At 54.1% G+C, this 57,671-nt stretch carries 47 protein-coding genes (2 of these 47 cut by a window edge); 31 read left to right on the plus strand and 16 right to left on the minus strand.

Going from position 1 to position 57,671, the window contains the following annotated elements; genetic code table 11:
- The 5 genes from DF283_RS05840 to DF283_RS05860 form a co-directional block, all read left to right on the plus strand.
- Positions 1–947, plus strand: partial view of a glycosyltransferase family 4 protein gene (locus tag DF283_RS05840; RefSeq protein ID WP_303673791.1) — the 3' portion only. It extends 244 nt beyond the left edge of the window; only the last 947 of its 1,191 coding nucleotides appear in the window; the start codon falls outside the window, past its left edge; its stop codon occupies positions 945–947.
- Positions 948–1,062: 115 nt separating this feature from the next.
- Positions 1,063–2,247 carry a phenylacetate--CoA ligase family protein gene (locus DF283_RS05845; RefSeq protein ID WP_303673792.1) on the plus strand — a complete coding sequence of 395 codons (1,185 nt, stop codon included), beginning with the start codon at positions 1,063–1,065 and terminating at the stop codon, positions 2,245–2,247.
- Positions 2,248–3,585 carry a phenylacetate--CoA ligase family protein gene (locus DF283_RS05850; RefSeq protein ID WP_303673793.1) on the plus strand — a complete coding sequence of 446 codons (1,338 nt, stop codon included), beginning with the start codon at positions 2,248–2,250 and terminating at the stop codon, positions 3,583–3,585. It begins immediately after the preceding gene.
- A gap of 102 nt (positions 3,586–3,687) precedes the next feature.
- Positions 3,688–4,686 carry a glycosyltransferase family 4 protein gene (locus DF283_RS05855; protein WP_443082990.1) on the plus strand — a complete coding sequence of 333 codons (999 nt, stop codon included), beginning with the start codon at positions 3,688–3,690 and terminating at the stop codon, positions 4,684–4,686.
- Positions 4,664–5,932, plus strand: a complete 1,269-nt coding sequence (locus tag DF283_RS05860) for a hypothetical protein (protein WP_303673794.1) — start codon at positions 4,664–4,666, stop codon at positions 5,930–5,932. The genes DF283_RS05855 and DF283_RS05860 overlap by 23 nt, the downstream gene beginning before the upstream one ends.
- 3 nt (positions 5,933–5,935) lie before the next feature.
- Here DF283_RS05860 and DF283_RS05865 read toward each other — a convergent pair whose 3' ends face one another.
- Positions 5,936–6,676 (minus strand): sugar transferase, encoded by a 741-nt coding sequence (locus DF283_RS05865; protein ID WP_303673795.1) that lies wholly within the window; start codon positions 6,674–6,676, stop codon positions 5,936–5,938.
- Between the two features lie 800 nt (positions 6,677–7,476).
- Here DF283_RS05865 and DF283_RS05870 point away from each other — a divergent pair.
- Together DF283_RS05870 and DF283_RS05875 are read left to right on the plus strand one after the other, a co-directional pair.
- A complete protein-coding gene (locus DF283_RS05870) occupies positions 7,477–7,707 on the plus strand; it encodes a hypothetical protein (RefSeq protein ID WP_303673796.1) in 231 nt (76 codons plus the stop codon).
- A gap of 471 nt (positions 7,708–8,178) precedes the next feature.
- Positions 8,179–8,358, plus strand: a complete 180-nt coding sequence (locus DF283_RS05875) for a hypothetical protein (RefSeq protein ID WP_303673797.1) — start codon at positions 8,179–8,181, stop codon at positions 8,356–8,358.
- A gap of 541 nt (positions 8,359–8,899) precedes the next feature.
- Here DF283_RS05875 and DF283_RS05880 read toward each other — a convergent pair.
- A complete protein-coding gene (locus DF283_RS05880) occupies positions 8,900–11,776 on the minus strand; it encodes a beta strand repeat-containing protein (protein WP_303673798.1) in 2,877 nt (958 codons plus the stop codon).
- A 694-nt stretch (positions 11,777–12,470) separates the two neighbouring features.
- Between DF283_RS05880 and DF283_RS05885 the strand changes: the two genes are divergently transcribed.
- The 4 genes from DF283_RS05885 (at position 12,471) to DF283_RS05900 (ending at position 18,840) form a co-directional block, all read left to right on the plus strand.
- Positions 12,471–14,066 carry a ShlB/FhaC/HecB family hemolysin secretion/activation protein gene (locus DF283_RS05885; protein ID WP_303673799.1) on the plus strand — a complete coding sequence of 532 codons (1,596 nt, stop codon included), beginning with the start codon at positions 12,471–12,473 and terminating at the stop codon, positions 14,064–14,066.
- A gap of 33 nt (positions 14,067–14,099) precedes the next feature.
- On the plus strand, positions 14,100–16,820 hold the full coding sequence (ppdK, locus tag DF283_RS05890; RefSeq protein ID WP_303673800.1) for a pyruvate, phosphate dikinase: 2,721 nt from the start codon (positions 14,100–14,102) through the stop codon (positions 16,818–16,820).
- Positions 16,821–17,288: 468 nt separating this feature from the next.
- The gene (locus DF283_RS05895) at positions 17,289–17,696 is read left to right on the plus strand and encodes a PaaI family thioesterase (RefSeq protein ID WP_303673801.1); all 408 of its coding nucleotides are present in this window, start codon (positions 17,289–17,291) and stop codon (positions 17,694–17,696) included.
- Between the two features lie 304 nt (positions 17,697–18,000).
- A complete protein-coding gene (locus DF283_RS05900; protein WP_303673802.1) occupies positions 18,001–18,840 on the plus strand; it encodes a hypothetical protein in 840 nt (279 codons plus the stop codon).
- Between the two features lie 6 nt (positions 18,841–18,846).
- On the opposite strand, the gene DF283_RS05905 is transcribed toward DF283_RS05900, so the two are convergent.
- Entirely contained in the window at positions 18,847–19,182 is a 336-nt protein-coding gene (locus tag DF283_RS05905; RefSeq protein ID WP_303673803.1) for a hypothetical protein, read from the minus strand.
- 271 nt (positions 19,183–19,453) lie between these two features.
- Here DF283_RS05905 and DF283_RS05910 point away from each other — a divergent pair, with 271 nt between their 5' ends.
- Positions 19,454–20,317 carry a DUF2145 domain-containing protein gene (locus DF283_RS05910; protein ID WP_303673804.1) on the plus strand — a complete coding sequence of 288 codons (864 nt, stop codon included), beginning with the start codon at positions 19,454–19,456 and terminating at the stop codon, positions 20,315–20,317.
- A gap of 95 nt (positions 20,318–20,412) precedes the next feature.
- Here the strand turns inward: DF283_RS05910 and DF283_RS05915 are convergent, their stop codons facing one another.
- The 3 genes from DF283_RS05915 to DF283_RS05925 form a co-directional block, all read right to left on the minus strand.
- The gene (locus tag DF283_RS05915) at positions 20,413–20,700 is read right to left on the minus strand and encodes a hypothetical protein (protein WP_303673805.1); all 288 of its coding nucleotides are present in this window, start codon (positions 20,698–20,700) and stop codon (positions 20,413–20,415) included.
- 151 nt (positions 20,701–20,851) lie between these two features.
- A complete protein-coding gene (locus tag DF283_RS05920; protein WP_303673806.1) occupies positions 20,852–21,016 on the minus strand; it encodes a hypothetical protein in 165 nt (54 codons plus the stop codon).
- Between the two features lie 33 nt (positions 21,017–21,049).
- The gene (locus tag DF283_RS05925) at positions 21,050–21,898 is read right to left on the minus strand and encodes a hypothetical protein (RefSeq protein WP_303673807.1); all 849 of its coding nucleotides are present in this window, start codon (positions 21,896–21,898) and stop codon (positions 21,050–21,052) included.
- A gap of 259 nt (positions 21,899–22,157) precedes the next feature.
- On the opposite strand from DF283_RS05925, the gene DF283_RS05930 reads away from it, so the two are divergent.
- The 4 genes from DF283_RS05930 to DF283_RS05945 all read left to right on the plus strand — a co-directional run bounded on the left by DF283_RS05930 (position 22,158) and on the right by DF283_RS05945 (position 29,391).
- A complete protein-coding gene (locus DF283_RS05930) occupies positions 22,158–22,772 on the plus strand; it encodes a TetR/AcrR family transcriptional regulator (RefSeq protein WP_303673808.1) in 615 nt (204 codons plus the stop codon).
- Entirely contained in the window at positions 22,769–24,127 is a 1,359-nt protein-coding gene (locus DF283_RS05935; RefSeq protein WP_303673809.1) for an efflux RND transporter periplasmic adaptor subunit, read from the plus strand. The genes DF283_RS05930 and DF283_RS05935 overlap by 4 nt, the downstream gene beginning before the upstream one ends.
- Positions 24,128–24,154: 27 nt before the next feature.
- A complete protein-coding gene (locus tag DF283_RS05940) occupies positions 24,155–27,226 on the plus strand; it encodes an efflux RND transporter permease subunit (protein WP_303673810.1) in 3,072 nt (1,023 codons plus the stop codon).
- A gap of 1,991 nt (positions 27,227–29,217) precedes the next feature.
- A complete protein-coding gene (locus DF283_RS05945) occupies positions 29,218–29,391 on the plus strand; it encodes a hypothetical protein (protein ID WP_303673811.1) in 174 nt (57 codons plus the stop codon).
- A 348-nt stretch (positions 29,392–29,739) separates the two neighbouring features.
- On the opposite strand, the gene DF283_RS05950 is transcribed toward DF283_RS05945, so the two are convergent.
- The 4 genes from DF283_RS05950 to DF283_RS05965 all read right to left on the minus strand — a co-directional run bounded on the left by DF283_RS05950 (position 29,740) and on the right by DF283_RS05965 (position 34,348).
- Complete coding sequence (locus DF283_RS05950; protein ID WP_303673812.1) at positions 29,740–30,360, minus strand: hypothetical protein; 621 nt, start codon at positions 30,358–30,360, stop codon at positions 29,740–29,742.
- Positions 30,361–30,752: 392 nt separating this feature from the next.
- Positions 30,753–31,373, minus strand: a complete 621-nt coding sequence (locus tag DF283_RS05955; RefSeq protein ID WP_303673813.1) for a hypothetical protein — start codon at positions 31,371–31,373, stop codon at positions 30,753–30,755.
- Between the two features lie 400 nt (positions 31,374–31,773).
- Complete coding sequence (locus tag DF283_RS05960; RefSeq protein WP_303673814.1) at positions 31,774–33,183, minus strand: adenylate/guanylate cyclase domain-containing protein; 1,410 nt, start codon at positions 33,181–33,183, stop codon at positions 31,774–31,776.
- A 259-nt stretch (positions 33,184–33,442) separates the two neighbouring features.
- Positions 33,443–34,348, minus strand: a complete 906-nt coding sequence (locus DF283_RS05965) for a 4Fe-4S binding protein (RefSeq protein ID WP_303673815.1) — start codon at positions 34,346–34,348, stop codon at positions 33,443–33,445.
- A 228-nt stretch (positions 34,349–34,576) separates the two neighbouring features.
- On the opposite strand from DF283_RS05965, the gene DF283_RS05970 reads away from it, so the two are divergent.
- From DF283_RS05970 to DF283_RS05980, 3 genes are all read left to right on the plus strand, one after another.
- Positions 34,577–35,758, plus strand: a complete 1,182-nt coding sequence (locus tag DF283_RS05970; RefSeq protein WP_303673816.1) for a glycosyltransferase family 4 protein — start codon at positions 34,577–34,579, stop codon at positions 35,756–35,758.
- Between the two features lie 80 nt (positions 35,759–35,838).
- On the plus strand, positions 35,839–38,031 hold the full coding sequence (locus tag DF283_RS05975; RefSeq protein WP_303673817.1) for an amylo-alpha-1,6-glucosidase: 2,193 nt from the start codon (positions 35,839–35,841) through the stop codon (positions 38,029–38,031).
- 513 nt (positions 38,032–38,544) lie between these two features.
- On the plus strand, positions 38,545–38,751 hold the full coding sequence (locus DF283_RS05980) for a CsbD family protein (RefSeq protein WP_303673818.1): 207 nt from the start codon (positions 38,545–38,547) through the stop codon (positions 38,749–38,751).
- A 135-nt stretch (positions 38,752–38,886) separates the two neighbouring features.
- Here DF283_RS05980 and DF283_RS05985 read toward each other — a convergent pair whose 3' ends face one another.
- Complete coding sequence (locus tag DF283_RS05985) at positions 38,887–39,801, minus strand: cation diffusion facilitator family transporter (RefSeq protein WP_303673819.1); 915 nt, start codon at positions 39,799–39,801, stop codon at positions 38,887–38,889.
- 316 nt (positions 39,802–40,117) lie between these two features.
- Between DF283_RS05985 and mgtE the strand changes: the two genes are divergently transcribed.
- From mgtE to DF283_RS06005, 4 genes are all read left to right on the plus strand, one after another.
- Positions 40,118–41,497, plus strand: a complete 1,380-nt coding sequence (gene mgtE / locus DF283_RS05990) for a magnesium transporter (RefSeq protein WP_303673820.1) — start codon at positions 40,118–40,120, stop codon at positions 41,495–41,497.
- 63 nt (positions 41,498–41,560) lie between these two features.
- Positions 41,561–41,902: a rhodanese-like domain-containing protein gene (locus DF283_RS05995; protein ID WP_303673821.1), complete on the plus strand. Its 342-nt coding sequence runs from the start codon at positions 41,561–41,563 to the stop codon at positions 41,900–41,902.
- Positions 41,903–41,958: 56 nt separating this feature from the next.
- The gene (locus DF283_RS06000; protein ID WP_303673822.1) at positions 41,959–43,071 is read left to right on the plus strand and encodes an Mrp/NBP35 family ATP-binding protein; all 1,113 of its coding nucleotides are present in this window, start codon (positions 41,959–41,961) and stop codon (positions 43,069–43,071) included.
- Between the two features lie 57 nt (positions 43,072–43,128).
- Complete coding sequence (locus DF283_RS06005; RefSeq protein WP_303673823.1) at positions 43,129–43,308, plus strand: ferredoxin; 180 nt, start codon at positions 43,129–43,131, stop codon at positions 43,306–43,308.
- A 16-nt stretch (positions 43,309–43,324) separates the two neighbouring features.
- Here the strand turns inward: DF283_RS06005 and DF283_RS06010 are convergent, their stop codons facing one another.
- Positions 43,325–45,004, minus strand: coding sequence for a hybrid sensor histidine kinase/response regulator (locus DF283_RS06010; RefSeq protein WP_303673824.1), 1,680 nt, complete (start codon positions 45,002–45,004; stop codon positions 43,325–43,327).
- 92 nt (positions 45,005–45,096) lie between these two features.
- On the opposite strand from DF283_RS06010, the gene gmk reads away from it, so the two are divergent.
- Together gmk and DF283_RS06020 are read left to right on the plus strand one after the other, a co-directional pair.
- Positions 45,097–45,708 (plus strand): guanylate kinase, encoded by a 612-nt coding sequence (gene gmk / locus DF283_RS06015; RefSeq protein WP_303673825.1) that lies wholly within the window; start codon positions 45,097–45,099, stop codon positions 45,706–45,708.
- 338 nt (positions 45,709–46,046) lie between these two features.
- A complete protein-coding gene (locus tag DF283_RS06020; protein ID WP_303673826.1) occupies positions 46,047–47,387 on the plus strand; it encodes a radical SAM protein in 1,341 nt (446 codons plus the stop codon).
- Positions 47,388–47,491: 104 nt separating this feature from the next.
- On the opposite strand, the gene DF283_RS06025 is transcribed toward DF283_RS06020, so the two are convergent.
- Both DF283_RS06025 and smpB read right to left on the minus strand, forming a co-directional pair.
- Complete coding sequence (locus DF283_RS06025; RefSeq protein WP_303673827.1) at positions 47,492–48,607, minus strand: hypothetical protein; 1,116 nt, start codon at positions 48,605–48,607, stop codon at positions 47,492–47,494.
- Positions 48,608–48,832: 225 nt separating this feature from the next.
- Positions 48,833–49,315: an SsrA-binding protein SmpB gene (gene smpB / locus DF283_RS06030; protein WP_303673828.1), complete on the minus strand. Its 483-nt coding sequence runs from the start codon at positions 49,313–49,315 to the stop codon at positions 48,833–48,835.
- A gap of 89 nt (positions 49,316–49,404) precedes the next feature.
- Here smpB and DF283_RS06035 point away from each other — a divergent pair, with 89 nt between their 5' ends.
- The 6 genes from DF283_RS06035 to bioF all read left to right on the plus strand — a co-directional run bounded on the left by DF283_RS06035 (position 49,405) and on the right by bioF (position 54,969).
- Positions 49,405–50,481, plus strand: a complete 1,077-nt coding sequence (locus tag DF283_RS06035; protein ID WP_303673829.1) for a GNAT family N-acetyltransferase — start codon at positions 49,405–49,407, stop codon at positions 50,479–50,481.
- Between the two features lie 369 nt (positions 50,482–50,850).
- Complete coding sequence (locus tag DF283_RS06040; protein ID WP_303673830.1) at positions 50,851–52,035, plus strand: MGDG synthase family glycosyltransferase; 1,185 nt, start codon at positions 50,851–50,853, stop codon at positions 52,033–52,035.
- An 84-nt stretch (positions 52,036–52,119) separates the two neighbouring features.
- Positions 52,120–52,869 carry an SDR family NAD(P)-dependent oxidoreductase gene (locus DF283_RS06045; protein WP_303673831.1) on the plus strand — a complete coding sequence of 250 codons (750 nt, stop codon included), beginning with the start codon at positions 52,120–52,122 and terminating at the stop codon, positions 52,867–52,869.
- Positions 52,870–52,949: 80 nt separating this feature from the next.
- Positions 52,950–53,312, plus strand: coding sequence for a HesB/IscA family protein (locus tag DF283_RS06050; RefSeq protein WP_303673832.1), 363 nt, complete (start codon positions 52,950–52,952; stop codon positions 53,310–53,312).
- Positions 53,313–53,382: 70 nt separating this feature from the next.
- Positions 53,383–53,649 (plus strand): NifU family protein, encoded by a 267-nt coding sequence (locus DF283_RS06055; RefSeq protein ID WP_303673833.1) that lies wholly within the window; start codon positions 53,383–53,385, stop codon positions 53,647–53,649.
- Between the two features lie 120 nt (positions 53,650–53,769).
- Positions 53,770–54,969 carry an 8-amino-7-oxononanoate synthase gene (gene bioF / locus DF283_RS06060; protein ID WP_303673834.1) on the plus strand — a complete coding sequence of 400 codons (1,200 nt, stop codon included), beginning with the start codon at positions 53,770–53,772 and terminating at the stop codon, positions 54,967–54,969.
- A 289-nt stretch (positions 54,970–55,258) separates the two neighbouring features.
- Here the strand turns inward: bioF and DF283_RS06065 are convergent, their stop codons facing one another.
- Together DF283_RS06065 and DF283_RS06070 are read right to left on the minus strand one after the other, a co-directional pair.
- Positions 55,259–56,938, minus strand: a complete 1,680-nt coding sequence (locus DF283_RS06065) for a hypothetical protein (RefSeq protein ID WP_303673835.1) — start codon at positions 56,936–56,938, stop codon at positions 55,259–55,261.
- A gap of 309 nt (positions 56,939–57,247) precedes the next feature.
- Positions 57,248–57,671 carry the 3' portion of a hypothetical protein gene (locus DF283_RS06070; RefSeq protein ID WP_303673836.1) on the minus strand. The gene runs 686 nt beyond the window's last position, so 424 of the gene's 1,110 nt are visible here — the last part of the coding sequence; its start codon lies off the right edge, out of view; its stop codon occupies positions 57,248–57,250.

The raw sequence follows: 57,671 nt of genomic DNA on the forward strand, positions 1-57,671 counted from the left end.
TGAGAATTGTTTTCGAGCAGGATGTCGATATCATTCACAGCCATAATTCAGGGAGCAAATGGTGGGCGATTCTGTGTAAGTTCTGCAAGCCTTCACTCAAGCTGATTTTTACGGTGCATGACACCGCGCCCATTCGACAGAATGTGTTCCTGACCTTTTTGCAGCGTCTTTTTGTGGATCGGCATATCGCCATTTCCAGGTCGGTTGAACGTCTGTGCCGGGCAGAAGGTTTTGTTCCTGTAAGCCAGATTTACAATGGGATTGACGTATCAAGGTACCGGAATGCACGGCGAAATTCACTGCGGGAGCGGGTAAAGGCAACGCCTTTTCACAGCGTACCTCTGCGGATTGTACAGATTGGTCGTTTGTACTATCCCAAGAAGGGGCAGGATATTTTGATTCAGGCTATTGCGCAGTGCAAACAACAGGGTATGTCTGTTCAGGCCACATTGATGGGTGGGGTTTATTCCTACAGTGAGAATTCGTATCAAGCGCTAAAAAAAATGGTGGCGGACTTCCACCTGCAGGATGAGATTGATTTTGTGGTGAATCAAACTCATGTCAGTTCAGTCCTGAACGAGGCTGATTTGTTTGTTTTGCCTTCGCGCTATGAGGGCTTGGGCTTGGTGGTGCTGGAAGCCATGGCTGCGGGTGTTCCTGTGATTGTCAGTAATATTGATGGCCCGGCGGAGCTGGTTTGCCATGGACAAAACGGTCTTGTCTTTCAGAGTGGCGATGTGGACTCGTTGGTTCTGGCCATCTCCCACGTGTATGTGCATCCCGAAAACGCTGATTTTCTGGCCAAAAACGCCCTCGATTTTGTCAAAAATTTCGATATCGCCGTCATGAGGCAGCAGTATTGCGATTTGTATCAGCAAACCCTGTTCAATGATAAGTCACCCATTGGTTCTGTGTTAGAGGAGGTCTCTCATGGCGCCGTTTTTTGAGCTGCAGGGATGGGTGAAAAAAGTGTATCGGCAGGGTCCTATTTTTTCAGAATACCTGCGACGCCTTGAGCGTTCGGCACATTATGGACCCGAGCGATTGCGTCGATTGCAGAACATGCAACTGAAAAAGATTATTCACCATTGCTACTTCAATGTGCCTTACTACCGGGATTTGTTTCGCGCACTGAAACTGACTCCCCAGTCCTTTCAAACGGTGGATGATTTGCAAAAGATACCTTTGATGGACAAGAATACGGTGATCGAGAATTACGAGAAACTGGTGGCCTGGAAACGGAAGAACATACTCTGTCGTGTGGGCAGTACCAGCGGAAGTACCGGGAGTCCCACCGCTTTTTTTCGGGATTATGAATCCATTAACTTTGAAAACGCCTCGGTATGGCGTCACTGGCGCCAGGCGGGAGATTTTGGGAAAAAGCGGGTGACCTTGCGCGGAGAAACCATTGTTCCAGCCGGGCAGGCGTCTCCGCCATTCTGGAAGTATAATTCCGCCAATCGGGAACTGCTGATGTCCGGATACCATTTATCGCTGGATAACGCACCGTCCTATATTGATGCGCTGATGACATTCAAGCCAAAAGTTTTATACTGTTACCCCTCAACGGCTTATTTGTTAGCCAAATTCTTTAAACATTCTGGCCAGCAATATTGTTTTGATTCTATTTTTACTTCCTCGGAGTCTCTGGAGCCAGATATTCGGACTTTCATTGAAGATACTTTTGATTCCCGAATTTATGACTGGTATGGCCAGGCGGAGCGTGTTGCGGCTATTGCGCAATGCCCGGCCGGGCAATACCACATTCAGGAAGACTACTCAATTGTGGAGTTAATCAATACATCTTGTGGGGATGAACTGGTAGGAACGCATTTGTACAATTTTGTCATGCCGCTTTTGCGATATCGAACCAATGATTATGTGACCTCATTGTCAGATAATTGTAGTTGTGGCTCGGCTTTTCGTATGGTGGCTAAAATTCTGGGACGGAACTACGGGTATATTTTAACGCCGGAGGGGTATCGTATTTCTATCACGAATCATATTCCACGCGGGGTCGATAATCTTCTGGAAACCCAGTTTTGTCAGGAGAAGCAGGGAGAGTTGATTATCAATGTTCTGACCAACGGCAAGTTTTCAGAACAGGATCGCAAGCGTTTGGTGCAAAATACGCTGGCCCATACCTCTCCCAGCATGCGCGTCATCGTGAAGGAGGTTGATGGCATTCCCAGAGGGCCCAACGGCAAGTTTATCAACATTATCAACAAATTGGAGGCAATGAACTAGATGAAAGCATCTTTTAAAGTTCAATGCTGGCTGAAGCGATTGTATCGCCGGGGGTTTCGGTTTCAAAAGTATTTGCAGATGCTCAGGCATAGCCAGTTTCATACACCGGAGCAGTTGCGGCAGTATCAGAATCAAGCGCTCCATAAAATGGTGAGTCACTGCTACAAGAATGTGCCGTTTTATCAGGACTTGTTTCGCTCACTCAGGATGCTGCCTGGTGATATTAAAACGCCCGCGGATCTGAGGAAGTTGCCTTTTCTGGACAAGAAGACCGTGCAGGAAAATTACGATAAACTGATTTCAAAAAAGCACTATAATTTTTTGTGCAATATGGGGACCACCAGCGGAAGCACCGGCATGCCCGGCAGGTTTATTCGTGATTATGACGCCATTAATTTCGAGCATGCCATCGTGTGGCGACACTGGCAGAATAGTGGCGATTTTGGAAAGCGGCGTATTTCCCTGCGGGGTGAAATCATTGTTCCCGCGGCCCAGACCCATCCTCCATTTTGGCATTACAATTCAGCCAATCAGGAACTTCAGATGTCGAGTTATCATCTGTCTCGCGATAATAGCGTGCATTACATTGACAAGATTCTGGAGTTTCAGCCCCGGGTTTTATACTGTGGGCCCTCCATGGGATACGTGCTGGCCAAGTTCTTCAAATACCATCAGGTGGACTATCGCTTTGACGCCATTTTTACTTCTTCAGAATCGTTGGAAGCGGATGTTCGCGCTTACATTGAAACCGTTTTTCAGAGCCCGATTATTGACTGGTATGGCCAGGCTGAGCGGGTGGTGGCCATTGGCGAGAACAGGGTCTGTCGTTGCTACCATATACAGGAAGATTACTCGATTGTTGAGTTTCTTTCTACCTCGGAGCAGAATCGCTATGAGCTGGTCGGGACGCAGCTTCATAATTATGTAATGCCCCTGTTGCGTTATCGTACATTTGATTATGTTGACTCCCGATCCGGGCTGATTCCCGATGTCGCCTGTCAATGCGGCTCTCACTTCAGAACCGTTGAGCGCATTTTGGGTCGTTCGTACGGTTACCTGTTGACGCCTGAGGGATACCACATCGCGATTACCGCTCATATTCCCGTTGGGGTTGACAATGTGATCGAGGCCCAGTTTTATCAGGAAAAAATTGGTGAAGTGACTTTGAAAGTATTGACCAACGGGCGTTTTACCGAGATGGATCGGGAGCGACTGGTTTCTAATACGTTAAAGCATACCTCTCCATTTATGAAGGTGAATGTAGTTGAAGTGGATGACATACCACGAGGCCCAAACGGCAAGTTTATCAACATTATCAACAAGATGTCCTTGAATTGAAAGTGGTGAATTATGTCTCAGAGGGTCTGTTTAGTGAATCCTGAAGTGCTGATGATTGGTACCCATCCCGACTCCCGAGGGGGTATTTCTTCCGTGATTCGTATGTACGAGACCGGGGGATTATTTGATCGGGTTCTGTATTTGGCCTCTTACCGGGATGGCTCTGCCTGGAAGAAGATCTTGGTTTACTGTGTTTTTCTGGCTCGATTCTTCAAGGTGTTATTGACAATGCCTTCCATTCAGGTAGTTCATGTTCATACGGCCTCCTACTTTAGTTTTTTGCGGAAGTCTATTGTGGTTTTATTGTCGGCGCTGTTTGGCAAAAAGGTCATTTTACACGTCCACGGCGCGGAGTTTATTCTCTTTTATCAGAACGGTTCGCGCCTTTTGAAATTTTATATTCGGTCCGTGTTGAGTAAGTGTCACTGTTTACTGGCTTTATCTTATCAGTGGCAAAGGGACCTAAAGCGGATTTCTCCGACTGCTGATATTCGGGTGGTTTATAACCCCACCATTGTTCGATCGCCGAGCCAGGAGGACAGGGCGTCAGACGCTCGTTCTCCGGTCAGGTTTCTTTTTATGGGACGCATTGGAAGGCGTAAAGGCGTTTACGACATACTGGACGCATTGCAGTATATTCAAGCCAGAAATTTTGAGATCCACATGTATGGTGATGGCGACCTGGCCACTGTGGAGGCGTTGATTCAAAAGAACCGCTTACAGCGGCAAGTCAAGCTGTATGGCTGGATCGATGGTGAGGCCAAGGATGCGGCCTTCCGGCAGGCCGATGTTCTGTTACTGCCCTCTTACAACGAGGGGCTGCCCATTTCCGTTCTGGAAGCCCTGTCGTATGGATTGCCTGTTCTGTCCACCTGTGTCGGTGGTATTTCAGAAGCTGTGGAACAGGGGGTAAACGGTTTACTGATTGAACCGGGTCAGTGCAAAGTGTTGGCTGAGCATATCGAGCGCTTGAGCGCTTCGGCCACCATTCGTAAGCGGATGGGACACTCCGGCTACCAGCTGGCCAAATCCCGCTTTGATCTTCCCATTATTATTGAGCAATTAGAGGCTTTATACCGTGAGTTTACTAAGTTTGAATGAGTCGGTGGAAACACCCTTGGAGACACTACCGGAGGCCCTGGTTTCTTTTGAGGTTACCGATTCTCCGTTTTCAAAGTTTAATCTGTTGCCCCGGGTAAAATTGGTTTTGAAATACGTTCAATCGTATAACTATGAGGGGTATGATTTATTTGACGGCTTGAATAGCCCGTTTTTGAAATCCACGGTGTTCTATCGCAGTCGTTATTTTCGGCTTGCCCTGATTCAGTTTTGCAAGCAGTCTCCCGTCAACCTGCGACCCTTATTAGGCGTTGCCAGAGGGTTTAACCCCAAAGGGGGCGCTCTTTTTTTGATGGGACTGATTCAACTGTTCGAAGCCTATGGTGAGGAAACTTACAGCAATGAGGCCTACATTCTCTTTCAGCGTTTAAGGCATCAGGTTCAGACACGCTTGATTGGGAATGCCTGGGGGTATAATTTTGATTGGCAGGCCCGGGCTTTTTTTGTCCCGGAGGGAACGCCGAATCTGGTGACATCGGTTTTTGTCGGACGGGCTATGCTGGCCTATTATCGGTGCTTTCACGATCCGCAAGCCCTGGAACTGGCATTGGGAGTCACTGATTTTATATTGAGCGAAATGATATGCCATGAGGATGCCCACCTGCTTTGCTTTCGCTACATCCCGGCCAAAGATACGCAGGTTCATAACGCCAACTTGCTGGCCGCATCTTATCTGGCAGAGACTTTGTCCTTTTTCTCTGGCAACAGAGCGTTAATGATTCGCCAAAAAATACTGAAGGCGGTTCGCTTTTCGGTCGCTGATATTCATCCGGAGGGTTCCTGGCCTTATGGCACCCTTTCGTTTCATCGTTGGGTGGATAATTTTCACACCGGTTTCAACATCGAAAGTCTGCAAACGATTCAGGACTGCCTACAACTGGATGACTTCACGGCAGTGCTTGATTCGGTGATTGCCTATTATCTGGATCATTTGTTTGATGACGCCGGTTTGCCCAAATATTACAGCAATCACCTGTATCCTGTGGACGTGCATGTTCTGGCTGAATCGATTATTATTCTGCGGCTTCTGCGGGAATGCGGGTATCCGGGTAAACCCGTCCGAAGACTGCTGATTGAGAAAAGTCTTATTGATCTTCTGGTTCAGTTTCAGGACGAAGCGGGCTATTTTTACTATCAAAAGTTGTCTCGTGGCTGGAATAAAATTCCATACATCCGCTGGGGGCAAGCCTGGATGTTCTATGCCCTGTCCGGGTGCCTGAGACCATGAGGCTCAGGCTGTATCTTTTGCGAACAGGACAACGGGCACTGTTTTCAGCAGGAGTTTAAAATCCAGCCACAGGCTCCACTTGCGGATGTACTCACAATCCAGTTCGACCACCTGATCAAATTCTTTAATGCTTGAACGTCCATTGACCTGCCATAACCCGGTTAGACCCGGTAGTGTGGCGAACCGGAAGTAATGCCAGTGCTTATAATGCTGAAGTTCCGTTTTAATGGGTGGCCTTGGTCCAACCAGACTCATATCACCCTTTAAAACGTTCAATAGCTGGGGCAGTTCATCAATGCTGAATTTGCGGAGCCATTTTCCAACTCGGGTGACTCTGGGATCATGCTGCATTTTGAACATGCCGTTGCTGATTTCATTGCTGTCTAATAGCTGGTACAGAAGTTTTTCTGCATTTATATGCATGCTTCTGAATTTGTAAATTTCAAATTCTTTTCCGTTCACGCCGACCCGTTTTTGCTTGTATATGACTGGACCTTGTGATTCCATGCGGATGATAAGCCCCACCAGCAGCAAGAGGGGAAGAATCATCAACAACCCCAAGCCGCTGCCGAGATAGTCGATACCTCGTTTGATGAACCACTGACAGGGCTTGAGATCATAAACATTGTAATTGATGGCGATAGAAAGTGGATCTTCGTAGGTCCTGTGAAAGTCTGATGTGCTTGTCTTTCGCGCTTCTTCCGCGATGTTTTTGAAAGGTACCCGTAAAGTCTCGGTGGACATTATCAGAACTCCTTAACAGCAGTCATCCAAAACGAATTGAGCAACGGATCGGTTGCTTGAGGCAATAGGCACTTTGTGGCAATTGCTAATTTATTCTTTATCGCTGCAATACAGTGGGCAGTGTAAACACTACCTTTTTGAATTGGTCTCAGGTTATTTTAAAAATTGAGTGCCGGATATTCTCTGTTCGTTTATGTAACTTTAGACAGATGTCTATCGATTATTCCATCTTGTTTCGATCACGCTTCGACTACGTTTCGATCAGTTTCGAACAATGGTAGATCTGTAGTCCACCTGCGGAATGGTTGAGCTATGCAGGATTGAGTTGTGAATTATAAAGACTCGCTTCAAGATCCATTCCCGAATGGATGTTCGTTTTGACTTTGATTTTTATCCTTTTGAGTAGACGTTTTTCGTTTAGTGAGCATTTCAAAAAGTCTCCTGAATCAAAATAGGTCAGTTTAGTGCTGAGGTTTCAGGTGGGCTTGTCAAAAAAAATAAAAATTTATACTATAAGAAGAAAATAGAGTCCAAGTTTTTGATTTCTGAGTAGTTCTTGAGTGTTTAAGGTGTGAAGCTCTTCGTTTCATTGCTTATGTACGACAGGTGAGCCAAACATAGGAAGTGAATATATGTTTTTGTTGTTTTGCCGTCATCGGTTTTTGGCAGTAGTTTGCCTTGTTTTTACCGCTTCTCAAATCAGCCTGGTTCTCCCGGGCCCTGTTTATGCCGATACCAGTTGGACTGAACTCCTCAAGCCTCTGGTAAAGGATGTCATTGTTCCGGGGGCCAGTGCAGGCATGAAAAAATTGCTGGAGAAGAAGATGAAAGTCAAGCTGGATAACAGCTCCGGGTTTTCAACCAGCTCCGGGTCCGACAGTGTTATGACAATGCCTGAGGAGCCATCCGTATCGGATGGGGGCGGGCTGATTTCAATGCCTGAAGAGCCGACCTATAGCGCTTCCTGGGACAAGGATTCGAATGGCGGAGGGGCCTTGTCCACCCCTCCACCGCCAGTAGAAACCCCTTAGCAATATTGCCTGCTTGGTGTTATGCCGGGTTTTACCTTGCGCTAGGGTTGCAGTCTCCCTTGTGCTGGTGGATCTATAAACCTCAGCTGTATAATGCGCCATGATCTTGATTTTCAGGAATGCAGGGTTTTGGAATTCAGGGTTCGAGTCCGGGACTCGGACTTTGAGGCCAGGAAGGAAGGCGTTTGAGGCGGCTTTTTCTCAGAGACTATTCGAAAAGCTTCCATTCTGGGCGTCTACTGCCTTCGTGTGCTGCTCAGCTTCGTTACTTATCAGTATAAGCGCCTTGCTTGCGCTGCTCCGGCCTTGTAGCCTTACCGGACTAATTACTTTTCGGATAGTCTCTCAGAGCAGTCTTATAGGAGTGTCTTTCTTGTGAAACATTGCTCTACTGGGTAATATATGTTGGATTGCTTTTCGCCAATATTAGGTGTGGTTGTTGTGGTTTGTTCTATCTGAAAGTGGGTAGTAATGCCAGATTCCAAGTGTTCTTGCTGTCATAGCAGCTCTGTGGTCAACAAGGCTGTCGAACTAAGGCAAATTAATACGGTTACCATGGTGCTGGCCAGTTCCATGCACCATACGGAGCGAGAATGTTTGCATTGCGGGCATATTGAAATTTTGGAGTCTCACAGCCTGACCGCCGTTTAAGCCTGTTTTTATTCTTGTCATGATTTGGGTTGAGTATTCGTCTATGGCGGGCTGCCAAAACTGTTTGCCAAAAAAGTCTGATTTTCGCAGATTTTGAGGTGCCTGAACGAATGGCGGTAAGGCCAGACTTATACAGTGGCTGTGGTTTGACAGGGGTCAATGTGATTTAAAGTCACGTTCTTGTTTGTGTGCGTTGTGTTTCTGACTGGACTCTTTCCATCGTTTATTTTACCGTTTTGCCGACGCTTTCCGATGGGTGCGCTTGCGGCTGTCGATTGAATTCGCTTTGGAATAATTTTTGGTGGGGCTCCCTCTAGAAAATGTTTGTAACTATTTGAGCAAAGCGAGTGAAGGATAGATGCTGAGTAATCCTATCATAAGCAGTTCCACAGTTTGTTTGAGCGGAGCGCAGTTTTACAAGCGAGTTGTGGAGGCAGCTTTGTCTGATTTTTTGTTTACTTGGGTTTACCAGATGCTTAACGCCAGTCAATAGCCGCCCCGGAACGAGGCGGCTATTGATGCTGATTGACCGTATTGGTTATTACGGGATGTCAATGCTGCCGTTGAAGCTGGTTGTGGCAGGAAATGTATTGGTATTGAACCGTGGACCGTCCGCTTCATTTGGGCTGAAGAAGGCGTTTCCGTTCGCCGTGATCAGCCCATTGTTGCTGAAGGTACCGGTTGCGTGCCGACCAATGATGGTGCCACCCAGGGCCAGCGAAGGATTCTGGGCCCCTTGCTGACCATTGCGATAGGTTAATGAGTCTGATTGAATGCGTCCATTATTGGTCAGATTGCGATTGGCCAGCAGGTAGATTTTGGCCCCGATCTGGGCTCCGTTGAGGAATTTTGGCCAGTCAATGGGTGGGTTTTGCCGCAGTGGTGGGTGAATGTCGAAAAAGATTTCATTACTCTGGATTTTTCCAGTGTTGGCATTCACGATATCCCGACCCGCTTTGAATATGGAACTGCCCGAGTGCGAGAAGTCATATTTGGGGCCACTGGTGTTGAACGCCGACAATAACGCCTTGTTGGGACCGATGGTAATGAAATCGTTATTGTTGGTGATGTCCTGGGTTGCGGCCAGATGGATACTGCCACCGGTTCGCAAGCCGCGGGTCATGGTGATTTGATTGTTGGTGATACTGCCATTGGCCAGCCAGCTGATATGACCGCCGCCCAGCGAGAATGTCAAATCGTGGAAGCCCTCTCCCACCAGGTGAACACCGGGTGTCCACAGCGTGTTGTTCTGGATGTTGCCATTGTTTAGGATGGTATGTGTATTCAGGGTGAAAAAGAGTGGATTGGTGTTGGAATTGGTCAGGTTATTGTTAAGCGCCAGTCCACTGGCCTGACTGGCCAGTATCAGGTTACTGGCGCCTTCAGCGTTAGCCAGGGCGGCGCCGTTGCCACCACTGCTGCCGCCCGGGTTGCTGACGGTACGAATGGCACTGTCATTCAACCGATCGGTGAGGTTGGTGAACAGGGTGCCCGTCCCGTTGTTCTGTGTGAGCAGCAGCCCATTTTCAGCGTGCCGCACGTATTCATTACGCCGGGTGGTCAGCAGGTTCACGTTATTGCCGGTTGTGGCGCTTCCCGCAGTGGCCGGGGTCGATCCGGTCTGGACGGTGCTGACGTTATTCAACACGGTTGTTTCTCTGAATGACGCACTACCACTGTTGCCGAGTCCACCGGCCCGCGTGGATACATTGCTGAAGCCACCGGGATTCACTGTCAGCACAGCCCCGGCTGCCCCACCGTTCCCACCTGCTCCGGCGTTGGCTGTGGCATTGGCGATGGGGTTGCCAGTGGTGCTAAGGGCTTTGCTGTCGGCCCAGGCGTTGCCGCCTCGTCCGCCTTGTCCACCATTGGCGCTGATCGATCCGGTTCCGGTGGGATTGTTATTGCCGCTGAAGACAACCAGTCCCCCCCGGCCCCCTTGTCCACCGGCGCCCCCGTTGGAGGTGGCGTTGGCGGTGGGTGTTCCCCCGACGGATGATTCAATGTCGAAGCTGTTGGCGTGTCCGCCGCCGCCGCCAACCCCGCCATTGGCCTGAATCGTCCCGGTATGGCTACTGCTGTTACTACTGAAGGCGATCAGGCCACCGGTGCCGCCTGTCCCTGCCACACCGTTGACAGTGGCATTTGCGTTCACCCCACTGCCTGTCGTGACATTGACTGTATTGGCAATGGCCCCGTTTCCGCCGTTGGCCTGCAAGTTACCCGTGTTGGTGATGGTATTCAAGGCCGTCAGGATAATGCTGCCGCCATTGCCGCCATTTCCTCCGTTTCCGTTGGCGTTAAAAACACCATCCACCGAATTGCCGCCATTGGCTTGAAGGGTGGCGTTGTTAATCACGTTACGTGCTGCCGACAGGATGATGGTTCCCCCATTTTTACCGAAGGCGCCATTGGCGAAAATACTGCCGCGTTGTGCGACGTCGCCTTCATTGTTGGCAACGGTCTGGCTGATGCGGCTGTTGATGGTGCTTTTTTCGCTGGCTGAAAATACGGGGCTGGCGTTAATATCACTGGCCACCGATAGGCTTTGTCCGCTGGCCACCAGTCTTACCGTCCCGCCCCGGAAATCGGCACTGTCTGGGGTGTTAAACAGGATGTTGGGCATGCTGGTATCGCCCCTTCCGGTACCTGCCGTGGGTGCCGTGGGTACCGGGTTGTTTGCCAGTTGCGGATTGTTTGCCATCACTGTGGCGTCTCCGTTATCTCCCTTGAGATCGGTACCGGCCAGGCCATTGGCCCGAATGATGGCCTGGGTGTTGACAGCACCGCCTTCAATGTTGATTACGTTGGTGTCAAATGTGCCCGCCACTTTTCCAGAGGTATCGATGATCGATCCGGCTTGCAAATCCACCACCCCGGGGCTGTTAATATTCACCGCGCCCCCATTCCCCCCAAAGCCTTGTGCTGTGATTTGGGCGTTGCTTCCCAATGTTAATGCGCCGACATTGAATTGAATCAATCCACCGTTGGCCCCATTGGCAAAAATGCTACCGTTCTGGAACAGGTAGTTGGAATCTACGACCACGCTACCCCCGTTGCCGGTGTATAACGTGCCGTTTCGGACGGCACTGACATCAATATTGCCATCCAGCCGGACGACGTTACTGCGGAAATACAGGTTGCCTCCATTGCCGGTGGGCACTCCGTTGCTGTTGCTTTCAAGCCCTCTTACCAGATTGCCGCTACCCAGGCGCAAACTGCCGTTGTTGTTTTGAAAGGTGGTTCGGGAGCCGGGTGTGTTGAAATAGGTTCCTGCCTGGATCTCCTGCCCGTTATTGATGGAGTTGACGTCTCCGGGCGCACCGTAGGCGATGGGCACAGAGAGGGCTGTGAGTCCTGCCAGTATAGTCCGGGTGACCCATTGCAATCGGGGCACGCTGTTTTGTGCTGCGGTCATGGCGCATTTCCTTTCGTACTGTTCATGGTCTGACTGAAGGTGATTAACGGAATTATGTGAGAGCCTGAAGAATGGAACAGGATTTTGGTGCGTTAGAGTGGATTGAACCCATTGATTTTGAAGAGACGAATTGGTGAATTCTCTCTTCTGATTTCGTGATTGGTCACAGCCCTCATTGGACTAGACTGTGTCAAAAAAAAATCAGGAAGACTATTGGCATTGTGATTAATGTCTTGATGGTTAATGCGAAAGCTCTGCCCATTAACCTGAACGGGTATTTATTTTCAGGGAGAATGGCTTTATAACTGTAGTCAATCTTTTTTTCAGGTTGTCAGTTCGGGGATAAGGCATTCACTTGCGGCTGAGACAAGTGAATCGCAGTTCGGGTGTTTTCATGCACTTTTGGCAGGATGGGGCTATTTTTGTGAGAGTCAGTTTGATACGAGCGCAAAAAGTTTTCTGTTGGATTTTTGCGATTATTTTTAGCACTTTTTTCGGCGCGACATCCGCCCAGACGCCCGATGGCGTAACACGTTTGCAACCTGATTTGAATTCTGGCCTACTGACCCCACTGGGGCCCAGAACACAGATTACGCCATCCAAACAGGATTTTTCTGCTTCACCCGCCGTCCCCTCATCATCGACCTCTTCGGGGGAAACTTCCCCGGACGTGCAGGTGCAGGAAGAAGTTCAGATGGAACCATCCGCGGCACCCACGGTTCCGGATCTGTCCGCCTCCCGGTTATGGATTCGTAAAATTCGTGTGGAAGGAGCCTCATTTCTCCATCAGCAGGCGCTGCAGCCGTTGACGCAGCCGTACGAGGGGCAGTTTCAGACCCTCCATTCCCTGAGTCCACTGTTGGTGAAAATTACCAACTATTACCGGGAAAAGGGCTATCTAACCACGGAAGCCTACCTGCCGCCTCAGGAAATTCGGGAAGGTGAGTTGATTGTAAAAGTTCAGGAGGGCGTGATTGGCAGCGTCAGTCTGGAGGGTGGACGCTTCTATAGCGCGCGGGTGATCAATCGCTACTTGAGCCAGAAGCCCGGTTCACTGCTAAATATGAAGCTGCTGGAGCAGGACTTGAAGGCCATCAACCGCTTTGAGGATGGCCTTAAGGTCAAGGCCTTTTTATCTCCCGGCCAGGAGCCCGGACAGACCAACATCAAGTTAAGGGTGGCGGAGCGTCAGCCGTGGCAAATCAGCCCTACGATGGATAATCAGGGGCGTTATTTTATCGGCTTGTACCGGGCGGGGCTGGAGGTTCGGAATAACAGCCTGTTCAAGCAGAGTGATCGCCTGTATGCCCGCTATCTGGGGGCGGAGGGCATGCAAGTGGCGATGGCCTCCTACAGTATTCCCTTGAATCGCTTTGGGACCGAACTTTCCGGCAATTGGGCCTCCAGCCATGTGGATGTGAAATTGCCGGTGGAGAATGCCCCTTCCATTACGGGCCGCTCTTACAACGCGGGGATTCTGCTCAGTCAACCTTTGGGAAAAAATCGAAACTGGCAGGTTGACGCGGGTTTGAATTGGCAACGAACGGATAATTTTTTTGAGGGGGAGCAGACGAATCGGACGGATGTGCATTCGTTTCAGCTGGGCTTGAATTTTGATCGCTATGATCGGTGGGGACGAACGTTTAACCGGGTACAAAACACAGTTGCCTTCAAGGGCGCTGGCTCCCGGGACAGTTTCTGGAAGGTGGAAAACTATTTTTATCGTGTGCTGGCCCTACCCAAAAATAATCTCCTGATTTTAAAGTCCTATGGCCAGTGGACACCGGACGCCCTGCCAGCCATTCAGCAGTTCCAGCTGGGTGGGTATAGCAGTGTTCGCGGGTTTACGGAAGGGGCCCTCATCGGGGATCGTGGCTACAACCTGGGGGCTGAATATCGCTTTCCCATTCCCGGTCTGGGGCGGATCAGTCCCTGGATGGGGCAGCGTGTGCAGGGCTCTCTTTTTTACGATTTCGGACAGGTGTGGCAGGATAGCAGTAATCCTGCCTACAATCGACGAACGGCCACCCTCGCCAAGAATACCCTGTTGCAAGGCGTCGGGTTTGGCGTCAGGGCTCAGTTGAGTCGCTATTTGCAAGGCTTTGTGGATGTGGGCTTTGGTTTGGGCAACCGCAAGGACATTGAGCCGGAGGGACGCCAGCCCACGGCCCGTGTCCACCTGGGGATTCGTTCCGATTTTTTGCCCACCGATTACAAGATGCGCAACACCGGTATCCAGTTTTATAATCCACCCCGACTGGCCAAACAGGTCAGTCCGCTTGTGCATTAAGCCCTTACAGCCGCTTCAGGAAGGAGACGTCCCATGATTCAGACCGCGTTGAAATCGGTATACTCCTTTAAATCCGGGCATCGGGAGATGAAGGACTTGTTGGGAAGCAAAGGGGCCAATCTGGCAGAGATGGTTCAGTTGGGCTTGCCGATTCCGCCCGGTTTTATTCTGACTACGGCGGTCTGCAATCAGTACCTCTCCAGGGAGCAGCATTTGTCGGAGCGCTTGATGGCCGAGGTGAACGAGGCGCTTAATCTGGTGGAGCATGAACTGGGGCAAGTCTATGGGGACCCGGAAAAGCCCTTGCTGTTGTCTGTCCGTTCCGGGGCAAAAATTTCCATGCCCGGTATGATGGAAACCGTGCTGAACCTTGGGTTGAACGAGGAAACCCTGGGTGGACTGATTCGTCAGTCTGGCAACGAATGGTTTGCCTATGATACCTACCGCCGTTTCGTGCAGATGTTTGGCAGTGTGGTCATGGGTGTGCCCAAAGCGTACTTTGATGATTTGCTGACTCACCAGAAACTGCGCTGGGGGATTGCGGAAGACTCTCGACTCAGCGTGATCATGATGCGTCAATTGGTCAATGCTTACAAGGAAGTGATTCTGGATCGCACCGGGCAAACGTTTCCCGATTCGCCGCAGAAGCAGTTGCGATTGGCCATTGAGGCGGTGTTTCGTTCCTGGCAAACGCCCCGTGCCATCGCCTACCGGAATCATCAAAAAATCGATCACGCTTTGGGGACCGCCGCCATCGTGCAGGCCATGGTGTTTGGCAATCTGGGAGCCGATTCGGTTACCGGCGTGGCCTTTACGCGAAATCCTGCCAATGGGGACAAGGAGTTGTACGGGGAGTATCTGGTGAACGCCCAGGGGGAAGACGTGGTGGCCGGGTTGCGAACCCCTGAAAAGTTATCCGCCCTGGCCGTGGAAATGCCCCGGATTTATCAGGAATTATCAGAGGTCGCTTACCGTCTGGAGCAACATTACCGGGAGGTGCAGGATATGGAGTTCACGGTGGAACGTGGGCGGCTGTACGTTTTGCAAACCCGAACGGGTAAGCGGACTGTGCAGGCAGCGGTTAAAATCGCCGTGGATATGGTGGAGGAGGGCCTCTTAACCCGGGAGGAGGCCTTGCTTCGAATTGACGCCAATCAGTTAAGCCAGCTATATGTCCCGGCCTTTAATCCGGCGGAAAAGGCCAAGGCCCGGCGTGCCGGGCGTTTGTTGGCCGTCGGGCTGAACGCTTCCCCGGGGGCGGCTACCGGCAAGCTGGTTTTCGATCCGGATGAGGCCATGCAATGGTCGGAGCGGGGTGAGGCGGTGATTTTATGCCGGGTGGAAACCTGCCCGGATGATATTCATGGCATCCTGGCCGCCCGGGGAATTTTAACCGCGCGGGGCGGTAATACCAGTCATGCCTCCGTGGTGGCCAGAGGCTTGGGAAAGCCCTGTGTGGCGGGTTGTGAGGCCTGTCAGGTGGATCTGGGCGCCGAGACCTTGACGGTGCAGGGACGAACTTTTTCCAAGGGGGTGGTGATTTCCATTGATGGCAGCACGGGCGAGGTATACGAGGGGGCGCTGGACGCTGAAACTCCCACGAGTCACAACGCGGCACTGGATGCGCTGCTATGCTGGGCCGATGAACTGCGTCGGCTGGAGGTGAGGGCCAATGCCGATACACCGGCGGATACGCTGAAGGCACTAGAGATGGGTGCCCAGGGTATCGGTCTTTGCCGGACCGAGCATATGTTTATGGGAGTAGATCGTTTGCCAGTGGTTCGGCAGTTGATTCTGGCCCAATCATCCCGGGAGCGGCGGCAGGCGTTGGCCCTGCTATTGCCCATGCAGCGAGCGGATTTTAAAACCCTGCTGGAAATCATGTCCGGCAAGCCGGTCACCATCAGGCTACTGGACCCGCCCCTCCATGAGTTTTTGCCGAATCGGGAAGAAGTGCAGGCGGAGATGCTGGCCTTGAAGCAGGCGGACCCCTACCAGATCGCGTATCAGGAGAAGCGAAGATTGTTAGGCAAGATTGATGAGTTGCGGGAAGTGAACCCCATGATGGGGTTTCGGGGGTGTCGTCTGGGGCTGGTTTACCCTGAAATTTACGAGATGCAGGTGCGGGCTATTTTTGAGGCGGCCTGCCAGGTGGTGGCGCAAGGCGGGCTCGTGCGCCTGGAAATTATGATTCCGCTGGTGGGCTTTGCCACCGAACTGAAGCAGATACAGCAACAGCTGGACGCCGTGGCCCAGCGGGTCATGGGTGAGCATCAGTGCGGGGTGGACTATTGGTTTGGCACCATGATTGAAGTGCCTCGGGCTGCGCTGGTGGCTGATGAACTGGCCCAGTACGCCCGGTTTTTCAGTTTTGGCACCAACGATTTGACCCAGTTGACACTGGGCTTCAGCCGGGATGACTCCGAGGGGCGCTTTTTGACCCGCTATCTGGAAAAAAATATTCTTGAGCATAACCCTTTTGAAACTCTGGATATTGAAGGGGTGGGGCGCTTAATGATGCTGGCCCGGGATCAGGGCAGACAGGCCCGACCGGATTTGAAACTGGGCCTCTGTGGGGAACACGGCGGCGAGGCGCAAAGTGTTCAATTCGCCCACCGGATTCGGCTGGACTATGTGAGTTGCTCTGCGTTGCGCATCCCGGTGGCCAGGGTGGCTGCCGCCCAGGCGGTTATACTGGGTGTTGCCGAGGATGTCGGCTTCGATTCCAGACCCTTTCCCCGACTTGGTACCTGAGAGTAGCCAGTGGTGTTATTGCTTTATTAGACCGGTATGGCTCCGGTTTTACACTGCTGGTTAATGGTGACTGCTCCCTGATTCCGGGTATGATTAACCCCACTTGAACATCCAACGGTGGCGGTTTAAAGCCCTCTGTCACCCGAGATGTTTCAGGCACGGCCCTGCCGTGTTTTTATTCGCCCCTGAACATTTTCAAGACAACACGTTTACAAGGACGCTTTCACCACAACAACCGCCCGGTGCAACTTAATATGCACCGGGAGCAATTTCTGATCCACCCCAGGCCAATGACCTACCCTGCGGGTGGTTTTTTCTTATTGCGGGGGCATCATCCCTCAGAGATGCCCGGACTGGCATTTTTACCAGGCCGTCTTTGCGGGTTCTTCCGGGGGGCTTCCCCTCTTGTCCAGATGGCTTTGTTTTCGCTATGGTGTTCGGTGTCGTCCCGAGAAGAAAGAGGGCCTTATGCTGACTGGTGATTTGGAGCAGCGGATTCTGGAGCGGATTCGTCAGATTCCTGCGTTTGAGAAGTTTGGTTTACGCATTACGGATTTATCCCCCGGCGTGTGCGAGGCGGAAATGCCCCGGGACCCGGAGTTTGATGGCATTTTTGAGTCTTTTCACGGGGGATTGCTGATGACTGTGGCGGATACCATCGCCTGCTTTGCCATTATGACCCAAACGGGCCCGCAGGAGCGCATGGCCACCACCGATATGAGCATTCGTTTTCTGGCCCCTTGCCTGACCGATGTGCGGGCCGTGGCCCGGGTCATCAAGCTGGGAAAGAGCCTGTGTCCGGTACAGGTGGATTTATACGACATGAACCAGCGGCTGGTGGCCGTAGCCCAGGTGTGCTACATGCGTTTGGGGTAAAATAATGGGAACTAGAGTGGGTTCGTTCTTAATCGTTCTTAATATTTTCGGTCTTAAATCCACTTGACGGGTTTTAACAGATTTAACAAACCCCGAACAGAGTCCCTGCTGCATGTTAAACACCCCTAATTGGCCTGACGGACGGGGGCGAGTTCCATACTCTCCCTTTACCTCCATACCAACGGCATCTCCCACGCTGACGCCGCCGCTGGCACAACCCGCCGGAGGTTCTTACGGGTCGGGAGGCGCTGGGGAGGACCGATTTCGTTCCAGGGCCCTGAGTTTCCAGAGGGGGCCGCAGTCGTTGCACGGAGAAGATCCTCTCACGCCCTTGGGGGCAATAGCCCAGCCAAACAAAGCCCGGCAGGCTCGAAACTCCGGGAAGCCTGATGGCAGTGCCGGGAATGCGGCCCAACCCTCAGCGGAGCCCAAAGTCAATGGCTCCAAACTGATTGGCGCTTTTAAAATCACTTCCGCGCTGGTGGTGACCGGGGCGGTGAATGCCTTTTTCTTTGGGGTGCCCATTTATATCTCCTCGGGGATTGCCGCTGCCGTGGCCGGGGCTCAGGCCCTTGCCGCTCTCAAAATTCACAAGGAAGATACCCCGTTTACCCAAAAATTAATGGGCTTTACCCGCAAGCTCATGGGCCGGGAGACGGATTTGACACCGGCTGGCAAGGAGTGGTCCATGGTCCCGGTGTGGGCTGGCATTTGCGGCGCTTTTGGGCTGTCTGAGGCTTTTTTGAATCACATGTTCAAGGAGTCCACCGGTTATCAGAAAAAGACGTTTGAGGACCGCAAAAAAAGTATTCTGAACGAGATTGAGCGCAGTCGTTTCGGCCTGAAGAAGGTTGTGTTGGGGCAACAGCTGAAAGGCATGTCCCTTGTGGAGTCCTGCAGACGGGGACTGAGCAGTAAGTTTAGCCAGTGGGCCACACAAGAGGGGGCCACGGGTCTGCTCGTCAATCGCCTGAAACAGTTCCTGGGACGGTTCAATCGAGGTGGTGCGGCTCGGCCCAATTATCCGCTGATTTACCTGTGGTCGCTGGGCATGGCCAGCTTTGCCGGAGCCGCCCAGACCGTTGTGGCGGCCCTCATGCAGCAAAAGATCGATCGGGCCAACGGGATGGCGAAATCCAAATAGCCGTTTTTAATACTCGTGGAGTTTCAGGGTGTTCTGGATGGCGATTTTATCCTCCAAGGCAGCGTTGGTTTCTTCTCTGGAACCATAGTGATCGGCGGTGCTGTCATCGGCCGGGTGTTTGCTGCCAATGGCCGGACCCCTGCCGCCACCGGCCAGATCCCCTCCGGTGGGCCCACCCATGCGCTTGCCCCCCAGGTTTATGTCATACCCTTCTCGGCTGACCGATTCATCCAGTTCCAGGCTGGAATGCCCCTCACTGGGGGATGATTCCGGACGGTTTATTGTTGCCTTGTGCGCTTTGCTGGCCCCTGTTGTTTTCCGGGGTTTGTTTTTTTGAGTCATGGTCAGGCGCTCCCTCTCAATCCTCTGCAACAGTCGATTCTGTCATGATATTTTGAAGTGGATTTTACCGACTGGCTATTCCCATATCGGCTAGTGTCAAGCGACTGATTCCTGAGAACGGCTTGAGGAATCGTCATCGGGTCCCCCGACAGGCCCTCTGGTCAGCGGAGGGCTTGTGCTAGAGTATTGCAAGGCGTATTTCCCGAGAGGCCTTTTTCCGGGATGCTTTTACTGGCGCTTCCCGGGCAAGCACGGATGGAGCAGGGCTTTTATGAACCATTCATACAGTTTTCGTAAAACAGGTGTGTGGGTCGTTTGTCTGCTTTTGTTGACGCAGACACTGACCAGGAACCCGGCCTGGGCGGAGCCTCCGGCTGTTACGGCCAGCGATTCCCTGCGCACCGCCTCCTATGACGCGCTCCCGGTCAAGCCCTATGTGTGGAGTAACAGCCAGAAGCTGGCGCTGGCGGAAACGCTCAGCAACTGGGCTGTGGAAACGCTAAAGCGGGAGAACGCCCGGGTGGGGGTACTGGCTCGGCAAGGGTCGGTGTTTACCCGTTTGTTTGATCCCACCGGTATGACGCATTCGGGCTTTGTCTTTCAGGAGCCTGAAACCGGTGAGTGGATTATCTACAGCTTATATTCTGACCCGGTCAATAACCGAAAGACGGCCTTGTTGTGGCGGCAAAGCATCAAGGATTTTTTCTACGGGCAGAGAAACGATCGCAAGGAAGCATTGCTGCTGCTGCCATCCGACGATTTGCAAGAACGATTGTTGCAGCGCTTGCGGGCCAAGCCGTTTCAGTCCCTGCTGCCCCTTCAGCATCATTACAATCTGGTGGCCCCTCTGGAATCGGTATTGAGTTTTAATTGCACCAAATGGGTGGTGCTGAATCTGTTTGCCGCCCGTGAAAATTCGGAGGATGTGCCTGCTCTCATCGGGCGCATGCGTCAGGAGTACACGGTTAAGCCCTTGCGTCCCCGCTTTTTGGTGCGACTGGTGTTAAAACGAAAACCGGATGTGAACTGGGAGGAACTGAATCCCCCCGGTACGGTGAAAACAGTGACGGTGGAAAGCCTGTACAACACCCCATTGTTTGAAAAGCGATTTCTATTCAGCGATTCGCAGGATTAGCCGGTCATCCCGGATGCGACTCATTCGGGACGCCGCCCGTGGCCTTGCAGGTCACGGGCCTGAGGGGCATGGGTTGATCGGGGGGGAACGGGTGGCTATTGGCTGGTGGGTTTTTTCTCGGGGGGCTCATTCCCTCGGAACAGGGCCCAGAAATCGGTGGTTAGAATTCGCCAAAATTCTTGAACCCACTGCTGAACCTGCTGTTTGAGAGACGCCATGATCCCGCTGGGTGGATCGGCCTTTGCGGGTTCCGTGCGGGGCTCCGCGCCCTGATGCGAACCGTTTGGGGACGGCAAGGGATCGGTCTTGGGCTGCGGGATTTTTTTTGCGCAGCAACTGCCCTTGAAGTGGATGGCAGTGGGTGGGCTGGAAAGGGTCAGCATGGTTTTCTGGCTCGGGAGAGGGGCTTGTTTTGATGGCGACTGTTTGATGACAAAGTTTGATGGCGACAGGGGGAAGAGGAAGTGCGCCGACGCCGTTGGGACACAACGGAGCCGACGCAGGTGGAATTATTCCCCAACCGGGGTTTGGTCACTAACGGCAGCAGCTAGCGCCGAACTGGGGGCCTTTTTTTTCGAAGGTATCCGCTTGCAGGGCGTTCAGCAATTTGGCTTGCTGTTGCTCTTTTTGTTGTTGTTGGGCCACTTTCTTTTGTTGCAGGGCCAACAAGGGGTTGTTGCCTTTGAATTGGACGTTCATTGTATGTTCACCTCCTTTTATTGGGATAACCCGTTATGTTGTTCCGGATTTGCGTTGCGTTTGTTGCTGATGCCCCTGCCACAGACCGCCAACCATCTCACCGATTTCACTCATGCAGATGATGCTGGGGCTACAGCCCCGGGGACAGGTTTGCAGCAGCGCCCCCGTTCCCAGCACCTCGGTCAGGTTTTTCTTGAGGGTATGGGCTTTGTGTTGCAGCCAGGGGAAGTTTTTCAGGGGCAGTTTTTCAACGGGCAAGTTGCGCAATTGGCGGTGGGCCAGCAGTGAGGCCAAAACGCCCAGCCCGCCCACGGATAGAGACACTCCAAGGCGGGAGACCGATTCCGGCAGATTGCAGTATTCCTTTAAATCTTTCACAAAAAATTTTTGGGCCCACTGGTTGGTCTGAACCGCAGTGGCCACCAGTGGAGCCACCACCAGCAGGGTCAGGCCGGAGGCTTTATTAAAACGGAGGGCCATGGGGGTGATCACCGCCGCCGATTCGAGGCCGGTGAGCCAAGCGGGCGGCTTCCATTGAAAGGCCTGGTTGAGTTGCCCGACCGTGGCTACCCCCAAGCCGACTCGAGCCCAGCTTTTCCAGTCGGGAGAGAACAGGAATTTGCCTGCGCTGGCGCTAGCGGCCTTACCGGGGAAATGGTGGGTGGCCAGGCCCAGTGCGAATAGCAGGCCAGCCCAGGCCAGCTTGGCCCCTTGAACAGGGTGTTTTGTCTCGCTCGGCAGGAGTCTGGGAGCGGGCTGGGTGGGAAGGGTTGCCTGGTTCCGCCCTGAAAGATCAGTCATTACCGGAATAAAAGACCGACTGGCTGGCGTGGTCTTTATCCACGGGCTGGTGAGCTGCGGCGGGGTAGACAGGGTAGACATAAGCGCACCTGTATTAGGGACCTCAAACAGGAGACAGGCACACCTTACCGCAAATATCCCAAGAATATAAGCACTGGCATGTGAGCAGTTGTTTGAATGTGAGCTTTCTCAAGTTGAAACTTTTGCCTGTTATGGCGAGTACAAGGATTAAGTCATGGTTTCCGGGGGGTCAAGGATGACTTTCTTGACCAAATCGTAAAATGGGTCAAAATTATATCAGTGGCTCCTCACCCGCTCTCAATAAAAAAAGGCGCACGCGATGGGACGAAAAAAAATTCAGCAAAACCGCTCTGCGCTGATTTTAGAAGCGGCCTCGGAACTGTTTGCCCGCTTTGGCTATCAAAAAACCACGCTAGAGGACATTGCCCTGAGGGCCGGCATTGGCAAAGGCAGTGTTTACCTTGAATTTGAGAGTAAAGAGGCTATTTTGTTCGCCCTGATACTGGACAATAAGCAGGTTGAGCTTGAGGGCATGCGCCAGGTGGTTTGCCGGACGGATAAATCGGCCTTGACGCTGCTGAAAATTATGCTGGTGCAAAATGTGGGGGAAGTTTTTGACTCGGTTTGCCGGAATCAGCGCAGTCCCGAGGAGATGGCCGCCAGTCGGGAGCGGGTCAGGCTGTTGTTGGCCCCTTTTTTTCAGGCCCGGTTGGGCCTGGTGGAAAGTTTACTGCAACGGGCCCAGGCCCAGGGGGAGATGAACCCGGCCCTGGAGGCCTCCCACTGCGCCCAGTTGGTGTTATTGGCGTTACGAGGGGTATTGCCCCCTTACGAGGCTTCGGCTACCCGGGTCAAGTTGCAGCATCAGGCCGCTGAATTGCTGGAGTTGCTGTTTAGCGGATTACGTTTTCACGTCACAGGAGTCTCTCTATGAGTTCGTTGAGTGCTAGCCCTCCCGGCGGTCGCCTGAAAATGCCTCGGTTGTGGGGCGCTTTGGTCTTGGTGGCCCTGTTGCTGGGCGTCTTTGTCTGGACGCGGCAGCAGGAGCAGCCTGCGGGTGGAAAAAAAGGCATGGGTAATCTGAAAAACGTCCCGGCTCCGGTGACTCTGGCCCCGGTCACGTTGCAAACCATGCCGGTTCAGATCCAGACCATTGGCACCGTGGAGCCTGTTTCCACGGTGACCCTCAAACCCCAGATCGAAGGCCGCCTGATCGGCATTCACTTCCAGGAGGGGGCCTTTGTGGAGCAGGGTCAGTTGCTCTTTAGTATCGATACCCAGCCCATTCAGGCCTCACTGGCTCAGGCTCAGGCCACGGTCAGCAAGGATCAGTCTCTGGTGGCGCAAGCGCAGGCCAATCTGGTTCGGGATCAAAGTGCCGTTAAACAGGCTCAGGCCAATATTGAAAGGGATGCCGCCCAGCTGGAGTACGCGGTGGCCCAGGAAAAGCGTTTCGCCTCTCTGCTCAAGGATGACTTTATCAGTCAGGATCAATATGAACAGGCGGTGACCTCCCGACGGGCGGCTGAAGCCACATTGCTTGCCGATCGCTCCGCGCTGGAAAACGCCCGGGCCATTGTGACAGCGGATCGTTCCAGTATTGAAAGCGCCCTGGCCAATGTGCGAGCCGATCAGGCCGTGGTGGAAAGCAACCGCATCAAGCTGGCCTACGGTACCATTCGGGCTCCCTTTTCCGGTCGAACCGGCAGTCTGAAAATCCACGTGGGCGATACAGTCAAGGCCGGGGATACCGAGTTGGTGCGACTGGATCGCATGAACCCCATCAATGTCGGCTTTTCCGTGCCGGAGCAGAGTCTGAAATCCCTGCGAGCTTCAGGCAAGGCCCGTCGCTTCCCGGTGGGAGTGGAGACCCGGGAAACCCCGCCCACCCGCTTGACCGGGCTGGTGGATTTTCTGGACAACACCGTGGACACCAATACCGGCACCATTCGTATGAAAGCCAGTTTTGCCAATGAAAGCCGCAAACTGTGGCCGGGTCAGTACGTGGATGTGGTTCTGAAACTGGCCCAGCAAGCCAATGCGGTGGTCATTCCCCTGCTGGCGTTGCAAAGTGGCCAGCAGGGCGATTATGTCTACGTGGCCCGGGCCGGGCTGGCCAAACTGCGGCCCGTGGTGGTGGATCGTATTGTGGGCAATCAGGTGGTCATTCGCAGTGGCTTGTCCGCTGGGGAGCAGGTGGTAACCGATGGACAGTTTCAGCTTTCCGACGGCTCCAGACTGCAGGTGAAAGCCGGTACCCCTGAAACCAGGCCGGTGGCCGGTCAGTAAAAATCGAAGGTATGAAAGTCTGATGACGTGAACAATTTCACCAAATTATTTATTGACAGACCGATTATGACCACCCTGGTCATGCTGGGGATCCTGCTGTTCGGGATTCTGGCTTACCGTCAGTTGCCGGTCAGTGATCTGCCCAACGTGGACTTTCCCACCATTCAGGTTAGTGCCAGCCTGCCAGGGGCCAACCCGGACACCATGGCCGCCTCCGTGGCCACCCCGCTGGAGCAGCAGTTTTCCACCATTGCCGGTCTGGATTCCATGAACTCCACCAGCAGTCTGGGTTCCACCTCCATTACCCTGCAATTTAATTTAAGCCGAAACATTGACGCTGCCGCGCAGGACGTGCAGGCGGCCATTTCCGCCGCTTTGCGAAAACTGCCCAACGACATGCCCTCACCGCCCTCCCTGCGAAAGGTCAACCCGGCGGACTCGCCCATTATCTATCTGGCTCTGACTTCGCCTATCTTGCCCTTGTCCGAAGTGGATGAGTATGCCCAAAAAGTGGTGGCCCAGCGGATTTCCATGATCAATGGCGTGGCGCAGGTGTCCGTGTTCGGCTCGCAAAAGTACGCCGTGCGGGTGCAAGTCGATCCCAAGGCGCTGGCCAGCCGAAATCTGGGGATCGATGAAGTGGCCACCGCCATTCAAAAGGGCAACGTGAATTTGCCCACAGGGGTTCTGTACGGAGACTACAGGAACTATACGGTCAAAGCCAGCGGCCAGCTGATGAAGGCCAGTGATTACCGACCCCTGATCGTGGCTTACCGTAACGGCTCCCCCGTGTACCTGAGCGAACTGGGCCGGGTGCTGGACAGCGTGGAAAACAACAAAACCGCCAGCTGGTTCAATGGCACCCGGGGCATTGTGCTGGCGGTGCAACGGCAGCCGGGCACCAATACCATCGGGGTGATTGACAAGGTCAAGGAGCTGTTTCCCAGCTTTCAGGCCATCATTCCGCCCTCCGTCAAGCTGGAGGTGGTTTTTGATCGCTCCCAGACCATTCGTAAATCGGTGGAGGATGTGCAGTTGACGCTGGTGATCACCATTGTGCTGGTTATTGCCGTCATCTTCCTATTTCTACGCAATATTTTCGCCACCCTGATTGCCAGTCTGGCCTTGCCCATGTCCATTGTGGGGACGTTTGCGGCCATGTCCCTGCTCAATTTCAACCTGGATAACCTGTCCCTGATGGCCTTGACCCTGGCGGTGGGTTTTGTGGTGGATGATGCCATCGTGGTGCTGGAGAATATCATCCGGCACATGGAAATGGGCAAAGGGCCTCTGGAGGCGTCGGTGATTGGCTCCCGGGAAATTGCCTTTACCGTCTTGTCGATGACCGTTTCCCTGGTGGCCGTGTTTATTCCCATTTTGTTTATGGGCGGCGTGGTGGGCCGATTGTTCAATGAGTTCGCCATGACCATGGCCGTCTCCATTCTCATTTCGGGCTTCATTTCCCTGTCCCTGACCCCCATGTTGTGCAGCCGCCTGCTGCGCGCGCAGAACATTCATGTTGAGCAGAAAAACGGGCTGCTGGTGGCTTTTGAGGCCGGGTTTAATTCTCTGTACGAGATCTATCACGACACGCTGAAAATTTGTTTGCGCTATAAAAAGACCACCATGGCCGTGTTTGCGGCGTTGCTGGGCCTGACCGTGGTGATGTTTGGTGTGGTGTCCAAGGGGTTTATTCCCACCGAGGACACCAACCAGTTGTTTACCAGCACTGAAGGCCCACAAGGCATCGCCTTTCCGCAAATGGTGGCCCACCAGCAACAGTTGGCGGACATTATTCGTAAAAATCCCAACGTGCAAAGCGTCATGTCCAGCGTGGACAACGGCAATACCGGGCGGATTTTCGCCACGCTCAAGCCGCTGGAAGAACGCAAGGAAACGGTCACCCAAGTCATCCAAAAACTGCGACCGCAACTGGCCGAAATTCCCGGTATTCGGGCCTTTATGCAGGCCCCGCCCACCATTCGGTTGGGAGGACAGTTGAGCAAGAGTTTGTACCAGTTCACCCTGCAAAGTCCTGATTTACCGGCCTTGTATCAGTCCACGGATACCCTGCTGGAGAAGCTCAAAAAGCTGGACGGCCTGCAGGATGTCACCACGGACTTGCAGATGACCAGCCCGCAGCTGACGGTGGACATCGATCGCAGCAAGGCATCCAGTCTGGGCATTACCGCCGAGCAGATTGAACTGGCCCTGAGCAACGCTTACGGCACCCGTCAGGTCTCCACGATTTACGCGGCCAACAACGATTATCAGGTCATTCTGGAATTGTTGCCGGAGTACCAGCAGAGCCTGGAGGATTTATCGGCCATATACGTGCGATCGGGCAATGGCAGTCTGGTGCCGCTGAACGCGCTGGCCAATTTAAAACGCAGCGTGGGGCCGCTGAGCGTCAGCCATTTGGGGCAATTTCCCTCCACCACCATTTCCTTCAACCTGCGGCCCGGGGTGTCGCTGGGGCAAAAAGTGGCCGAGATTGAAACATTGGCCCGGCAGACCTTACCCGCCACCGTGCGCAGCAGTTTTCAGGGCAGCGCGCAGGAGTTCCAGTCCTCCCTGAGCGGCATGGGTTTTCTGTTAATCATTGCCGTGCTGGTAATTTATCTGGTGCTGGGGATTTTATACGAGAGCTTCATCCACCCCATTACCATTCTGTCCGGCTTGCCCCCGGCGGGCTTGGGGGCCTTGCTAACCCTGTACCTGTTTAACCGGGATTTGGATATTTACGGCTTTTTGGGCCTGATTTTGCTGATTGGTATTGTGAAAAAGAACGCCATCATGATGATCGACTTTGCCCTGGAGGCCCAGCGTAAAGGGCACAAGTCCGCGGCGGAAGCCATTTACGAGGCCTGTCTGGTGCGCTTTCGGCCGATCATGATGACCACGCTGGCTGCCCTGATGGGGGCGCTCCCCTTGGCCATCGGGCTGGGGGCCGGTTCGGAATCCCGACGGACGTTGGGCTTGGCCGTGTTTGGCGGGCTGCTGGTGTCCCAGTTGTTGACCCTGTACATTACCCCGGTGCTTTATATTTATCTGGACGCCTTCAAGAATCGCTTGACCGGTTTTGGGCGGGCCGCCTGAGGGCCAGCCATCTTGGTAGCTTCCTTGCAAGGGCAAAAGCCCCCGCCAGCAATTTGACTGGCGAGGGCTTTTATTTTTAGCACTATCCTTAGGATAATACTGCTTGGATGTTACCCTTCGGAGCTATTGGATGTCGCTTACACTTTGCGGACCTCTTTCTTATCAAATACGCCGTCTCCATTAGTATCAGTGTAAGTTATGATCATATTACCTTTACGGATTGTCTTTGTTTCCCAATTGCCGTCTTGATCACCATCTAAGTAAGTTACTTCTGGTTCTTCGCCAGTCGTGGTTTCGCTTCCATCAGCGCTAGCTGGGGGTGTTGTAGCGGGAGCGCCAGCTGGAGGTGTTGAAGCGGGAGCGCCAGCTGGAGGTGTTGAAGCGGGAGCGCCAGCTGGGGGTGTTGAAGCGGGAGCGCCAGCTGGGGGTGTTGTAGCGGGAGCGCCAGCTGGGGGTGTTGTAGCGGGAGCGCCAGCTGGAGGTGTTGTAGCGGGAGCGCCAGCTGGGGGTGTTGTAGCGGGAGCGCCAGCTGGGGGTGTTGTAGCGGGAGCGCCAGCTGGAGGTGTTGTAGTGGGAGCGCCAGCTGGGGGTGCGTCACCGGAGGGTTTTTGGGTGGTGACCCATTTGTCGGCCTTGCCGTCACCATCAGTGTCATAGCCAAAAACTGTCTGGCCAGAGGCAGTCTGCTCTTGCCATTCATCGGCTCTGCCATCCTTATCTTTATCAATGCCCCAAATCCCTTGGCCAGAGGCATCGGCCTCAAGCCATTTGTCGCCCTTGCCGTCACCATCAGTATCATAGGCCCAATTTATCCCGCCATCGGCCATTTGAGTGCCCCAAGTGTCGGCTTTGCCGTTCTTGGTGCTATCAATGGCCCAATTCGTGACACGACCCTGGGAGCTGGCATCAGCGTCAGGAGGTGTTGGAGGCTTGGGAGTAACATCGGCAGGGGGATTTGTAACTGCGGGTGGCGCAGCGGGAGCGGTTCCGTCCGCTGCGGGCGGTGCAGGGGGATTGGTACCTGCGGGTGGCGCAGAGGGATTGTTTCCGTCCGCTGGGGCAGTGCTTCCGGGAGTGCTTGCTGGGGGATTACCCTCGGCTGTGGTTGGGCCGTTGGGTGTGCGTTTATACCAGCTGTCTGCCTTGCCATCATAATTTGTATCAAATGCCCAGTATTCTGTGCCAGGCGGATCTGGCGTGGTTGCGGGTTGGGCTTGTGCAGGTTCTTGTTGTTTTTCCTTTGCACTGGCTGCGAGAGCGACACCGGCTACGGAACTGGCTGCGGAACCGATTACGGGTGCTGTTGACTGCTGTTGTTGAGTAGAGCCACCTGCATCGGCTGCCGGACTTGGCTTTTTAGAGGCTGCGAGATCGACACCGACACCGGCTCCGAGACCTACTGCGGAACCGATTACGGGTTTTGTTGACTGCTGTTGTTGAGAAGCAGCGCCGGGTCCGCCGAGGCCAGACAAGCTGCGTGAAGCCACTGGCTTGGAGGCGGGCTCTTCCAGATCACTGCCGCCAAAGAGTTTCGCACTTGCAGAGAAAGTCGCGGTATCCTCTGGGGCACGTTTATCTGATAGTTTGATGTTTGCGGTGGTCAGTTTTTGGGCGCCTGCGTCCTGGTCAGCCTGAGACGGCAAGGCTCTGGTACTGACCTTCGGCCCCTTGGACGCATCAGTGGACGCGCCTTCAGCGCCACTGCCCGAGCCTTCAACCGCTTTGGGCTTCACTGCGGATGAGCTACCAGTGCTACTGTCCGAGCCTTCAGCCGCTTTGGGCTTCACCGAGGATGACTCTTCGCCTTTTTCCTCCTTTGGTTTAGGAGACTCTGGCTTTTTGGAAGAGGGGGTAGGCTTATTGCTGCTAATGTTGCTGACCATATTTTTTTATCCTCTCTTTCATAGGAATGCGTGTATTTTTTGCGCTTTTCTTTGACTGGATTGGCGTCTGGATTACTGGAATCCTGGACGCCACGACGGATTTTTCGAATGAAACCACAACAGTTTTTGGATCAAAGGCGATTGACCCAAGGCTGGAATAACAAGAAGGCTGGCAAGAAAGGTTGTATTATTAATATAAAAAACGATACGTTGTATGAAATTGCCTGCGCCCTCCGTTCGGGAATCCCGGAATTGAATGCCGATGGCTGGCCATGCCCGTAAACGCCTGTGATTGCGATGTTCAGGCCATGGCCTTGCCTGGTACAATCTGTCATCAATGGCGGGCCTCGCCGATGGCGTCGTAATCCATGGAGTCGTGATCCTGAGTGGCGGAATTCCGTTGGGGCAGCGTAGGGGATCAGAAGGCCAAGGGGTCTAGGGGCGGCAGGCAAACCCCCCTACCTGATGGGATCAGGCAGGGTTCTTCGATTGGGCGACTGTTGAGGGAATGAGGATGGACGCTGCAATTCTATTCCCGTGTTCCTTCAGGGCCTTCAGGATCTATCGTCCATCGGTATTGGCCGGTGTCATGGGTATCAGCTGCAACCCATCGCTAACAAAAATTGGGGCCTAAGTGGTGCCGTCCGTACTACCCGCGCCGGTGGTGTCAACAGCGCCAGCGGCAGCGTTAGTGCCGTAGGATGTAAAATTACTCGCCCAATACTTCTGATCTCTGGGCGCACCGCTTTCACCATACCCATCCAGGACATCAATCTTATCCAGGATTTCCGGGTTATTGAGTAATGCGGTGGCGGAACGTTGTAATGCCGGATCCGCTTGTTTTCCGTCAAGGCTCCCAGTGGAGGCTAACTGTTGTAAATCAGCTCTGGTAAAACTCGTTTTACCGGCATCTTCAAAGGCCTGTCCAAGGGCCTTCATTTCATCAGCAGAGACAGATTTAACATCAGCTTCTCCGGTTTGGTTTCCCACTGCCTCTTCCGTGTTACTGTCTTCAGTGACGCCTAGGACGCTACCTGTTTGACCGTCACCATCAAGGTCAACACCGTAATCGGTTTCAAGTCCTATGACGTCTCTGACTGTTAACCCATCTGCCTGTCGTTTATCCAAAGCATCAAACAGAGGGCCTTTATTATAGTCGGCTGTATTGTTTTCAGCATTGTTTCTGATTCTTTGGTAAAGGCTTTGCGCTCCATAGTTCAGACCAATAACTGAATTCAGATTATAGCTCATGGGAGTGACCTCTCCTTCTTAATTTGCACTTTTCTTAAAATTTAAAAGCTGGTGTTTCGTACTGATGATGAGAACCCTGACTTAAGCCATCACAGCTCTGATCTTGTGGTACTTCTTGCGCGCTCTCTCAAATACTGAATTTTCAAAAGGCTGGACTTAGTGACTCTCATAAAGAATAAAACCAAAGATTGGTATCAAATTGTCTCAACCTTAATATTCTTGGGCGTGGATTCCTTTGATGGTGTCTGATTTGTGGGTTCGCAAGGGCGGGCGTAGGCGGCTTGCAAAACCCCCTACCGGATGGGATCAGGCAGGGGGTTCCGCTACTGAGCGCAAGATTGATTGCTTTAGACTACGGCTTTCTTGTCATAATCCTCATTTTGCCAGCAGCCTCATTCGGAGGCGGGCGCTGGTTCTTCCTCCGGTTTATCGTTCCCTGCGGCATCTGATGCAGTGGCTTCCGTTGATGCGCTCGCTGCGGCATCTGATGCTTGCGGAGCCTCTGGGGGTACTGCGGCGGGGGGATTCTCATTATAGACGGCAGCCGCTGCAATTGAATCAGAGTGTTCTTTCAAGGCCTTTAAATTGTACCAGTCGTCCTCATTTTCAGACTGGAAGTTATTACCATCGGCATTGGCTTGATCCAGGGCGGTTTCAAGCTGTTGATCCCCAAGGATGGCATTGGCCGCGTCTACTTGTGCCTGGCTTGCTCCAGCGAACCGGCCTTTTCCTTCCGAAAGGTCGGTTAAGTCCTGCCGGCTGAAAATGGGATTGCCATCCGAGTCTGTGCCGGATGCCAGGTTTTCCACGCCTGCCAGTGCCTGCAGTGGTGCTGCTTTGATTACCATGGCAAAAGGTAAACTTACGCCCAAAGGATCATTTGATGCAAATGAATCCGTTGTGGGCTGACCTAATGGGCCTGTTCCAGCGCCAGCTTTTGCAGGGGCTGCGGGTCCAGTCGCACTTTGCATAGCCCTGGTAGTTATTCTTGCATTCGGATTAATGGTTCCCATAGTTTACCTCTCTCTCTTTCACTTTGTATGTGATGGATACCTGATTCCCACGGGTGCTGGCTAATGTGCGCAAGCGGATGATCCTGCGACGAACTCAGACCGAGCATCGGGCTTTTGCAAGATAGAGGCTCCATTGGCCGCCATCGAATGGAAAAGGCTTGAACTTACAATTTCACACTTCTTGAAATAAAAAATAATTTTTGCAGGAAATTGCCTGTGCAATTTGTTCCGGGATCATCGGGATTGAATGCCGATGGCTGGCCATGCCCGCAAACGCCTGTGATGGCGGGGGACAGGCCATGGCCTTGCCTGGACGCAGTTTGTAATGAGCAGGTAATAAACCGGGTGGGCCTTGCGGATGGGGTGCTGATCCTGAGCGGACAAAGCCCGTCTGGGGCATTTACCGCTGGGGGCCCTCGGGAGGGAAGGGGCTGAAAATGCGCTCCGTGTTCTGCCACCCCCGAATTTCGGTGGCTCCCCAATCCTGACAGGCAATTCGACCGTTGAGATCCCGGTAGGTGTTCTCGGAGATCACAATGTCACAGCCCAGTTGTTTGGTGGTTTCCTGCAGGCGGGCGGCCAGATTGACGGGCACCCCGATCAGGGTAAAATCCTTGAAATCCATGGAGCCGATGTTCCCGACCATGACCGGGCCAGTGGCAATGCCTATGCCCACTTGCAGGGGTTTCTGGTTGACCTTGATTTCGTTTCTTAAACGGACTTCCTGAATGATATTCTGGGCGGCCAGGGTGGCGGTGTAGGCGTGTTCCGTACCAGTCAGCGGAAAGCCCCAGTAAGCCATAAAGCCATCGCCCATCAGTTTGCTGATGACGCCATTGTACTTATGGAGTACGCAATAGCTGGCAATCTCGAAATATTCCACCAGATAGGCGACCATCTCGTCCGGGCTGGCTGTCTGGCTGAAGGCGGAAAAGCCCCGCAGATCACAGAACAGAACCGTCATGTTGTAATGCTGGTTCTGGATATCCTCAAAAGCGCTTTTGTTCTGATTGAGGTATTTCAGCACTTCCGGGGAAAAGTATTGGGAGAATGTCGATTTCAGCTCGTTCTTTTCGAGCTGCAAAGTCAGGTTCTCCTGCCTGAGTTGCTGAATCATGGCGCGGACGATCAGATCGCCCTCCTGCTGTTTGTAATTGTCCCAATCCTGTTGGGTCAACCTTTGAATGCGAGGGGCATGGTGTTGCAGGATTCTGGATTCTTGCAGGCGCTCCTTGATCTTTTGTTGATTATCCGACTGGGTCTGGGCGAGCGGGACAAAGCGGTTTTCCGGAAGCTCCGGTTTTTTGGGGGGCATCGGTTTTCTGGGCTCCGGGGCCTTGGGGGCCGGGGGTGCTTGCGCTTCCCGGTACTCAACCATGGCTTTGCGAACCTCCTGTAAGGAAGCACCCTGCCGGAGGGTAGATAAACAGTAGTAAGAGACGATCAGGAAGCATTGCCAAAAAACAACGCTAAGCAGGGGTATCCATTCAATTTGGCCATTGTATTGGCTGAATGCCGAAACCGGCATGCCAGAGACCACGCTCAGGAACAGAGAAACGTCTGTCACTGGAAAAAAAGTCTGCCAGTGTCCCGGTAACAGTGGCCCCAACAGGAATTTGTAGAAACTGTATAAAGGACTGCACAGGCCATAACCAAGGGGCTGTATAAACCAGAGTGACTCGGGCAGGGGCAGGTTCAGCAGTCGCGCCCCAAAGGGAAACCCCACCGCCATGATGATACCGGCCATGACCAGCACGTTGAACTTGAAAATCTCAGCGGCTTTGATTGGATGCGTTCGACGGTCGGACATTCTCATGGACTGCCTGTTACTGCCTGTCTTGTCTGGATACACGAATTCAGGAAACCGCCGAAGCCGGTCAGTCCCGGGCAATGGGGGCTCTGTCAGTGTTATCGACCCACCCCGCCAATTCTTGAATTTTTTTTACAAAATCGTCCGGGAGACCGGGTTGAGGATGCGCTAAAAAGGGCTTCACCCGGACAGGCAATGCCCGGAGAAGGGATTCGGTCTGTCCGGTCGGTCGGCCTCAGACAGTCTCAGAGTCGGATCTCTAGGGAGCGGGTCGGGTGGTTTTGGCTTTGGCGGCCTTGAAGCCCGGATTCTGGAAGGAAAGCAGACCCGGCTGCGATTTGAAGCTGTGAATGAACTTGCAGGCATCGATACATTCCCCGCAGTTGAAGCAGCCATCGAACTGTCCCACTTTCAGGGCCCCGGTATCTCGGGGGTCAATATCCACCGGGCAAACGATTTGGCAGGCGGTACAGGATTTGCAGTCCTCGGTTTTGCTGCTCTGGAACTGAATTTCCAGTGGGCGCCACGGGGAATCCTCATGGTATGCGGAAATCGATTGGGCCAGCCCGTAGGGGCAGCAGGTGCGGCAGAAGTCGTTGCCCACGAAAAGCAGAAACAGGCCAATTAACAGGAACAAACCGTTGCCAAAAACCAGGGCGATGTGGGGATGTCCGCTGGCGTACTGCTGAATAACCCACTGGGGCGGAACGACATAAAAACAAAGCAGCAAGCTGAGGCCAAAGGTCAGCAGGATGGCCAGAACGGGAGACAAGGCCGGGAAAATGAATCTGAAGGAGGGGTGATCACGCAGAATCAGCTTCATCCAGCGGGGCTTGGGGGCCAGTCCCACCATGGCCCGCAGGGGGTGGGTCCATTCGGTCAGGGTGTTGTGGGGGCAGGCCCAGCCACAAAACAGGCGTCCCCAAATGAAAGAAATGACGCCGATGAGAATGACGGCCCCGTAAAATCCGATTGGCAGCCACTTCAGGTTCTCAAAGGCAAATGGCCATGGCTTCCCCAGGAACATCAAATGCTGATGGATCATATCCACCCGAAAAACATCCAGTACCGGGCTCAGAAAGCATAGCGCCCAGAAAAAAGGCTGGATGAGTTTACCGCGAAATGCGTGGTATCGGTACTTAAGGGGGTTGCTGGACTGCTTCATGAATTTAGCGAAGGGTGGGGGCTTTGCGGTTTACAGTGTTATCCTACTGCGGTTGGGCTGATTTACCAATGGGTTTTGCGCATTTGGGCAGGTTTAGCCAATTGTCGAATTTTGAAGGGTGTCCTATTTTTTTACAATAACAAGCAGGGAATGTTTACCCGTCTTTTGCAAGGAGGGCCCTCTTCAACTTCAGCATTGGACTGTCACTGCTCACCGGGAGGGAGTGTTATGCGCATTGCCCAAATTGCTCCGCTGTGGGAGCTGGTTCCCCCACGTGCCTATGGAGGAACCGAGCTGGTGGCTTACCTGCTAAGCGAGGGGTTGATTCAACGGGGTCATGAGGTGACCCTGTTCGCGGTGGCAGGCTCCCAGACGTCCGGATGCCTGAGGGCTTATGCCTCTCAGCCCTTGAGGGAGCTGGAGGAAACCCTGCATAACGACAAGACGCATTGTACGGTCATGGCATCCGAACTGAATGTGCTGGGCGATGTCTTTCTGGAGGCCGAGCGCTACGACGTCATTCACAATCACATGGGCTTTCAGGCTTTGCCCTTTGCCAACTTCGTGGAGACCCCGGTGGTGACCACGCTGCACAACGCCCTCTCACCGCAGCCGGTGCGGGACTTGTTCCTCAAAAATGCCCACCAGCACTATGTTTCAATCAGTCGTTATCAACAGCAGCTTTGGCCGGAATTGCATTACGCGGCCACCATTTACCACGGAATCGATCTGAGCCGCTTTGAACCGAAGTTCGCGCTTTCCGGCGAACCCTATCTGGCTTTTCTGGGGCGATTGTCCCCTGAAAAAGGTCCTTTGCAGGCCATTCGGGTGGCGCAGGCTCTGGGTCTGAAACTTTTGCTGGCCGGGAAGATTGATCGGGTTGATCAGGTTTTTTATGACTCGGTTTTGGCCAGCCAGATTGATGGCGATCGGATTATCTACGTGGGGGAACTGGAGCATGCCGCCAAGGTGGAGTTCCTGCGGAACGCGGCTGCCTGCCTGTTCCCGGTACAGTGGCCTGAACCCTTCGGGTTGGTCATGATTGAGGCCATGGCTTGCGGCACACCGGTATTTGCCCTGCGAAACGGCTCCGTGCCGGAGGTCGTGGATCATGGGGTGAGCGGCTACGTGGCGGACACCGTGGAAGCCTTGACGCGGGCCGTTCAGGATTACGCCCGGTTTGATCGCCGTTTGGTGCGGCAAAAGGCCGAAGAGCGGTTTTCCGCCCAGCGCATGGTGGTGGAACACGAGCGTCTCTATCAACGATTGGTCAATGTCAACCGATGGGATGGGAACCTCTGGCACCGTGCCAGTCGAAACCTTACAGCCAGTTCACCGCTGCCTTTGCACCGGGCCTCGGATCGTCCTGCCTGCCAGTATGGACGTCCCGCCGCAACCCCGGCGGATTGATAAAGGCCAGTCTGTGGCAGGTCGGTAGCGGTTTGGCCACACAGCGTCCCTGACTCAGGTTCTTCCCGAAAGAGAGCGCCATGAAAATCAAACAGCCCGAGGATTTTTTATCCAGAAATCGCAGCATCAAGCACAACCATCTGTACCTGGTGGATGATTTGCAGGGCAATATTCCCCGGGGCGATATGTCGGGTCTTGGCATGTACCACCTGGACACCCGATTTTTGAGCTGTTTTGAAATCAAGCTGCATGGCACAGACCCCATCCCCCTGCTCTCTTCCACGGAAATGGGTTACATGTCCACCATTGTGTTTACCAACGGGCCTATTGAAACGACCACGGAGGATGGTACCCCGGTCACCCTGCCCCCGGAGATCATTCAGCTGAAGCGGGAGACGGTGTTATACGGCCTTCAGTTTGAACGCTTTTGGCTGGTCAGCTACTATTCCAAACCCGTTTATATGGAGCTGAGTCTGACGTTTGACGCTGATTTTCGCGATATGTTCGACATCCGGGGCATCGTGGAGATGCCTCCGTTACAAAAACGCCCCCCCATTATGGACACCAGCGGTCAAAATCCGGTGCTGATTTTTGGATGCAAGGATCGCAGCGGGCGTAACCTGCAAACGGGGATTCGTTTCGTGGATCTGGCCCCGGAGGAAGCGCCCGCCCGGGACTTGCCCACGGTGATTTACCGGACCTTGCTGAAACCAAGGCACCCTTTAAACTTTAACTACGAAATTCAGACCATCATCAACGATCATTTGATGAACGCGGGGGTGATTGAAACCAGTGTCCAAACCATGGACGAAGCCCTGATGCACCTTAATTTCAGGGCCCGCAGAAACGTTCAGGACACTGCCGTCTTCGTTTCTGATAACGAGGATTTCAACGAAATGATGTCCCGGAACCAGAAAGACATGCAGATGCTGACAACCCATAGCGATGAGGGTAGCTATGTGGCCGCCGGAATCCCCTGGTATGTGGCCCTGTTTGGACGGGATTCGCTGATCACCTCCCGGTTCGCAATGTTGTATAACCCGACGGTGGCTCGGGAGTCCCTGAAAATACTGGCCAAGTATCAGGGGAAGGAGACGAATCCGCATCGGGATGAGGAACCGGGCAAGATTCTGCATGAAATGCGGGTGGGGGAGCTGGCCCGGTTGGGAGAGATTCCGCACACCCCCTACTACGGCAGTGTGGATTCGACCCCCTTGTTTATTATTACCTTGTACGAGTATTTCCGCTGGACCAACGATCGTGAGTTACTGTGCAAGTTGTGGCCCAATGCTCTGGCCGCCCTGAACTGGATTGACGACAACCTGCGCAAGCATCCACTGGGTTTTAGCACCTACCGTAGCAGTTGTCCCCGGGGTATTTTGCAGCAGGGCTGGAAGGATTCCTACGATAGTGTGATGGATGAGTTCGGGGTGATTGGACAGCCCCCCATCGCCCTGTCGGAAGTACAGGGTTACGTGTACCTGGCCAAGACCTACATGGCCCGTTTGGCCGACTATATGGAGAACAAGGAGCTAAGGCAGCGCCTGAAGCAGGATTGTCTGGAGTTTCGCAAACGCTTTAACACCCACTTCTGGATGGACGATCTGGAATACTGCGCGCTGGCACTGAATGAAACCGGCCAGCCCTTCCGGGTCATCACCTCCAATCCGGGGCACTGTCTGGAAACCGGTCTGTTTTATGAGAACCATGCCAACCAGACCGTAAACCGCCTCATGTCCGCGGATTTGTTCAATGGCTGGGGCATCCGAACCCTCAGCTCCAACACGGTGGCTTACAATCCCATGAGTTATCACAATGGTTCCATCTGGCCGCACGACAATGCTTTAATTGCCCGGGGCTTTGCCCGCCTGAATCGTCCGGACTTGGTAGAGCGCATTTTTACGGGCTTGTTTGAGGCCGCCCGGCACATGTACTATCGTCGCCTGCCGGAACTGTTTTGCGGATTCCGCAAAGAGGACGGCAAAGAGGGCGATCCGCCGGTTCGCTACGCCGTCTCGTGTAATCCCCAGGCCTGGGCGTCAGCGGCCATGTACTCCATTATTCAGTCCATGCTCAATATGCGGGTGGATGCGCCCCGCAAGAAGTTGTCCATTCATTCGCCCCGCTTGCCCCATTACATGTCATTTTTACAGATTAACAACCTGTGTGTGGGCAAGGCGATGGTCGATCTCGAGTTTCGGCGCAACCACCAGAGCGTGACCGTGGATGTGCGCAACCGAAAGGGCGAACTGGACATTACGGTGCAGGTTTGAGCTTTGATAAGAATGAGGGGCGAAAAAGGAGCGACCCGGCCAGATTTTACGTCTGACCGGGTCGGTTTCGTTTCCCGGAGTGGGTGACAGCAGTTTGGTGGCCGTATCTCACTCCGGGGAAGTTTGTGATAGTAGACAACGAGAGGTTGAGTCCAAGGGGGATGATGTGACCCTCAGACCGTTTGTTTGACTGACAAGCTCATTATCGGCCAGATTTTGAAGATCTTTAGCCTGACTTTGCAATTTGGGAAGTTCCTGGGGGCCGCTTTCGTCAATTCCGAAATAGCCGTTCTGCTAGGCGGACTGAAACCATTAGCGAATCTTCCTTTAGACGAACAGGTAATTTAACCAAAAATGCCGGGAGATATAATATCCAGACTTTCTCCGGTAGCCCAGCTTGTGAATATCAATGTCACAACTGGGTTTGGTTGGATTGGGCGATGACTATTTACCGTGGGAGAGGATTCTGGTTAGACAATCGCCCTGTGTTACAGGATAGGAGATGTGATTGCTATGTTAAACAAGACTGAAATCAAGGGAAACTGGCATGTTTTGAAGGGCAAGCTCAAGGAAAAGTATGCTCAGTTGACCGATAACGACTTGCTGTATGTCGAAGGCAAGGAAGAGGAACTATTGGGTCGCATTCAGCAGCGCACGGGCCGTACCCGCCGTGAGATTGAGCGGGATATTGAAAACCTGTTGCCCCTTAAATCCCGTTAAGGGCAGGCTCAGATACCCTTTGCACCGTAGGCGCCCACGATGGTCGATGATTGTCGTGGGTGCTGGTGCAATTTACGGGGAAGGAACCGCACGGTATACAGATCAAAAGCGGGCCATTGATAGAGTGGGCTGGGCCTAGGCGCTTTCGGCGGTTCCTTCGTATTCCTCAACGTGAACCAGCACCTCCCGGACCTGTCCGTCAAAGGCTTCGCCCAGTGTGGATTCCACCCGGTAGGAAATGCCATGGGCTTCCTTCACCGTTAGTTGGGGGTCCACCTGAATGTGTAGATCGATAAAGACGTGATCCCGCATGCCCCGGCTTCGGATTTTATGACAGTCCAGCACACCGGGGACGGCCAGCACCACGGCGCTGATTTCGTTGGGATCCAGGGCGGCTTCATCGGTCAGGGCGCTGAAGTGGATCATAATCAGTTCAAAGCCCACTTTCAGGATGATGAGGGATACTACCAGGGCCAATACCGTATCTGCCCACAAAAAGCCCAGTTGCACGGCGGCCATGGAGAACAGCACGGAGATGGACACCAGACAGTCGGACAGGGTGTGCTTGGCGTCCGCTATCAGCAAGTCGCTTTTTAGTTCTTTCCCTTTTTTGTTCTCGTACCAGGTGACCCACAGGTTAATGAGCAGGGTAATGCCGATAATCCCGTAGCTGGTGGGAGAAATCCGGGGGTGGCTGTGCTGGGGGGAGAAAAACCGGGAGAACCCTTCACCGGCAATCTCAAAACAGGTCAGAAAGATAAAAAAGGAGATGACCATGGAGGCGATGGCTTCAAACTTGCGGTGTCCGTAGGGGTGGTTATGATCGGCGGGCTTCATGGAGATATTCAGGCCCACAATGCCCACCACGTTGGCCACGGCATCCAATAGCGAGTGGAAACCATCGGCGGTCATGCTGAGGGTGTGGGTTTGGTAGCCCCAAAACAGCTTGCTCAGGGAAACCAGCAGGTTGAAGAACAACGTCACCCCGAACACGCCCTGGGGGGTGTGCAGAATTTTGGAATAAAGGCTGGCTGGGGGAGTGGTTTGCATACCCGGTAAAAAAGCTCGGCTTCCGACACGCTGGTTCCAGTTTATCAAAAAAGCGGCTCTCAAAAGAAAATTGGAGCGGAGGGTGAGGGATGGGGATTGGTCTCGGGCAGTCTTTTTTGCCGTACCTCAACCGGTGAGTGCTTGCGCATCAGGGGTTGTCTGTTTTCAACCAGTCCAATGGTCTGCGCTGGAATGCTATGAGGCGATTTTTGAGCCTGAAGTCCAGCCTGCGGCGTTATGGCAACAATCACTTGCAACCCGCTTTGAGTTGATACAATGGGTAGATACCTTTCCCAAGTTTTAGGCCCAGTTCCCTATGAATTCTGTGACCGTGACCAGTCTGGCCGAAAAGATTCGGCGTTACCTGACTCAGAAAAATACCTCCGCACTCCGTCGCCTGCTGGCCCGGCAGAATTTTGCCGATGTGGCTGAAGTCATGGAGAGCGCTTTGAGCCGGGAAGAAGCGGTGGGCTGCTTTCAGTACCTGAACGTGGGGCAGGCCGCTCAGGTTTTGACCAGCGTGAACGATGAGTTACAGCATGCTTGTCTGGCCTCCTTGCCCACGGTGATGGGTAGTCAGATTCTGCGCATGATGCCCACCGATGACGCCGTGGACATTTTGCAGGAAATGGATACGGTGGAAAGCCAGCGCATTCTGGAAGAGATGCCGTTTGATACGGAAACCCGCACCCTGCATCACCTGATGATGGAGCAACCGGATTCCGCCGCCGGGATTATGTCCACCGACTTTATGAGCATTTCGGTGGAGGCCACGGTGGGTGAGGCCATGGACATGGTGCGCCGTGCCGAGGAGAAGGATTTCATTTATTACATGTACCTGGTGGATGCCGAGGACGCCCTGGTGGGGGTGGTCAGCCTGAAGCAGCTGATTTTGCATGACGCTTCCGTTCCACTCAGCCGCATTGCCCAGTTTGACGTGAAATCCCTGTTGGTCAGCTTCGATCAGGAGCTGGTGGCCAGCGTGTTTCGGAAGTATTACAACCTGTTGGCCATGCCGGTCACCGATCCGGACAACACCCTGCGCGGGGTCATCACCCTGGATGACATTATTGACGTGATCGACGAGGAAACCTCGGAAGACATTTACCGGGCCTCCGGGATCAATCTGGAAGAGGTGGACGAGCGGGGCTTGCTGGTGGGCCCGGTGTTTGGGGCCTTCAAGGCCCGTTTCCCCTGGTTGTCCATTACCATGGGCGGTCAGTTTCTGGCGGCCACCATTATTGCCCATTTTAGCCATACCGTGTCCGCGGCGGTGGTGGCCATTTCCTTTATGCCCTTGCTCACGGGGCTATCCGGCAATATGGGCACCCAAACCGATACCATTACCGTGCGAGGCCTCAGTCAGGGCCTGATTACCGATGATAATATCTGGGAAAAGTTGCGCCGGGAAATCAAAGTGGCCCTGCTGACCGGCGTGTTCTTCGCCGTCTCCGTGGGGATTTTGTCTTTGCTGATCTACCATCGCTGGCAGCTCAGCGCCTTGCTGTTCTCCTGGATCACCGTTTCCCTGTGCATCTCGGCCACGTTGGGCATGATGATTCCCTACGGGTTCAAACGCCTGTTCAAAGTGGATCCGGCGGGGATGGGCGGGCCCTTTATCACCACCCTGAGCGATATCCTGACCTTTCTCATTTACCTGTCCGTGGTGACCATGTTGCTAAAAGAGATGATCTGACCGGTGTCTTTGTGTTACGCTCACTGCGTGTTATTGCTAGAAATGAACAGTTAATACCCACCGATGCCCGTCACCCCTTTGACCAATCAGCAACTGCAAACCCTGATGGCGCAACAGCCCGGCTTGCTGCTGCTGGATGTGCGCACCCCCCAGGAGTTTTACGGCTTGGGGCATATCCCGGGGGCGCGTTTGTTGCCCATTTACGAATTGCCCGAGCAACTGGCCACGCTGGATGCGGGGCAGCCCACGGTGGTTATTTGTGAGCATGGGGTGCGCAGTTTTAACGCCAGTCATTTTTTGGCGCAACAGGGCTTTCAGTCCGTTTTTAATTTAACCGCCGGGATGGCGGAATGGGATGGACCCCGTGTTTTTGAATCCACGCATTCATCGGTTACGCTTGACTAGGCCGATTTTATTTTGTCCAATTGCATTCACTCACTTGAACCAAAAGGCGGGACGTCATGACTGAATTGACCCAAGAACTGGTAATGCAGGCCCTCACCCGTGTGGTGGACCCTGAGAAACAAAAAAACATCGTGGAACTGGGCATGATCGACTTTGCCTCCGTCTGCGACAACAACGTTAAAGTGGAGCTGATCCTGCCAAGCACCAATTACCCGGAAAGGGATGCCTTGCTGCAAGCGACTCGCCAGGTATTACAGGAATTGCCGAACATCAAGCTGGTGACCGTGGGTATCTCCCTGAAAACCCCGGCTGCCGTTAAACCCTTCCAGCGCCCGGCGGACAAGCCGTTGGCTCCGGTGGCCCCCAAGCAGTTGCTGCCCAATATTAAAAACGTCATTGCCATTTCCAGTGGCAAGGGCGGGGTGGGTAAAACCTCCGTTTCCGTCAATTTGGCCTGCGCCCTCAGCCAGCTGGGCTACAAGGTGGGCATTGTGGACGCCGATATTTACGGCCCCAACGTGCCCCTGATGATGGGCTTGCGTCACGCCAAGATTACCGAGCAGTCCGAAGCGGGCAAGCCCATGCCCCCGGAAATGCACGGGGTCAAGGTGATCAGCGTGGCTTTCATGATCAAGGAAGAGCAGCCGGTGGTCTGGCGCGGTCCCATGCTGGATCGCATCATTCGTCAGTTCCTGAGCGATTTTGAATGGGGCGAGTTGGACTTCCTGCTGGTGGATCTGCCGCCCGGTACCGGGGACGCCCAGTTGACCATCATGCAGGCGGCCTCACTCTCCGGCGCCATCATCGTGACCACTCCCCAAGAGGTGGCCTTGCACGACAGTCGCAAGGGCCTGGCCATGTTCGTGGGCCAGAACATCCCTTGTCTGGGTATTATCGAGAATATGAGCTACTTTGAAGGTGATGACGGCAAGCGCTACGAGATCTTCGGCCATGGCGGCGGTCGCAACGCGGCCAGTCAGCTGAGTGTGCCGTTTCTGGGTGAAGTGCCCATTGTGATTGAACAACGGGCCAAGGCCGATGCCGGTCAGCCGGTGGTGGTGTACGAGCCCGATGGCAAGCAGGCCGCCATTTTCCGGCAGATTGCTGATAACATGGTGGAAAACCTGCGGCGGGTGCATAGTCAGGAAAAGGCCATGGCCCACGTTTAGGCGCTCTTTGGTAGCCCAACGTCGCCGGAACATACTGCCCTATGCCAGTAAAACGCCATGCAAGTTAAAATTGTAGCCGGTTGTATCGCCTGTGGGGCGTGCGAGTCCATTTGCCCGGCTGTGTTTACGGTGTACGATTCGGCGGAAGCGGACAACGCGCAGGTGCCCGGCAACGAGGCCGAGTGCCGGGAGGCGGCCAAGGTCTGCCCGGTGAGCGTCATCAAAATCGAGGAGTAGCGCCTCAGCGGCGTATCTATAGGGTTGGAAGCACCACGAAAAAGCGGCTGCCCTTGCCCTCTTCGCTTTCCACCCCGATTTGCCCCTGATGGGCCTCCACGATTTGCCGACTGAGGTACAGGCCCAAGCCGGAGCCCGAGGAGCGCTGCTTGCTGGTGCCTTGGGAAAAGCGCTGAAAAAGTACGGGAATATCCGCTGCTGGAATGCCCCGACCGTTGTCTATGACCTGAATGCGCAGGTTGGGACCCTGTGGCGGGTTGGCGTTGCTTTCCTGTTGCAACACCACCTGAATTTGACCATTTTTGGGGGTAAAGTTGATGGCATTGCCGATCAGATTCACAAAGACCCGCTTCAGCTCCTGTTTATCCCCACGCACTCGGTATTCGGAGAGCGGAAAGTCATCCAGGGACTCCAGCCTGAGGGTCTGTTCCCGGTGTCTGGCCAGCGCTTCCAGCTCCTGGGTGATTTGTTCGAGTAAATCGCCCACGCTGACGGTGTCCAGAATCAGGTTTTGCCGCCCCGATTCGTATTTGTAGACTTCCAATAGTACGTTGACCAGCCCCAGCAGTTCCCGGTTGCTTTGGGTCAGCATGTGAATCAATTCCAGTTGCTTCTCGGAAAGTTCTCCCAGGGTGCCGTCGGCGAAAAAGCCCAGAGTCTGGATGGCTGCCAGCAGCGGGGTGCGTAAATCGTGGGTCAGGGTGGACATAAAGTCATCCCGCAGGCGCTCGATATCCTTGCGCTGGGTGATATCCCGTAGCACTACCACAAAACCCGGCGTTGCCATATCCGACTGAGCGGACAAGGCCGAGATATTGGCTTCCAGCGGGAGATCTCCCAGCAGGACCTCCGCGGTTTGGGGGCCGGGCGTGATCTGGAACAGTTCCTCAATCCGGCGCGGTTGACCGTTGGCCGGGGGGAGGGTCAATACCGTCTGAATGGGTTTTGCTGCGGCTTGCGCAGCGGTCAGGTTCAGTTTTTGCCCCAGCCATTGACTGGCTGCCGGGTTGACCGAGGTGATGGTCAGCTGGGGGCTGAGGGTCAAAATGCCATCGGCGGTGTTGTTGACGATGGATTGCAGCTTTTGGTAGGTGTCCTGTAAATCCCGGGTGCGCTCGGCCACCAGACTTTCCAGATGGACATTGTGACGCTCCAGCGACCGACGGGCCTCGCTGAGTTCCGCCACAGAGGTCTTGAGATCGCCAACCAGCCGACTGCGTTCCAGTCCGTTTTCAATGCTGAGTTTGAGATCCTCGTTGTCCCAGGGCTTCTCGATGTAGCGATAAATGCCCACGGTGTTAATGGCCTCAATGGCGTTTTTCTTGTCCGCGTAGCCCGTCAGCAGAATCAGGGTGCTTTCCGGGAGCAGGGCTTTGACCTTCCGCAGAAACTGAATGCCGTCCAGCCCGGGCATGGAGAAATCCGAGATGACCACATCGGGGCGCATTACGCTCACCTGCTCCAGGGCATCCTGTGGGTTGTTGAAACAGTGAACCTGGTGAGGGGTTTCCAGACTGAGCATGGTTTGCAGGCTGAGGGTGACCATCATTTCATCATCCACGATGAAGATGACGCCGGTTCGGCTGGCCAAAACAGGGGGCGCGTCCGTGGACGCGGTTTGCGCTTGCTGATTCATGGTTTCCTGTGGACTGGGGCTTACGTTATTATTATAAGCCCCAACCGTGCAGTGTACCATCGGCGCTGAGCATCCTTTGGCTTGCCGTCTCATGGCTTCCCGGTCTGGGTGGATTCCGTAGTTTTGAATGAAGTGGATTGTTGATGGCCCTCATGAACCAACCCGTCCCCGGCCATATTTACATCATCACCGGCCCCTCCGGTGTGGGTAAAGGCACGCTGTGCAAGATGTTGCTGGCCGTTGAGCCCAATCTGACCTTGTCGATTTCCGCCACCAGTCGGGCCATGCGGGCCGGAGAAACGGATGGGGTGAGCTATCACTTCAAAACCCGGGACGCGTTTGAGGCCATGATCGCCCATGATCAGGCTCAGCCCGATGCCGAGCGGCATCATTTGCTGGAGTGGGCCGAGTATAACGGGAATTATTATGGAACCCCTCGCTCGGTGGTTCAGGAGGCTTTGGCAGCGGGTAGCAGCGTGTTGCTGGAGATTGAAACCCAGGGCGCCCTTCAGGTGAAACGAAAATTCCCGTCGGCGCACCTGATTTTTGTGGCCCCGCCCAGCCTGGAAGCGTTGGCGTATCGCCTGCGCACCCGAGGCACTGAGGCGGAAGCGGAGATTGCCAGTCGTCTGGAAATTTCCCGGCACGAGATGACCTTGCAGGATCAGTTTGACTATGTGCTGGTCAATGAGCGTTTGGAAACGTGCCTGGACGCCATCCGGGAGATCATGGCCGGAACCGCTTCGGGGCGCACCTTGCGCTAAAACCTTTATCCTGGTCAGGAGTTGGAGTAAACTATAGAAAGTATCAACCTGAGCCTTAAAGCTGTTTTTATTTTATTAGTCGCAGGCATGTACGAATGGATAAAATCAAGGAGGCCTTGCTTCAGGCAGATCGGGTTTATCGGATTGTTGTGGTTGACGTTTTGAGAAGTTACCCAGTCATTTCCACCCGTAGCACCCGCTAAAGTGCTTTCCTCCACTTAATGACACCCAATCGTTGCGGCTGTATCCCTTGGAATTCCCTGTAAAGGCACCTTCGTGAAGTCATTTTTCCCATACTCAACCCTGTCAAAGGCCTTGAAAAAGGATTTTGAATCATAATGGCAACCTTGCTCTCAGATAATCAGCGGAACGTCAAATTGCGCCCAGAGGCGGAGAACGCCAAGCGCCTGGCTTTGTTGGGGGTTGACTTAAGCAAGTATCCCTCTGTCTACCATCGAGAGGTCTATGACCCCATCCAATCCCGCACGGATCGGGCCCTGTTTGGGCCGATTATGCGGGGCTTCGCGGCCCAGATGCTTTATCAGGTGCCGGACCCGGTCATGCTGACCCATATTTTGACCACCCGTTGTAACTACAGCTGCGGCTTTTGCTCCTTTGCCGATACGCTGAACGCCAAAACCAATGAAATGAGTCTGGCCGAGATTGAGAAGACCTACGCTTCCATTGGCAAAAACCTGAATGTCATTGTGTACTCTGGCGGAGAGACGACCCTGAACCGTCAACTGCCGGAAATCATTGAGGCGGCTTATCGTCTCACGCCGGTTCAGTCGGTGTATATCATCTCCAATGCCTGGAAGCCTGAATTGCTTCTGGAAATTACCCATCGCATTATGCAGACCTGCCCCAATCTCCATCTGACCTGGAGTTTGAGCATTGAAGGCCCCAAAGAGGCCAATAACGCCATTCGCTATACCAAGTCCAGCTCCTGGGACGCCTGGCAGAACAGTATTGACGCGCTGGAAGCCTTGAAAACCATCCGGGAGCTGTACGACTACGATCATCTGGACATTCAGCTCTGCACGGTCTGCTCGCCCAGCAATGTGGAGGTGATGGATGACTGGTACCTGATGGTTCGGGATATTTTAAAGCCGGACAAATGGAACCTGAATCTGATGCGCCGCAGTGTGCAGATGACCGGCCACGATTTGCCCACTTTTCAGGATCGTCGGGCCAAGCGGGAACTGGAGCCTTTTGAGGCCAAGTACCTGGAAATCACCCAGCGGGTGAAAGAGGATGTCTTGTCTGGTCGCCTGAAGTTCCTGTACCACACCAGCACCCCGGAGGATGGGGCCCTGAAGTCGGCGGTAGACCTGATTAGCCAGGAAGAGAACCGCCGCACCGTGGTGGAAGAAAAACCCATGTTTTGCTGCAAGGCGGGGAGCCTGGGCGCTTACATCAGCAGTGAAGGTGAAGTCAGCGGTTGTGAGGAGTTTGCCCACAATCCCACGGAAAACAAGTCCTTTGGCAACCTGCGGCAGGCCGATTTCAACTTCCAGAGCCTGTGGCAGGGCGAAAAGGCCAAATTCTACCGGGAGCAGGTGGGCAAGGCCAGAGAATGCCGTGGCTGTACCCTGGAAAGCCAGCGGAATTACCCTTCCATTCTGGTGTCCTTCAACACCCTGATCAAGGCCAAGCAACTGGCCGGGCAAATCCGCTAGAAGAGGACAAGGGGCTTCCCTCGGCCAGCTTTTGCCATTGTCAAAGTGTGGCGGCACACGCGGAAGGGCGTGTACGAATTTTCGGCCAATTTCTTGATTGGCGTTTACTGTTGCTGGCAATAGCTGAACAGTTTTTGGGTCAGTTGTCCAAACAACTGGCTCTCCTCCGGCAGGTGCAGAGTTTGGGCGTAGTGGTTTAACCCGGCCATAATGGCCACATCGCTCCAGCCCAGTTGGGGCAGCGCTGGCTTGCTGGCCTGTGGGGATTTGGCCTTGCTATGCTTGTCCGGCTGGGCGGTTTTTTCGCTTTCACTCAGGACGTCTCGTTTAATGCCAATGGTCCAGATGCCTTCCTGAATTTTAGGGGCCAGGCTGGCGGCCTCACTTTCGCTCAGCATGTCCAGCCGGATCAGGGCGGGCAGTATGACGGTGGATACCCGAGTCAGGGCCTTCTGGAATTCCAGCCGCTCCGGGGCGTTGTCGTTCTGCAGGGGGATTTTGACTTGCAGTCCTCGGCTTTGCAGGACGGTCTGGATGGTGCCCTGCGTCCACAAGTCGCCCCCGGCAATGGAAATATGGGTGGGCACTTGAGGCAGGGTGTCCAGTTTGGCGCTGATGGGGCCAAGGTCAGGCTCGCCTGGGCTATAGGAGGAGTCCCAAAAGCCCCGCACAAAACGCCCGATAATCCGCATGCGGATGTCATCGCTCAGGCTGGGATGCTCCCGCTGTAGCGTTTTCAGGCTGCTCATCAGTTCTGTGATAAAGCGGCTGAATAGCAGCCCCTCTCCGGTCAAAATGGTGCAGGGGATCAGCTCGGTCACCGGGTCCCGCTGGAGAACCTGCTTACGGGGCACGAAAAATCCCAGTTTGGCCAGCTGCTCAATGTAATCGGTAAAGGACAGTATGTAGTCCGGAAAGCGGGTGGCGGAGGGAGCCGCCAGAATGACCTCCGGCAACTGGCCCCGGTACAGGGCGTCGCTGTAGCTATTGTAAAACCGTCCGCCCAGATCCACGGTGATCTTTTGTCGACCCTTGCCAATTTGCACGCTGCTGGCGGCCCGAAGTGAAGGTGATGATTCCGGCGAGCCGAAATCAATGACGCAATCGGTGTATCCGGCGTGCAGGCAGGCTGTGGTCAGGGCGTTAAAGGGAAAGCCGCCCATAATGCCTTTTTTGAGGATGGGTTTGGGGACTTCCCCCTGCTTGATTCTGGGAGGCATGGCGTCTCCTTATGCTCAAATGCTCTGCTGAAAAGAACGGGAAAGGCGTTCCTGGGTCCGGCCATTTTTCGGCAATCAGGGGCCCGCTTGCAATGGGGGCCTTCTTCCGCAACCAGACTTTTAAGATGACCAATGGGGTCTGACCCGAACTTTCCTCCGTATTTTGATTTTAGACGCATTTCGGTAAAAGCGCCTCATCCCCTCTCTAATACGGTTGTAGGATTTTTAGCGATTTCCCTGCTTCAGGGCCCGGCTGATTTCCCGCTTGCTGTCCCGCTCGGAAATGGCGTCCCGTTTATCGTGCAATTTTTTACCCTTGCACAGTCCCAGCTCCACTTTGACCCAGCAGCGCTCAAAAAACAGTTTCAGGGGAATCAGGGTCAGCCCGGATTCCTTGGTTTTGCCGATCAGTTTCTTGATTTCCTGACGGGTTAACAGCAGCTTGCGCACCCGATCCGGCTGGTGGTTGTTGTAGCTTCCCTGCTCATAGGCGCTGATTTGCAGGCCGTACAGAAAGACTTCACTGTTGTGGATGCGGGCGTGGCTGTCATTCATGGAAACTTTCCCGGCCCGCAGGGATTTAATCTCGGTTCCGGTCAGCACAATGCCTGTTTTGAAGGTCTCCAGAACGTGATATTCGTGGTAGGCCTTCTTGTTGTTCACAATCAGGCTGCTTTGCCGCTTGGTTGCTTTGTCTTTGGTGGTCATGAGATTCGGGTTTCGATTCCAAACAGGCATCTGCCAGGATGGCGAAGGGACATTATAATAGGGGTATATTATCTGAGAATCATAGCACAATGATTAAAATCAGGGCGCTGCGCCCCAGCGAACTTCGACAGGTACTGACCTTGCTGAATCGCTATAGTGATCGGGAGTCGGAATACTCTCTGTTGAAGACCATGCAACAGTTGTACATCCCCATGCACCGGGTTAGCCAGCTGTTGCCCCTGAATTTGCAGTTTATGCCCGCTATTTTCGTGGCTGTGGCCGAGGACAAGGTGTTGGGCATGATCTGGCTGAGCCGGGATGGCTCGCATTCCCGCCGCTGGAAGATTGATCATCTGATTCTGGATCCGGATTCTTTTTCCTACGATGTGGGGACGCAGCTGGTCAATTACGTGATCAACCGCTACGGGGGCGATGGGGTTCAAACCTTTCTGGCCTATGTGGATCAGCATTACGAGACGGGTCTGGCCCTGCTCAAGTCCTGTGGCTTCCGCCGCAGTGCCCGGCAGCATTACTTTGTCCACCGGAATCCGGCCAACCTTAAGTTGCCCCCCGTTACTCTGGATGGGCTGCGTGACAGTCACAACGGCGATTGCGCCAAGCTGGCCACTTTGTACAACGATTGTTTGCCCGTGGATGCCAGAGTGGGTCTCAGTAAAGGGTGGCGGGATTTTTACCGGCCCATGCCCCTCCGGCTCATTGAGAAGACGCGGGGGGCCTTCAACCGGCGTTGGGTCTTTCAGGATTTGGCCCGGGATTGTTTTATTGGCTCCGTGGAACTGGTGACCCGGGATTATAAGGATTTTACCCTGCATATCCTGGCCAGTCCAGGCTGGCAAAGCGCCTACCGGGATTTGGTCACTTATGCCGTACAGCAGGTGTTACTGACCACCACAGGGGCTACCTTGTATGTGGAATGCTTCGAGTTCTGCAAGGCTGGTCTGGAAACACTGGAGCAGTTGGGTTTTCAGCGGCTGGGGATTGCGGAGGTGCTGTTAAAGGATTACTGGATACCGGTTGAGGATAAGGGCAGTCGCTTGCAGTCGCCCATTTTGCTGTTTTCGGGGCGTCCCACCCCGGCTATGAACTGTCGGATCTGGGAATCCGCCGGGCAGCCCCCGGAGGCACTGGGCGGCTGGCTGGATTGAACGGTATCCTCCCGGTTCAAGAGCTTGCGGGGCATTCACTCAGGCAAGAACAAGAGTTTTCACCCAGACCCAAGTTGCTCATTTAAATGTTTTTTAAGTTAAAAGGTGGTAATCTGTTCCTTAGAGATTGGGAGACTGTGATTTGCATCCGGCTGAGAGAAGTCAATACTTTCCAGAATGTGGAACGTCTGTAACCCTGGCACCTTGCCAGCGTCTCGACAGTGTGTCCGGCTGCCCGGGTTCTGGTGTCCTTTCCTTGACTCCGGGCTCCAAACGAACGACAATGCTCCTGTCTTGAAATCCGATGATTTGGCTCAAAACCCCCATCACTAAACCGTCCCTTAATGAACAGAGTAACGGTTACCCGGCATGGCATCGCAAAACGTCCTGATTCTTTCATCCAATACCGGTGGTGGACACCGTAGCGCCGCCAACGCGCTCCAAAACAGTCTGGTTAAAGTTTCGGGTGGAGAAACCACGGTTACGGTCACCCAGGTTCTGGAAGAAGCCCATTACATCAGTCGTAAAGCCGCTGACTTCTATAATTTTCTCCTGCGTGATCATCAGGACTTGATGCACTACTACTTTAACGCCGTCAACAAGTTTCGCCCCAACGAGTCCCGGCTTATTTTCAAGAGCGCCATGGGTTACGCCCAGCGCATATTCAGTAAGATGAAGCCGGATGTCATTGTGTCGGTGCATCCCATGACCCAGCATTTTTTCGCTTATGTGCTACGTCGCTTGAAGCTACAGGATCAGATTCCCTTGCTGACCGTGGTGACGGATCCGTATCAGGGGTTTTGGCGGGGCTGGGCTTGTGAGGATGTGCGCCAGTATTACGTGGCCAGTGAATTCGCTAAAAAGCAGCTGATGGATTTTGGGGTGGAAGCCTACAAGATTCAGGTGATGGGCATGCCAGTACACTCCAAGTTTCATCCGGTCACCGATATGGAAAAGCGCCTCATTCGCAGTCAACTGGGGTTGACCCCGGAACGGTTCACCATTTTTATGAACGCTGGCTGGGTGGGTGGCGGAAATATCTTTAGCATCTATCAGGCCCTGCTTACCAATGCCGGTTTGGCCCAGGCTCCCATTCAGGTGGTGTTTCTGGCTGGGCGAAACGAAGAATTGCTGCATGCGGCCCAGGCGATTGCCGATCAGGCTGAAGTGCCGGTCAAGGTGCTGAGTTTTACCAATGAGATCGAGAGCCTGATGATGGCTTCCGACATTATGATTACCAAAATGGGCGGATTAACCACGTTTGAAGCGTTGAGCTGTCGTTTGCCCCTGATTGCCGACGCCGTGACCCCACCCATGCCGCAAGAGTCCCAGACCGCAGCGTTTTTGGCCAGTACCGGCGCTGCCTTGATGCTGAAGCAGCCCGAGCAAATTGTGCCTATGATAGAATCTTTGCTAGAATCTCCAGGTCGCTACGCTGCGCTAAAAGAAGCCGCCGCGCTTCATGGGCGTCCCGGCGCTTCGGATCATATCGCTCAGGATGTGCTGCGTTTTATACAAGACTCCGTGTTTCTGGATCAGCCTGTACTTGCGTAATAATCTGGGGCTTTTCTGTTTTTTTGATATATTTTCGATACTCGTCTCCTCTGTGTTTTGAGTAGAAAGGTTTGCGGTAAATTAATGAGTGGACTGCTAGACGGTAAAAAGGCCTTTATTTCAGGGGGCTCCCGGGGGCTTGGTAAAGCGTTGTGCGAAGTATTCGCCAGAGAAGGCGCGGACGTGGCCTTTAATTACAATTCCAATGACGCCGAAGCCCAGGATACCGTTCGCCGTATTGAGCAATACGGTCGTAAAGCCATGGCTTTCAAGGTGTCTGTGGTGGATAAGCCCGCCATCAAGCAGATGGTCGCTGATATCATGGCCGAATTCGGGCGCATTGATGCCCTGGTGAATAACGCGGCCATTAACAAGGCCGACAGTTTTGTGACCACCACGGAAAGCGCCTGGCTGAACGTCATCAACACCAACGTGAATGGCCTGTACTACATTACCAAGCCTTTTTTCAAGCAAATGCTGCGCCAGCGCGCCGGAAGCATCCTGAACCTGACTTCTATCGGGGCCATTCGGGCCTTGCCCACCTCGGTGCATTACGCCACCAGTAAAGCGGCTGTCATTGGCTTCACCAAGTGTCTGGCCAAGGAGGCTGGCACCTTTAACGTGAATGTAAACGGCATTGCCGCCGGAATTTTTGACACCGATCTGGGGCACTCCCTGCCGGATAAATTCAAGGAAGTGTATGAAATGTGGTGTACCAAGGGCCGCATGGGTCGCCCGGAAGAGTTGGCCGAGTTTGCCGCCTTTATGGTGTCGGATCGCAATACCTACATGACCGGCGAAATTATTACCATTGACGGGGGCAGTGTGGTTTAGGCACGGACGGGAAGCGTTGAAAAACGTTGACGCTTACGTTATGCTTAGGGCAGATTCCCCAAAATGCGAAGGAGATGGTTATGGCTGAAATCGCCGAGCAAGCCCCTGAACAGGCTCAGAATTCCATCATTGAAGTAACCCCCGCAGCGGTGACCAAGGCCCGAGAGGTGCTGAAAGACTCTGCCAATACCGGGATTCGGGTGGCCGTGGTCGGTGGCGGTTGCGCTGGCCTGCAATACGACCTACAGCCCGCTGAGCAGTCGGCGGAAGGGGATTTGGTGCTGGACTTTGATGGGGTGTCCTTTTTCGTGAACCCCATGGTGGTTCCCTATATCAAGGGCACCCGCATCGATTTTTCCAACGCCCTGATGGATGGCGGCTTTAAATTTATCAATCCCAACGCCACCAGTTCCTGCGGCTGCGGCACCTCGTTCGGTATTTAACGACTACCGACCGCAAGACCGCAGCGACTCCGATTTTTCCTCACGCAACTGATTTTAAGGAGATGCCCCCATGGAAGAGACTCTGCAAACCCCGGCGACTGAGGCCGTTGTGGTCGATCGCGACAAGGTTCAGGAAGTGCTGAACATGCTGCGCCCTTACCTGCAAGCCGATGGCGGCGATGTGGAACTGATTGACGTGACCGCCGAAGGCGTGGTTCAGGTTCGCCTGCAAGGGGCCTGCGGTACCTGCCCCAGCTCCACCTACACCCTGAAAATGGGCATTGAGGAGCAGCTCAAGCAGTACGTTCCCGGCGTGACCGAAGTGGTTTCTGTCTAGAGCAACCCGCCCCCGATTTTGAAAACCCCGGCTTGAAGCGAGTCGGGGTTTTTCAGTGTTCGCTGTTAAAACCCGGTTTGTGCGGTGCCAAACGTTTGCGGATTTGTTATGCTGCTGGCCATGGCAGGAATTGATCTTTCATTGTTGGCAGGCTATCAGGCAGCGTTGGCGCAAAAGGCCCAAGTGGGCCAGTTACGGCGCTGCCGAGAGCTGGTGTGGACGCCTGAGGCTGGCCCCATGGCCGTTCGAGTGGAAGGACAGCCAGCCATTAACTTTAGTAGTAACGATTATCTGGGCTGGGCCCGGCATCCCCGTTTGCAGGCTGCCGCCGTGCAAGCCGTGGAGCAGTTCGGCACGGGAAGCACCGCCTCCCGGTTGATTGGGGGTACCAACCCGCTGGTGCTGGCTTTGGAGTCCAAGCTGGCCGCCTTCAAGCATGCGGAGGCCGCGCTGGTGTTCAACTCCGGCTATCAGGCCAATGTGGCCATTTTGCAGGCCATTTTGGGGCCGGATGATTACGTTTTTGCCGATCGCCTGAACCATGCCAGCCTGATTGATGGCTGTTTGCTGTCCAAGGCCCATTGGAGCCGTTATCGTCATCTGGATTTGGGCCATTTGGCGGAAAAACTGGCAAAGGCCCCGGCTGAAGCCCGCAAGTGGGTGATCACCGATAGTGTGTTCTCCATGGATGGGGATTACCCGGATTTAAAGGCCCTGGTGGACGTTGCCGAGCGTTACGGGGCCTTGGTGATGGTGGATGAGGCTCATGCTACGGGCCTGTTCGGCCATGGCGGGGCGGGATTGTGCCAGCAGTTTGGGGTCAGTGATCGGGTGGCCTTGCAAATGGGCACGTTCAGCAAGGCCTTGGGTGGATCGGGTGCCTACGTGGCCGGGCCTCAGGTGTTAATCGACTGGTTGGTCAATCAGGCCCGAGGCTTTATATACTCCACTGCCCAGTCGCCGACGGTGCTGGGCGCCTCTCTGGCGGCGCTGGATTTGCTTCAAGAGGAGCCTGTGTGGCGGGAGCGCTTGTGGCGCAATGTGCGGACTCTTGAGCAAGCGGTGAGGGCCCACGGTCTGCAAGACTGGATTCCCCTGCCCCTCAAGAGCGCCATTGTGCCCGTGCTGATTGGAGACAGCGTCCGCACGGTGGCCATGAGTGAGGCGCTGTTGGCGGCGGGCTATTTTGTGCAGGGCATTCGTCCGCCCACCGTGCCCCCAAAAACGGCTCGCTTGCGGATTGCCTTGTCCGCTGCACACACAGAGGCCCAGATTGAAAGCCTGTGCGCCGCTTTGGCAACTTTGCTGCGGGTCACTTGACGACGGCTCCAATGAATCCCTTTTCCCTTTGGCTGACACGACAGTTCGCAAGGCGTCTCGGCGGTCGTGGAGAAAGGCCCACACCGGGGATCTCCTACGAATGTTTTCAAAGCCTTGGCTGTTCAGCAACCCAAGGAAGGTGCTGATGGCGAACCGCCATTCGCACCCCTTTTATACTTTGCTTTTTGCTTTGCCTACTTTGGGAGCTCGCCCCGTTGAAAACATTCATAGGAGATCCCCGGTATGGGCCCTGTGGTGCTGAATTCGGGTGCTACTGGCGCACGCGGGTTTAGCGACCAAACACGCCGGGGTTGATCGGCAGGGGTTGGGGCATTCCCATCGGATTCATCGGGTTGGGGGCGTTCAAAGGCACTCCCATAAACAGGCTGCCCACCCCTCGGCCCAGGTTGGCCCCCTTGCTTTGGCCCAGTAACTTGCTGACCGCTTGCAGGCGGTAGGTTTTTTCCAGATTGGCCAGACGCTGTGGTTCGGGCAAGGCCGGGTACATTTGCCCCAACAGGGAGGACTCCAGTCGTCCCAGACGCACTGGCACCGCCTCCACGGTGTTGACCTGCCTGAACACGTTGATTTCCAGCTGGTTCAGGCTTTGCAAAAAGGCAGGATCGCCCACGTAGTATGGGGTAGGGTATCCGCTGGTGGTTGTTTCCAGCGTGGTTTGTCCCCCGTGGGGCTGAATTACGGTGGTGGACTGGCTTTGGGAGACTGTGCCGTTCGGGCTGCTGTAATAGTTGTAAGTCTGCACGGGGGCGTTACCGTAGGTCTGAAAGCCTGAATGGGAACCGGCGCTCCCCAGTGCTTGCCGCTCAATGACCACGGTGCCGGGAGATCCGATTACGGTTCCGCTACTGGTGCTTTCACCCAGTTGGGAACGAACCTGGGGCGGCAGCATGGACATCATCTCCGGGCTGAAGCTGTAGCTGCTGTTGCTGCTGAACCCGCCCCCAATCTGAATATTTCGGGGTGGCCCGCCGATGGTACTGGTGCCAGTGCCGGTGTCCGTGCTAGATTGCCAGGTGCCAGCGGGGCTTTGATAGCCGGGGCGGGGCTGAAAACCCGGGCGGTTGAGGCCACCTTGGCTGCTTGCTGTATTTGGATTGGCGGTACGATGGCTTTGGTAGGGGCTTAGCAAGCGAGCCACCCGGTTGTCCACTGATTGTCCGTTGAACGTTTGCCCGTAGGCCTTTAATTCCAGCCGATCCAGTCGTTCCGTAATCAGGGCGTTGGGGGTGCTTTGGCCGTTGAAGTGATGCTGCTCCAGAGCCTCCAGTTTGCTGTAGATGTCTCGTTGAGTGCTGGTAAATTGAGCGTGATCATCCGGTAGGCTTTGCAGGGCAGGGCTGACAGCGCTGGGGCGCACATTGATCACATCTGGCGCGGTGCTGGCGCTGGCCGTGACATTGGGATAGCGGGAGAGCAGGCTGTCTACCCGGTCAGCCAGGGCTCGGTTGGGATTGGCCTGACCGAATACCTTTTTCTCCAGACGGCTCAGCCGGACCTGCACGTCTTCCCGGGTAAAGTCCCGGCCAAAAACCTGTCGTTCCAGAGCGGTTACGGTGGGATAGTCGGTGGCGTCCGGGATGGCGGGCGGGGCTGACCCGGAATAATCTCTGGCGGAGGCCGGATTGAGGCCCGATGGAGCTGACTGCGTCGGCGTGGCGTTCTGGGATGAGGCTGACTGCGGAGAGCCGGGGGGCAACAGATTTTTCAAAACCCCTTGCAGACGGGCCCTTCGGCTGCTATCCGTACCGGCTTGCACGTCTCCAAAGACCCGTTGCTCCAGTCGGTCCAGTCGTCGGGTGCTGTTTTCCTGAGGATAGGTCATGGAAAACAAACGTTGTTCCAATTCGTCCAGGGTGGCTTCCGCACCGGCGTAGAGAAGGCCAAACTGGCAACACAGGGCGGCCATCAGGGCCAGGGCAAAGCGGATTTTGAAGGAGGTAGGGTGCATGCTTCCTGCCAATTGTTTACTTATTCAAACTATAAGACTTTTTAAAGGGCTTGCCTAGCGCTGGCCTGGCAATTGTTCTTCTTTAAGAATGAAACCTAAAGAATTAAAATGATGAGCCTATAAAAATGGCGCCCGAGAGTAAGGCGCCGTTTCGAGATTTTTTTTAGGGGAGAGACATTGAAAATGGAATTTCCACTGCTCTTTTCTTCGGGCGTCTTTCTGTTTTCCTGAAGGGGGCCTCCCCAAAATTGATACATTTGGTTACACAGGCAGGCGTCATGGAATTCCCCACCTGTTTTTTGAGCGATCCTAAAAACCCAGCCATGTTTTTTTAGATCGATCGCATTTCAGAATATCTTTATAAAGGAGGGTAAATACCAGGGTGCCCAGTGGAAGCAGTAACAGGGTCAGGGTGCAGGACAGGCTGAGATCGGTGAGGGTTTGGGATAACCGTTGAACCCACGAAAAGTCTTCCCCCAAAAGACTTTTCCACAGGGGCAGGCTGTTGAAGTCTCCTTCTGTTCCCATTCCAGCCATCAATTGCTGAATCAGCCAGCGGTGCAGCTGATCCAGGGGCGCACTCAGTTGAAAGAGCCGGAACAGCCAGATCAATGGCTGAGGAATCAGTATATTGGTCAGCAGGAACACGGTGATCTGCAGACAGGTGGTCTTCCAGAACTGCTTGAGGACGAATTTGGAACTCAGCAGGAAGGTATGGACCGGGTTGGCGGGC

This window comes from Vampirovibrio chlorellavorus, from assembly GCF_003149375.1.
GTDB classification, from domain to species: domain Bacteria; phylum Cyanobacteriota; class Vampirovibrionia; order Vampirovibrionales; family Vampirovibrionaceae; genus Vampirovibrio; species Vampirovibrio chlorellavorus_B.

Coding starts and splice junctions, on each gene's coding strand:
- DF283_RS05930 (WP_303673808.1), top strand. CDS start 22,158: ATGGGACGAAAAAAAATTCAGCAAAACCGCTCTGCGCTGATTTTAGAA.
- DF283_RS06055 (WP_303673833.1), top strand. CDS start 53,383: ATGGAAGAGACTCTGCAAACCCCGGCGACTGAGGCCGTTGTGGTCGAT.
- DF283_RS06050 (WP_303673832.1), top strand. CDS start 52,950: ATGGCTGAAATCGCCGAGCAAGCCCCTGAACAGGCTCAGAATTCCATC.
- DF283_RS06020 (WP_303673826.1), top strand. CDS start 46,047: ATGGCAACCTTGCTCTCAGATAATCAGCGGAACGTCAAATTGCGCCCA.
- DF283_RS05960 (WP_303673814.1), bottom strand. CDS start 33,183: ATGTCCGACCGTCGAACGCATCCAATCAAAGCCGCTGAGATTTTCAAG.
- DF283_RS06025 (WP_303673827.1), bottom strand. CDS start 48,607: ATGCCTCCCAGAATCAAGCAGGGGGAAGTCCCCAAACCCATCCTCAAA.
- DF283_RS05925 (WP_303673807.1), bottom strand. CDS start 21,898: ATGTCTACCCTGTCTACCCCGCCGCAGCTCACCAGCCCGTGGATAAAG.
- DF283_RS05845 (WP_303673792.1), top strand. CDS start 1,063: ATGCAACTGAAAAAGATTATTCACCATTGCTACTTCAATGTGCCTTAC.
- DF283_RS05865 (WP_303673795.1), bottom strand. CDS start 6,676: ATGTCCACCGAGACTTTACGGGTACCTTTCAAAAACATCGCGGAAGAA.
- DF283_RS05980 (WP_303673818.1), top strand. CDS start 38,545: ATGTTAAACAAGACTGAAATCAAGGGAAACTGGCATGTTTTGAAGGGC.
- DF283_RS05970 (WP_303673816.1), top strand. CDS start 34,577: ATGCGCATTGCCCAAATTGCTCCGCTGTGGGAGCTGGTTCCCCCACGT.
- DF283_RS05920 (WP_303673806.1), bottom strand. CDS start 21,016: ATGAACGTCCAATTCAAAGGCAACAACCCCTTGTTGGCCCTGCAACAA.
- DF283_RS05915 (WP_303673805.1), bottom strand. CDS start 20,700: ATGCTGACCCTTTCCAGCCCACCCACTGCCATCCACTTCAAGGGCAGT.
- DF283_RS06065 (WP_303673835.1), bottom strand. CDS start 56,938: ATGCACCCTACCTCCTTCAAAATCCGCTTTGCCCTGGCCCTGATGGCC.
- DF283_RS05965 (WP_303673815.1), bottom strand. CDS start 34,348: ATGAAGCAGTCCAGCAACCCCCTTAAGTACCGATACCACGCATTTCGC.
- DF283_RS05850 (WP_303673793.1), top strand. CDS start 2,248: ATGAAAGCATCTTTTAAAGTTCAATGCTGGCTGAAGCGATTGTATCGC.
- ppdK (WP_303673800.1), top strand. CDS start 14,100: ATGATTCAGACCGCGTTGAAATCGGTATACTCCTTTAAATCCGGGCAT.
- DF283_RS05995 (WP_303673821.1), top strand. CDS start 41,561: ATGCCCGTCACCCCTTTGACCAATCAGCAACTGCAAACCCTGATGGCG.
- gmk (WP_303673825.1), top strand. CDS start 45,097: ATGAACCAACCCGTCCCCGGCCATATTTACATCATCACCGGCCCCTCC.
- DF283_RS06000 (WP_303673822.1), top strand. CDS start 41,959: ATGACTGAATTGACCCAAGAACTGGTAATGCAGGCCCTCACCCGTGTG.
- DF283_RS06045 (WP_303673831.1), top strand. CDS start 52,120: ATGAGTGGACTGCTAGACGGTAAAAAGGCCTTTATTTCAGGGGGCTCC.
- DF283_RS06010 (WP_303673824.1), bottom strand. CDS start 45,004: ATGGTACACTGCACGGTTGGGGCTTATAATAATAACGTAAGCCCCAGT.
- DF283_RS05880 (WP_303673798.1), bottom strand. CDS start 11,776: ATGACCGCAGCACAAAACAGCGTGCCCCGATTGCAATGGGTCACCCGG.
- DF283_RS05975 (WP_303673817.1), top strand. CDS start 35,839: ATGAAAATCAAACAGCCCGAGGATTTTTTATCCAGAAATCGCAGCATC.
- DF283_RS05885 (WP_303673799.1), top strand. CDS start 12,471: ATGGAACCATCCGCGGCACCCACGGTTCCGGATCTGTCCGCCTCCCGG.
- smpB (WP_303673828.1), bottom strand. CDS start 49,315: ATGACCACCAAAGACAAAGCAACCAAGCGGCAAAGCAGCCTGATTGTG.
- DF283_RS05945 (WP_303673811.1), top strand. CDS start 29,218: ATGAAACCACAACAGTTTTTGGATCAAAGGCGATTGACCCAAGGCTGG.
- mgtE (WP_303673820.1), top strand. CDS start 40,118: ATGAATTCTGTGACCGTGACCAGTCTGGCCGAAAAGATTCGGCGTTAC.
- DF283_RS05955 (WP_303673813.1), bottom strand. CDS start 31,373: ATGGGAACCATTAATCCGAATGCAAGAATAACTACCAGGGCTATGCAA.
- DF283_RS05870 (WP_303673796.1), top strand. CDS start 7,477: ATGAAAAAATTGCTGGAGAAGAAGATGAAAGTCAAGCTGGATAACAGC.
- DF283_RS06035 (WP_303673829.1), top strand. CDS start 49,405: ATGATTAAAATCAGGGCGCTGCGCCCCAGCGAACTTCGACAGGTACTG.
- DF283_RS05905 (WP_303673803.1), bottom strand. CDS start 19,182: ATGACTCAAAAAAACAAACCCCGGAAAACAACAGGGGCCAGCAAAGCG.
- DF283_RS05985 (WP_303673819.1), bottom strand. CDS start 39,801: ATGCAAACCACTCCCCCAGCCAGCCTTTATTCCAAAATTCTGCACACC.
- DF283_RS06040 (WP_303673830.1), top strand. CDS start 50,851: ATGGCATCGCAAAACGTCCTGATTCTTTCATCCAATACCGGTGGTGGA.
- DF283_RS05855 (WP_443082990.1), top strand. CDS start 3,688: ATGTACGAGACCGGGGGATTATTTGATCGGGTTCTGTATTTGGCCTCT.
- DF283_RS05950 (WP_303673812.1), bottom strand. CDS start 30,360: ATGAGCTATAATCTGAATTCAGTTATTGGTCTGAACTATGGAGCGCAA.
- DF283_RS05875 (WP_303673797.1), top strand. CDS start 8,179: ATGCCAGATTCCAAGTGTTCTTGCTGTCATAGCAGCTCTGTGGTCAAC.
- DF283_RS06005 (WP_303673823.1), top strand. CDS start 43,129: ATGCAAGTTAAAATTGTAGCCGGTTGTATCGCCTGTGGGGCGTGCGAG.
- DF283_RS05935 (WP_303673809.1), top strand. CDS start 22,769: ATGAGTTCGTTGAGTGCTAGCCCTCCCGGCGGTCGCCTGAAAATGCCT.
- DF283_RS05895 (WP_303673801.1), top strand. CDS start 17,289: ATGCTGACTGGTGATTTGGAGCAGCGGATTCTGGAGCGGATTCGTCAG.
- DF283_RS05910 (WP_303673804.1), top strand. CDS start 19,454: ATGAACCATTCATACAGTTTTCGTAAAACAGGTGTGTGGGTCGTTTGT.
- bioF (WP_303673834.1), top strand. CDS start 53,770: ATGGCAGGAATTGATCTTTCATTGTTGGCAGGCTATCAGGCAGCGTTG.